Consider the following 56,910-nt stretch of genomic DNA (forward strand, 5'->3'; position numbering starts at 1 on the left):
CTCCGATCCGCAAGTGAGATTGACCAAGATGTTTCGATCAAATTCGAGACCCACCAGGAGCTTGCCAAGTGGCGTCACTGGCCGGACACGCCATGTCGGATCGTCGTCCGTCGGAGGTTCGAAGAGTGCAATCTGGCTTGGTAGAAAGTTTGCGAGGTCGCCAGAAGGGCTGGCCTTCCATCTGCCGAACGTCGAAAGACCGGGGAGCTTCGCGGCGGGTATCTCGCCCTCTGCATTCAGCAGGGCCGCTGGTAGCCAGCGCTCCCCGTCATAGGACAGATATCGCTCGACGGTGATGCCGGAGGCCACGACAGAACCCGCCTTCTCTGAAAGTAGTCCTCCCAAAAGGCGGCGGGCGATCTTCTCGTTGTCGGGTGGAACGTGGATGGGAAGAGAGTTCCGCCAATCCGGGTTCTGCGCATCGAGATACGATACCGGATCGATGCCTATGGGCGCAGCATCCGCTGCCCGGCGCCATTCAACGAGCTTCATGATCAGCTCGCAGCAGAGATCAATGAATCCTTCCTGTCGGAACGACACGCGCACCATCCAGGACATGTCGTGAGCATATCCTCTGACGTGTTCGGCTGCGGCGTCGGAAAGTGCAAACCGCATGACAGTCCGAAGATAGTCCGACAGCCACGATGATCCGCCCTGCCCGATGACGTGTGCCGAGATCCCTCCTTCGAGCGCAAGGGTCAGCAGGAACTCGCGTGCGTCTTCGGATCGTAGAAGTTCACGTCGCCAAAATTTCAACCCGATTGCCGCAAGACGGCGGCGCGTGCCGTGCGGAATCGCGTCGAGCGCCTCGGAATTCAATTGGTCCCATCGCAGGAATAGCGATGTTGCTTCCCGCCTAAACCACTCGGCGCAGAAAACGACGAACACGCTCGCAGCGACCCCGTCTTCCTGTTGAAGTCGATTGGTGGAATTGCGTAGAAGGTCGCGAACTTCGTCGTATTCGCCATCGCTCATTCGGTACCGATGCAGAGCTCGCCCGTCAGGCGATTGTAGGCTCCGTCGGAACAGATAAGACGAAGTCCAGCGTGCGAGGGCGTCGGCCGGACCTGATGTGCCCGTGGAGGCTTTCCTAAGAACTGCCAGAACGCTTACGACTTCGAGCTGAAGGTCAAACGCTTCGTCCGAGTCGCGCCCCTTCAGTTCGAGGTTGATAGCTTCAAGCGTCGAAAGGCTTCCCCGTCCGCGCTCGAACTCCTCCCGAAGCCTTCCATCTGAAAACTCTGATAGACGCAACCGATTCCCCCCTGCGTTGCATAAGCAACTTATGATTTGTGGGTTACCAGGAGTTGAAGATCAAGACGTGATCTTTCACCTCCGCACCACCTCAGAGGTTATGCTGTCCTACTTTTGCGCCGGCCGACATATCTGCTGCTCGATCCCGATGGCATTCTTCAAGGCCCGCCGAGCGCAGCTTCATCGCTCAGCGTCACACCAAGGTAAGAACGACGTTGTTGACCAGATCGGTGATGACGTCGTCAGCCTGAGACTGTTGGATAGCCACCTGCGAGGGGTGAGCCGCCATGTTCCTCTTCTTGAGCTTTTCCCGAAGAATTTCGGTGGTGTTCTTCGAGAACAGCGACGCATTCTGGCAGACGTCGACGACCTCCGCTTCCTTCAGCTCTTCGAAATGGTCGATGGACGATACCGAGATGCCGACCTTCTTTGGGAAACGCCGCGGGATCGCCGCGTTGAAGTCCGCAAGGCGAGTGGTGTCGGCAAGAATCCATCGTAGGAGATGATCGAAGGCGAGGTTCCAGGACATGACGATACAGGCGCGGAAGGCCTCCGCCCGATAGCATGCCAGCGCTTCGCGCAGAAAGGCGCGTTCGGCAATGTCCGGCACGCGGTCCGGGAGATCGGACAGAAGCTTGCTGACCTGGACCACGGTCTGATGCACGCCATACTTCTTGTCGAGTTCCGAACGCACGCTGCGCGCCAGACGATATCTGCTCCGCTCCTTCAGAAGCTCCGGCGGCTTCGCGGAGGCCATACGCGGCAAGTAAACCGATACGTCGGGCGACGTCAGATGAAGCTGCTTGAAGCACGTCCTAATGGCCTCGTTGTCGAACGAGGCCAACCCCTTGTGGACGTGAAGATACCAGCCGAAGACCTTGATCTTTTCCTTCGGTGAGAGCGCGTCGAATCCATCGACCTGCTGCACGAAATCGACGAGGAGCATCAATCGCCGCCTGAGAGCATCGCCTCGACCTCGGCGATGCCGAGGTGGTTGATGGCGTAGTGGCCTTTCTCGGGCGCGGTCATGTATTTCGCGAACTTCAGATCGCGAAGGGGCTGCGCGAAGTCCGGGATGTTTACAGGCCATTTCAGGGTTCGAAACCCAGTGTAGATATGGGCGGCCGTCACGGCCGGTGTCTCCCGGTGCTCCTTGAACCAGGCCGCAATCAGCAGGTAACGCTTGTTGTTGCTCTTGGGATTCGTCCCGTGGACGTAGCTTGCGAGCGACGTGCCGGAAGTCATATCAAGCTCGAGGACCTCGGGAGCAGGCTTGGCGGCGCGCTGCACCTTCGGCCTCGGCGCCCGCACAGTGGTCTCGATCTCAACGACCTCCGCTTCTTCCACTTCGTCGTCTGCGTCGATCTCAGCCTCGCGAGCGACGGCCTTGACGCTGGGGCCGGCAATGCGCTGGGTCGTCACCGGAGACGACGTTTTCAGGGCGTTCTGGATCGCCTGGGTGATCTGCCCGATGTCGCCATCGGCAATCTCTGCCTCGACCATGATGAAACGGATCTTGGAGGTTCCCCCGGTCTTTGCTGTCGTGCCCTTGGCCATGCAATTCTCGCTAGATTAATTGAGGCGAATCACTGCAACCAACGTATCCGGTTCTCGCCCTTTCGCAGCGAAGTGAGTGCTTGCTTTCAACAATACTCCACAAGATTCGACGCATACTGCGATCTTTTATCGGAGGGAACTGCCTTCGGGACCGCGAGACGGGCAGAAATCGCCTTGTTTCTCGATACTTACATGCCAAGTGCTCGCCTACTCTTCAACTGCGTGGGATCACTTGAATCCCACGTCTTCGAAAGTTTGCCGCTATGAGCAACGCGAGACGGAAGCTGGATGTCACTCACAATGCCAGTCTTTGCTTTCCATATTGTTGACAGCACGGGAGTCCTTGCCGGAAGTGCCGTTAACAATTAATTCTTAAGTAAAGATTGCCTTTGGCAAGTCGAGTGTCTCTTTACTTTGGCGGATTCGAATTGGATACATCAGGAGGACAGACGGCGCCACCGAGGCCATCGGTTCGACTTCCATCCGTGAATTTTCTTGAAGTATCAGTCTTAACGCCTTGGCGGCCCGTGTCTGCTTCTGCACGTAAGGCGAGTAGCAAGAGAAGACAGAAATCCCCTGCCGGAAAGCCCTGATTCCGAGCCGGATGGTTAGCCAATCGTTTCTACATGCGCCATCGTGATTGCGGCAGTTGATCGCGCTCGCCCAGAGGTGGCGTGGCGTCCTCGGTGGAGGAAGTCACCTCGCAGCCGCGTGTGTCAGTCTTGGGAAGTAGAGCCTGATTTCACTTCTGGTGAGGGGCGTCATACTGGCAGAGGTTCGCACAAAACGCCTTTCGGCGTTTCCAGGCTGCTTTCCCCAGTCCGCGCTTATGCGTTCAAAATCCACGCTTAGCGGTGTTCAGTCCACGCTTATGTGGCGATGCAGACTTCAAAACGGTGGCGCACCCGACAGGATTCGAACCTGTGACCTTTGGAATCGGAATCCAACACTCTATCCAGCTGAGCTACGGGTGCATGCCGAAGGCGGTTTGAATCGCCTGTCCGATGGGTGGTTCTTAGCCTAGCTTGCGGCCGGCTTCAATCGCGAAATTCTCAGAAATACCGATGCTTGCGGTTTGGCGGGTGTTTTTATCCGTCAGCCTGTGAGAACGCATAAAAAACTCCGCCGGCCTTGCGGGCGGCGGAGCGTTGTTGTCGTGGGCTGTCGCCTGGTGGCGGTCAGATCTGCATGGCGCCGGGGCCGGGGATGGCTTTCGGCGGCACCTTGCCGAGGATGATCATGCCCAGCACCTCGTCCTTGGTCACGTCCTCGGTGCGGGCGTGGCCCACCACCTGGCCGTTCTTCATCACCGAGACGCGGTCGGCGAGGTCGAAGACGTCGTGGATGTCGTGGCTGATGAGGAAGATGCCAATGCCTTCCTTCTTCAGCTGCTTGATCAGTTCGCCCACCTGCGCCGTCTCCTGGGGGCCGAGCGCTGCCGTCGGCTCGTCCATGATCAGGATGCGGGCGTTGAAGAGGATGGCGCGGGCGATCGCCACCGATTGCCGCTGGCCGCCCGAGAGCGCCTTCACCGGCTCCTTGAAGCGTTTGAAGTTGGGGTTGAGCCGCCCCATCACTTCGCGGGCCGAGGCCTCCATCGCCACGTCGTCGAGCGTGCCCCAGCGGGTCTTCAGCTCGCGGCCGAGATAGAGGTTGGCGGCGGCGTCGACATTGTCGGCGACGGCGAGCGTCTGGTAGATCGTCTCGATCCCGTATTTCTTGGCATCGCGCGGATTGCGGATGTCGGCCGGCTCGCCGTTGATCAGGATCTCGCCGCCATCGCGCTTGTAGGCGCCGGAGAGGATCTTGATGAGCGTCGACTTGCCGGCGCCGTTATGGCCGAGCAGGGCGACCACTTCGCCGGGGTAGAGATCGACCGAGGCATTGTCCACGGCGTGAATGCCGCCGAAGGCGATCGAGATGTTTTTCAGTTCCACGAGGGGAGTGCGTTGATCAGCCATATCCAGGGCTCCTCTCACTTGGCACGGGCGCGGTAGACGGTGTCGAGCCAGACCGCCACGACAAGGACGGTGCCGACGACGACGCTCTGCAGCGGCGTGTCGACATGTGCGAGCACCATGCCCGACTGCAGCGACTGCATGACGAGCGCGCCGAGCATGGCGCCGGCGATGGTGCCGGTGCCGCCTGCCAGCGACGTTCCGCCGATAACGGCGGCGGCGATGGTGTAGAGCTCGTCGAGCGTGCCCTGCGAGTTCGTCGCGGCGTTGAGGCGGGCGGTTGATATCGCCGCCGCGATGGCTGCGAGTACACCCATCAGCGCGAAGATGCGCACCGTCACCCAGCGGGTCTTGATGCCGGCGAGTTCGGCCGCCTCGGGGTTGCCGCCGATCGCGAAGACATAGCGGCCGAAGCGCAGGCGTGTCGCGATGAAGGTCATGATGATGCCGACCACGATGGCGATCAGCACCGGCACGGCGATGCCGTAGGGAATATCGAGGCCCGTTTCCGGCCAGGGGATATTGTTGGTCTCGGCATATTTCTTGGCGATATTGATCGGCCAGTAATAGCTGTTGGCGATCGAGACGGCGCCGAGGATCAGGAAGCAGCTGAGGATGGCGAGGAAATATTCCGCCCAGATCGGCCGGCGCGGAAAGCCGAAGCGGCGGCGCTGATGGCGCGAGCCGATGATGCTGGCGATGACGAAGAGGCAGGCGGCGATGCCGACGATCCAGCTCCAGGTGGCGCCGATCGAGCCTTCGGCGCCGCCACCCATGATGCGGAAGGTCTGGTCCATCGGCGCAACCGTCTGGCCGCTGGTGACGAGCCAGGTCGCGCCGCGCCAGACGAGCAGGCCGCCGAGGGTGACGATGAAGGAGGGAACGTTCAGGAAGGCGATGATGACGCCCTGGAAGGCGCCGATCAGGAAGCCGGCTGCGATGCCGATCAGCAGCGTGATCGCCCAGGTGAAGGGGCTGTCGAAGCCGATATATTCCGGCAGGATCTTGGCCTGCGTGACACCCATGATCATGCCGCAGAGGCCGAGCACGGAACCGACCGAAAGATCGATGTTGCGGGTGACGATGATCAGCACCATGCCCGTCGTCATGATGGCGATGTCGGTCGTCTGAACCGAGAGGTTCCAGAGATTGCGCGGGGTCAGGAACAGGCCGCCGGTGATGATGTGGAAACCGATCCAGATGATGATGAGCGCGCCGATCATGCCGAGCAGGCGTGTGTCGATCTCGGTGGCGCGGAAGAAGCGGGTCACCGGATTGGCTTCCGCCGTTCGCGGCCCGCTTGATGTTGTGGATTTTACCATTTCGGCCATGGGTTTGCCGTTCCCCCACTGTGTTTGGACGGACGCGCCGGCGTGCCCGAATCTGCCATCGGCGTCATGCGTCTGTTCTTCAACTAACCATCGCGATGCTTGCGGAAACCGGTCGCGTGGCGTCGCGACACCCTTCCGGCAGGGAATGAAAACCCGCGATGGTGCGGCGAGGCGGAGAAAACTTCGTCGTTGGAATTCTCATCCGCGTCCGGCGCCGCAGCGATGTTGCGCTGCGGCGCCGGCAATTTCAATTACAGCCGCGGCTTACTTGCAGGCAGCGACGGTGTCGGCCTTGACGCCCTGGCAGGCTTCCGCCTTGGAGATCCAGCCGGCGTCGATGACGACGTTCAGGTTGTCCTTGGTGATCGCCAGCGGCTTCAGGAAGACCGACTGCATTTCAACACCCTTCGGGCCGCCCTTGAAAGCCTGGGCGCCGTCGATCTTGCTCATGTCCTTGCCGCCGGCGAGGTCTAGAGCGATTTCTGCGGCGCGCTTGCCGAGTTCCCGGCTGTCCTTCCAGACGGAAACCGTCTGCGTGCCGAGAGCGATGCGGTTCAGCGCCGCCTTGTCACCGTCCTGGCCGGAAACCGGAACGGAGCCGGCAAGACCCTGCGCGTCGAGCGCTGCGATCGCGCCGCCGGCCGTGCCGTCGTTCGAAGCGACGACGGCGTCAACCTTGTTGTTGTTGGCGGTCAGGAACTGCTCCATGTTGCGCTGGGCGTTCTCCGGCAGCCAGCCGTCGGTATAGGCTTCGCCGACATTCTTGATCTTGCCGGCGTCGATCGCGGCCTTCAGCACTTCCTGTTGGCCCGAGAACAGGAAGTCGGCGTTCGGGTCCGAAGACGAGCCCTTGATGAAGACGTAGTTGCCTTCCGGCTTGGCCTTGAAGACGCCTTCAGCCTGCAGGCGGCCGACTTCCTTGTTGTCGAAGGTGATGTAGAAGGCAGCCGGGTTTTCGATCAGGCGGTCGTAGCCGACCACCGGAATGCCTTCAGCAGCGGCCTTTTCGATGGCCGGGCCGATTGCGTCGGAGTCCTGAGCGAGGATGATCAGCGCGTTGGCGCCTTGCGAAATCAGCGATTCGACGTCGGTGAGCTGCTTTGCGGCAGAAGACTGCGCGTCAGCGGAAATATACTTGGCGCCCTTGGCTTCGAGAGCCTTCTTGATGGCGGCTTCGTCCGTCTTCCAGCGCTCTTCCTGGAAATTCGACCAGGAAACACCGACGACGAGATCGGCAGCCATGGCAGCGGTATGTACGGAAACGAGGATGGCAGCGCCGGCCATCAATTTGAAAATAGACTTCATAATGTCCTCCCGAGTGAGTTGCGGCCGGCCCAGCCCATGCTTCCTCCGGCCACCGCGAAAAAGCCTGTCGGGAAAGGTTTGGATTTTTTTCTCGACAGTCGAGAAATTTAGTGTCAGAGATTTTTTCAACTGTCAACACTGCACTACCGGCTTAATTCGCTTGCGCAACAGCAGCCGGAGATGCAGTGGAAACCACGGGAAGAGCAAGCAGGAGGAGAGGGCGGCATTCATGCTGACCAAGTCGAGCACGGAGCTGGTCCGGCAGAGAAACAGCGTGCTCGTGCTGTCCGTGCTGCGCCGCCACGGCGCGCTCGCCCATACCGAAATATCCGATTCCACCGGGCTTTCCTCAGCCACCATCTCGGCGATCACCGCCGACTTGGAAAAAGCCCAGATCATCGAGAAATCCGAGCAGCAGCCGGCAAGCGGGCGTGGCCGGCCGCGCGTGCTTTTGCGCCAGCGGCGCGATTGCGGCTATCTCATCGTCGTCATCATCTCCTCGGATGCGGTGCAATATTCGCTTGTGGATTATGCCGGCAAGCTGATCGACCGCTTCAGCGAGGAGCGTTCGCATGATCCGGCGGGTGCCGTGCGCTTCGTCGCAGCAGTACGCGCCGGGCTTTCGCGCATTCTCGATCGTTCGAAGATTACGCAGGAAAAGGTGCTGCTGATCTCGATCAGCAGCAAGGGGCTGGTCAACTCCACCGAGCCGGTTCTAGTCTGGTCGCCCATCTTCGGCAGCGAGCAGATCGATTTCGAATCGGCGCTCCGGCCGGAATGGCAGGCCAAGGTAATCCTGGATAACGAGACGCTTTTAGTCGCCGCAGCGCTCGGCGCGCGTGAAGAAAATATGAAGGGCGCCGATTTCCGCTCGCTCGCCGCCCTTTCGCTCGGCCACAGCATCGGGCTCGGCATCGTCCGGCGCGGCAACCAGACGGGCCAGGAGATCTCGGCCCCCAATTTCGGGCACATGCTGCATATGGCCAATGGCGGCCTCTGCCGCTGCGGCACACGCGGCTGCATCGAGGCCTATGCCGGTTTTTACGCCATCCTGCGCAGCGCCTTCGAAGTGCCGCTCGATACCATCCCGGCCAAATTCGTGCCGGTGGCGGAACTCGACAAGATCGCCGCCAAGGCGCGCCAGGGTCACCGCATCTCCGCCTTCGCCTTCCGCCAGGCAGGGCTGGCGCTCGGCAACGGCCTGTCGCGCATGCTGAGCCTGACCGAGCGCATGCCGATCGCCATCACGGGCCCGGGCACACGTTATTACGACCTTCTCCGCCAGGGGATCGAAGAGGGCCTCGGGCAATCGCATGTCGTGCGCATGGAGGGCATGCCCGAGATCAGGGTGGTCCCCGAAGAACAGATCCTCGTCTTCGAAGGCCATCTGAACCGGGCGCTATCGGTGATCGATCAGGATATCGTACTCTCGGGCGTACAGAGCGCGGAATGAGGGCGCGTTGCTGAAATGCATGGGGAGCAGGTGTCCTTTCTCCGACATAGAGTCAAACGCCACCAAACGCGAAATGGCCGGGCAAATGCCCGGCCATCTCATGCATGGCTTCCGGTCGGGAGAGGGCCGTCAGCCGATCTTGATGAGCTTGCCTTCCTTGACGGACTGAACCGCGGCATCGGCGAGCGCCAGCGCTGCGAGGCCATCTGCGCCAGACGGCGAGATCTTCGAACCCTTCTCGATCGCGGCGATGAAGGCTGCGATCTCGTTGGCATAGGCTTCGGTGTAACGGGTCATGAAGAAATCATGCAGCGGCGGGCGGGTGTAGCCGTCGCCGTTTGCCACCTCGATCGAAACAGGACGCTGGTTTTCGGCCGCAGCCATGCCCTTTGCGCCATGCACTTCGATGCGCTGGTCATAGCCGTAGGTGGCGCGGCGGGAGTTGGAGATCACCGCCTGCTTGCCCGATTTCGTCTGCAGGATCACCGAGACGCTGTCATAGTCGCCGGCTTCGCCGATCGCCTTGTCGACGAGCACGGCAGCGGTCGCCAGAACCGAGACCGGCTCTTCGCCGAGCAGGAAGCGGGCCATGTCGAAGTCATGGATCGTCATGTCGCGGAAGATGCCGCCCGAGCGCTTTATGTAATCGACCGGCGGGGCGCCGGGGTCGCGCGAGGTGATCGTCACCATCTCGACATCGCCGATCTTGCCGTCGTCGATGACCTTGCGCACGGCCATGAAATGCGGGTCGAAGCGGCGGTTGAAGCCGACCATCAGCTTGGCGCCGGTCTCTTCCACCACCTTGATGCAGGACTTGACGCGGGCGACGTCGAGATCGATCGGCTTTTCGCAGAAGATCGCCTTGCCGGCGCGGGCGAAGCGTTCGATCAGGTCGGCATGTGTATCCGTCGGCGTGCAGATGACGACGGCGTCGATATCCTTGGCGGCTTCGATCGCCTCGATGGTGCGGACTTCGCAGCCATAGGCGGAGGCGATCGCTTCGGCAGCCTGCGGAAAGGCGTCGGCGACCGCGACGAGCGTCGCATTGGCGTCGCCACTGACGGCCTTTGCATGGACCTTGCCGATGCGGCCGGCGCCGAGAAGACCAAATCTCACTGTCATTCTAACCTCCCTTGAATTCGGAACAAATAAACCGAATTGCCAAAAATCTGGAATTTTCATTCCATCTTCTGCGGACCACGTCAAGCCCGCGGATCTTTCACATTTGCAAGATTCGAACCAGAGCCTTCCTGGTCGGATTGAAGTCTTCTACCGGGCCGGGTTTTGGTCGAGGCAGAGCCGATAGTCTCTGATCCTGGCGTAAAGATGCCCGGTCTTTCAGCCAAGAGAATACTTTAATCTGATCAGGAAAGGTTCTAGAGACAATCGCAGCACGGGCCGAAGGCGGTGCGACATATGCGACCGCGGGGCAGGAATGCAAATCATCGATCCGAACCATCCGGCATACCGTCATCTTTGGGTGCGTGTTGCCATTATTGCCGTCTGCTTCGGCTGGGCCGTGGTCGAATTCGTCACCGGCGATCCGTTCTGGGGCGTGCTCGCGGGCGGGGCAGGCGCCTATTCCTTCTATATGTTGTTCTGGACCTTCAATCCGCAGCCGCCGGTCATCGAGCCACCCGTGCAGCCCGACGCCGAGGACGAGGACGAACCCGCGGCGACCGCTGAAAAACCTTCGAAGGACGGGCCCGCGGAATAGTCAGCGGCCGATTCGGCGCAGTGCTTCGTCGATCAGCAGGTTGGCCAGCATCATCCGCTTCGTCGCATTGTCGCGGAAGGGCAGCGCGACGCCATCGGGGTGATTGGCCCGGGCGAAGGCGCGGCGCTTCTCGCGCAGTGTCAGCGGCGTATCGGCGGCGGAGATCGCCAGTTCGGCGGCAACCTCCTGCGGTGTCGTGCGGGCGAGATGATCCGGCATGGCGGGCTCGGCTGGAGGCGCAGGCGCCGGCTTTTCCACGACCCCAGCGGCGGCATCGAGATCCAGATTGTCGAAATAGGCCTGGCCGACGCGCTGCGAGGCAGCTGAGACGCCCTCCATGACATCGAAGGCAAGGCCGGTGCCGAGGCCGGAAACGCGATGGGCGGCCGGCGCATCGGCGTCTTCGGCCGTCTCGTCCTCCGCCTTCAGCCGCTCGAGGACTGATTGAAATACCGACTGCCCGAACAGCATCACGCCTCCCTTTCGAAGCAGGTATTAGAAGAGAGCAAGATGGCGCAGGGCTTGCGGGCTTGTCCGCCGGCTTGTCAGCCGGCCTGCTTGCGGCTCTCCTCGAGGATGATGTCGTAGAGCAGCCTTGCGCTCGGCGGCAGCGCCCGTTCTCTCGCGGTGATCATGCTGTAGGGCTTGACGTTGATGTCGAAATCGATCGGCAGCATGCGCACATCGGAGGCATTCGAGCTCTGGCTCGCCAGGAACTGGGCGACGTCGACGGCGACGGGCGCGATCGCATCGGTTTCGCAGATGATGGCGCAGGTCAGAAGCAGCGACGAGGTGTTGACGATATTCTCCGGCAGCGCCACGCCACGCGACAGGAAAACGTCCTCGATCGTGCGGCGCAGCAGCGTGCCCGGCGGCTGGAACACCCAGTCATAATCCCTGACGTCGGAAAGGCTGCTCACCTTCTGTTTCATCAGCGGGTGGCGGTCGCGCACGATCAGGCAAGCCCGCTCGATACCGATCTCCGTCACCTCGAAGAGGCGCGGGTTGAGATCGTCGGGGATGCGGCCGATGATGAAGTCGTGGCGGGCGGCGAGCAGCTCGCGGGCGAGCACGTTGCTCGTCTCCACCTGGATATTGATCTCAATGCCCGGATAGGCCTTGCGCACCTTGTTGATCGCCGGCACGACGAGGCTCATGGCGGGTGCGGTCACCGAGCCGATGAAGACCGAGCCGCCCTTGCCGCTTTTCAGCTCGCCGATCTCGCGGCTCGCCTCGCGCAGCTCCAGAAGGATCTTCCGGGCCCTGCGCGCCAGCGCTGCGCCGAAGGTCGTCAGCACCACGCCGCGGGCCACGCGCTCATAGAGCGAGGTCTTGGTGATTGATTCCATTTCCGACAACATGCGCGACGCGGCCGGCTGCGAGATGTTCAGGACTTCCGCAGCTGCGGAAATCTGTCCACTATCTTCGATTGCGACGATCATCCGCAGGTGATTCAGCTTAAGTCCTGCACGCAAAAGGCTGTCATCGCCGAAATTATCACTGTGGATATCGACGTAGTCCATCGAAAATGGCTCGGAAACGATCGTCATGGTTGCAGCCTCCTCGCTGCGCTCCATCAAAAGTAATACTTTTTAACGATATACCAAAATTGTTATGCACGTTAGCACTTATTCTATTTGACAGTTATAGGAATCCATACCAGTTTGCCGCCGTGTGCTGGTTGGCACTCAACACGTGTGAGATCGTGGAGGAGACCTACTTCGTTTCTCACCATCTGAAGTAACTATCCAATACGGAACCTGCCACAGTTTCGGGGCGGGCGATTTTTCGTCCGCTGCTCTATTAACAAGGGAGAGAGAAATGAAATCCATTATCTCATTGATGGCTGCGGCTGCCTTCGGCGTCGCTTCGTTCGTTGCACCGGCGCTCGCCGCGGACAAAGGCACTGTCGGTATCGCGATGCCGACCAAGGCTTCGGCCCGCTGGATCGACGACGGCAACAACATCGTCAAGCAGCTCCAGGCTGCCGGTTACGGCACTGACCTGCAGTATGGCGACGACGACATTCCGAACCAGCTTTCGCAGATCGAAAACATGGTGACCAAGGGCGTCAAGGTTCTCGTCATCGCTTCGATCGACGGCACGACGCTTTCCGACGTTCTCCAGAAGGCACACGATGCCGGTATCAAGGTCATCGCTTATGACCGTCTGATCCGCGATTCGGGCAACGTCGACTACTACGCAACCTTCGACAACTTCCAGGTCGGCGTTCTGCAGGCTGGCTCCATCGTTGACGGCCTCGGCCTCAAGGATGGCAAGGGCCCGTTCAACATCGAACTCTTCGGCGGTTCGCCGGACGATAACAACGCCTTCTTCTTCTATGATGGCGCAATGTCCGTCCTGCAGCCCTACATCGACAGTGGCAAGCTCGTCGTGAAGTCCGGCCAGACCGGCATGGACAAGGTCGGCACGCTGCGTTGGGATCCGGCAACGGCCCAGGCCCGCATGGACAACCTGCTCTCGGCTAACTACACCGATGCCAAGGTTGATGCCGTCCTGTCTCCCTATGACGGTCTGTCGATCGGTATCATTTCCTCGCTGAAGGGCGTTGGTTACGGTACTGCGGCCCAGCCGCTGCCGATCGTCACCGGTCAGGACGCTGAAATCCCGTCGGTCAAGTCGATCATTGCTGGCGAACAGCATTCGACGATCTTCAAGGACACCCGCGAACTCGCCAAGGTCACCGTTGCCATGGTCGATGCCGTGATGTCCGGCAAGGAGCCTGAAGTCAACGACACGAAGACCTACGATAACGGCGTCAAGGTCGTTCCGTCCTATCTGCTGAAGCCGGTTGCCGTCGACAAGACCAACTACAAGCAGATCCTCGTCGACAGCGGTTACTACACCGAAGACAAGCTGAAGTAAGTTGAGCAGGAGGCCGGAGCCCGCGCTTGCGGGTTCCGGCCTTCGATTTTATGATTACCCGGCCATTAAACGGCTGGGGGCGCTGGAACTTTGACTATGGACAATACCATCCTCGAGATGCGGAGCATCACCAAGACGTTCCCGGGCGTCAAGGCGCTGGAGAACGTGAACCTCAAGGTTCGCCAGGGTGAGATCCACGCATTGGTGGGCGAAAACGGGGCCGGCAAATCGACCCTGATGAAAGTGCTATCAGGCGTCTATCCCACCGGCAGCTATGAAGGCGACATCGTCTATGAAGGCGAGACGCGCAACTTCAAGGCCCTGAGGGACTCCGAAGAAATCGGCATCGTCATCATCCACCAGGAACTGGCGCTCGTGCCGTTGCTGTCGATCGGCGAAAACATCTTCCTCGGCAACGAGAACGCCAAGAACGGCGTCATCAGCTGGGATGAGACGTTCAACCGCACGAAGCAGCTGCTCAAGAAGGTTGGCCTGCAGGAATCTCCGAACACTTTGGTGACCGACATCGGCGTCGGCAAGCAGCAGCTGGTCGAGATCGCCAAGGCGCTGTCGAAGAGCGTGAAGCTGCTCATCCTCGACGAGCCCACGGCCTCGCTCAACGAAAGCGATTCCGACGCTCTGCTCAACCTGCTGATGGAGTTCCGCAAGCAGGGCATCACCTCGATCATCATTTCCCATAAGCTGAACGAGATCCGCAAGGTCGCCGACCAGATCACGGTCCTGCGCGACGGCATGACCGTCAAGACGCTCGACTGTCACGCGGACGAAATCAGCGAAGACATCATCATCCGCAACATGGTCGGCCGCGATCTCGAAGACCGCTATCCGCCGCGTTCGGTGCCGATCGGCGAAACCATTCTCGAAGTGAAGAACTGGAACGCCTATCACCAGCAGCACCGCGACCGCCAGGTTCTGCACAATATCAACATCACAGTCCGGAAGGGCGAGGTCGTCGGCATCGCCGGCCTGATGGGGGCAGGGCGCACCGAATTCGCCATGAGCCTGTTTGGCAAGGCCTATGGCCACAAGATCTCGGGCGAGGCGCTGATGTACGGCAAGCCGGTCGACGTCAGTACCGTGCGCAGGGCGATCGACGCGGGTCTCGCCTACGTTACCGAAGACCGCAAGCAGCTCGGCCTCGTGCTCAACGACACGATCCTGCACAACACGACGCTCGTCAATTTGAAGGCGGTGTCGAATGCGTCCGTCATCGACAGCGTCAAGGAATCGCGGGTTGCGACCGACTATCGCTCGAAGCTGCGCATCCGCTCCTCCAGCATCTTCCAGGAGACGGTCAATCTTTCCGGTGGCAACCAGCAGAAGGTGGTGCTGTCGAAATGGTTGTTCTCCAATCCCGATGTTTTGATCCTCGACGAGCCGACGCGCGGCATCGATGTTGGCGCAAAATACGAAATCTATACTATCATCAACCAGCTTGCCGCCGATGGAAAGGGCGTTCTGATGATCTCGTCGGAAATGCCCGAATTGCTTGGCACTTGTGACCGCATCTACGTGATGAACGAAGGACGCATCGTCGCTGAACTGCCGAAGGGAGAAGCAAGCCAGGAAACCATCATGCGCGCTATCATGCGCTCAGGGGAGAAGAAGCAATGACACCGATCAATCAACCCATCGCTGAGCAGGGGCGTGTCGTCTCCATCGGAGACTATGTTCGCGGCAACATCCGCGAATATGGCATGTTCATCGCGCTCATCGCGATCATGGTGTTCTTCCAGTTCTCGACCGGTGGCGTTCTCTTCAGGCCGCTCAACCTGACCAATATCATTCTGCAGAACTCGTTCATCGTCATCATGGCGCTCGGCATGCTGCTGGTCATCGTCGCCGGCCATATCGATCTGTCGGTCGGATCCGTCGTCGGCTTTATCGGCGCTATCGCCGGCGTGATGACGGTGCAATGGCACACCAATTATGTCCTGGCGGGTATCGTATGTCTTGCCATGGGCGCGCTTGTCGGCGGCATCCAGGGCTATTTCGTCGCTTATCACAAAATCCCGTCCTTCATCGTCACGCTGGCCGGCATGCTGGTCTTCCGCGGCCTGACGCTGTTCGTGATGACGGCATCGGGGACCGGCACCAGCATCGGTCCTTTCCCGCCGGCCTTCCAGCTGATCAGCATCGGCTTCCTGCCAAACGCTTTCGATATGGGCGGCATCAACTCGACCTCGATCATCCTCACCGTCGTCGGCGCCGTCGCCCTCTTCTATCTGGCATGGCGCAAGCGTCTGTCGAACGAGAAGCATGGCAACGACGTTGAGCCGCTCGGCTTCTTCCTTGCCCAGAACGCCCTCGTCACGCTCGCCATTCTGGCGCTCGGCTATCAGCTGTCGATCTATCGCGGCTTCCCGAACGTGCTGATGGTCATGCTGGTCCTGGTTGCTGCCTATGCCTTCATTACCCGCCGCACGACGATCGGTCGCCGCATCTACGCCATGGGCGGCAATGAGAAGGCGACGAAGCTTTCCGGTATCAACACCGAGCGGCTGACCTTCCTGACCTTTGCCAATATGGGTCTGCTCGCCGGACTGGCTGGTCTGATCGTTGCCCTGCGTCTCAACTCGGCGACGGCCAAGGGCGGCTTCGGTCTTGAACTCGACGTGATCGCCGCCTGCTTCATCGGTGGCGCATCCGCCCAGGGCGGCGTCGGCAAGGTGACCGGCGCTGTCATCGGCGCGCTGATCATGGGCATCATGAACAACGGCATGTCGATCCACGGTCTCGGCACCGACTCGCAGCAGATGGTCAAGGGCGCCGTGCTCCTCGCCGCCGTGTTCTTCGACGTCTATAATAAGAACAAGGGCTGACCGCTTCCGAAGCGCCAGCCAGGCATTCGCAGTCATATGAATGATGGATTCCGGCTCCTGATGGAGCCGGACAGGCGGAGCTTTTTCCTGTCTTCGCCGAAACGAGAAGGATCGAAGACGTGCTTATTTCCCAGATCAAAGGTGCCAACGGAGAGATCGTCGTCGCCGTGCGTGAGCCGGGCGGCGCTGCAAAGTCGGTCAACAATGCCGGCAGCGTCTATGCGCTGGCGATGGAAGCCGCAGACGGCGGCAAGTCGCTTGCCTCAGTCATCGAGGCCCATGGCTACGGCGCTGCCGTCGATCTTGAAAAGGCCTATGCGGAGGGCCGCTTCCTTCCGCCGATCACCCATCCCGATGCCGCCCACCTGCATCTGACCGGCACCGGCCTGACGCATCTGGGATCGGCGGCAACGCGCGATTCCATGCACAAGAAAACCACCGAAGCCGCCGAGGAAACCCTGACGGACTCGATGAAGATGTTCAAGATGGGGCTGGAGAACGGCAAGCCGAAGGCCGGCGAGAAGGGCGTGCAGCCCGAATGGTTCTACAAGGGCAACGGCTATGGCACGGCAGCCCCCGGCGCCCCGCTGATCTCGCCGTCCTTCGCGCTCGACGGCGGCGAAGAGCCTGAAATGGCTGGCATTTACGTGATTTCCAAGGACGGCTCGCCGTTCCGCATCGGCTTTGCGCTGTCGAACGAGTTTTCGGACCACGTCACCGAGCGGATCAACTATCTCTATCTGGCCCACTCCAAACTGCGCCCGGCCGCCTATGGTCCGGAAATCCGCATCGGCGCCGCCCCGGACGATATTCGCGGCACCTCGCGCATCAAGCGCGGCGACAAGGTGATCTTCGAAAAGCCGTTCCTCTCCGGTGAGGCGAACATGTCGCACACCTTCGCCAATCTCGAATATCACCATTTCAAATACGGCCTCTTCCGTGTGCCGGGCGATGTTCATGTCCATATGTTCGGCACGGCGACCCTTTCCTTTGCCGATGGCGTCAAGACCGAAGAGGGCGACATCTTCGAGATCGAAGTCGCCGAATTCGGCCTGCCGCTCCGCAATCCGCTTGCAGTGGCCGCCGAGGAAGAGATCGCCGTCCGGCAGCTCTGATTTCAAGACCTGGCCGCATCCGGCGGCCGGATCATGCTCGTAAACGGTAAAGGAGGCTTGTTAAGCCCATGACCATTTATCAAAACCTGATCGCCGGCGAATGGGTCGGCTCGAACGCGACGAAGAATATCAATCCGTCGGACACGAACGAAGTCGTCGGCCTCTATGCCGACGGCAGCGCTGAAGACACCAGAAACGCCATTGCCGCCGCCAAGGCCGCTTTCCCGGCCTGGTCGCGTTCCGGCATCTGGGAACGCCACGTCATCCTGAAGAAGACCGGCGACGAGATCATGGCGCGGAAGGACGAACTCGGCGCGCTGCTCGCCCGCGAGGAAGGCAAAACGCTGCCGGAAGCCACCGGTGAAGTGATCCGCGCCTCGCAGATTTTCGAATTCTTCGCCGGCGAAGCGCTGCGGCTGGCTGGCGAGGTCCTCCCCTCGGTTCGCCCGAACATCGGCGTCGAGATCACCCGCGAGGCGCTTGGCGTCATCGGCATCATCACGCCGTGGAATTTCCCGATCGCCATCCCCGCCTGGAAGATCGCGCCGGCACTCTGCTACGGCAACACCATCGTCTTCAAGCCGGCCGAACTGGTGCCCGCCTGTTCCTGGGCGATTGTCGATATCCTCAACCGCGCCGGCCTGCCGAAGGGCGTCTTGAACCTCGTCATGGGCAAGGGCTCGGTCGTCGGTCAGGCCATGCTCGAAAGCCCCGACGTTCACGGCATCACCTTTACCGGTTCCACCGGCACCGGCCGGCGTGTCGCCGCCGCCTCCATCGAGCATAACCGCAAGTTCCAGCTGGAAATGGGCGGCAAGAACCCGATGGTCGTGCTCGACGATGCCGACCTCAACGTCGCCGTCGAGGCCGCCGCCAATTCCGGCTTCTTCTCCACCGGCCAGCGCTGCACGGCGTCGTCGCGCCTGATCGTCACCGAGGGCATTCACGACAAGTTCGTCGCAGCGCTCACCGACAAGCTGAAGACGCTGGTCGTCGACAACGCGCTGAAGGCCGGCACCCATATCGGTCCGGTCGTCGATGAGCGGCAGCTGAAGACCGATACCGACTATATCGAGATCGGCAAGTCGGAAGGCGCCAAACTCGCCTTCGGCGGCGAGGTCATCTCGCGCGACACGCCCGGCTTCTATCTGCAGCCGACGCTGTTTACCGAAGCGACCAACCAGATGCGGATTTCGCGCGAGGAGATCTTCGGGCCTGTGGTCTCGGTGATCCGGGCGAAGGATTACGACGAGGCGCTTGCCATCGCCAACGACACGCCGTTCGGCCTTTCGGCCGGCATCGCCACGACCAGCCTGAAACATGCGACGCACTTCAAGCGCAATTCCGAGGCCGGCATGGTGATGGTCAACCTGCCGACGGCAGGCGTCGATTTCCACGTTCCCTTCGGCGGCCGCAAAGGTTCGTCCTATGGCCCGCGCGAGCAGGGCAAATACGCCGCCGAATTCTACACAACCGTCAAGACCGCCTACACGCTGGCTTGAAACAAAGGCGATGTCCCGGACCGTACGAGGCGGTCCGGCGACATCCTGAAGGATAGAGACGATGAAGAAGAAAGCGGAATGGCCGCGCAAGCTGAGGTCGCAGGAATGGTACGGCGGCACGAGCCGCGATGTGATTTATCACCGCGGCTGGCTTAAGAACCAGGGTTATCCGCACGACCTGTTCGATGGCCGGCCGGTGATCGGCATCCTCAACACCTGGTCGGATATGACCCCGTGCAACGGTCATCTCAGAGAACTCGCCGAAAAGGTGAAGGCGGGCGTATGGGAGGCCGGCGGCTTCCCGCTTGAGGTGCCGGTATTCTCGGCGTCGGAAAACACCTTCCGCCCGACCGCGATGATGTATCGCAACCTTGCCGCGCTCGCGGTGGAAGAGGCGATCCGCGGCCAGCCGATGGACGGCTGCGTGCTGCTGGTCGGCTGCGACAAGACCACGCCGTCGCTTCTCATGGGAGCGGCTTCCTGCGACCTGCCGTCGATCGTCGTCACCGGCGGACCGATGCTGAACGGCTATTTCCGTGGCGAACGCGTCGGCTCGGGCACGCATCTGTGGAAGTTTTCCGAAATGGTGAAGGCCGGCGAGATGACGCAGGCCGAATTCCTCGAGGCGGAAGCCTCGATGAGCCGTTCGTCGGGCACCTGCAACACCATGGGCACCGCGTCCACCATGGCTTCCATGGCCGAGGCGCTCGGCATGGCACTGTCAGGTAATGCCGCGATCCCGGGCGTTGATTCCCGCCGCAAGGTCATGGCGCAGCTCACCGGCCGGCGGATCGTCCAGATGGTCAAGGACGACCTGAAGCCCTCCGACATCATGACGAAGCAGGCTTTCGAGAACGCCATCCGCACCAACGCGGCCATCGGCGGATCGACCAATGCCGTCATCCACCTGCTCGCCATCGCCGGCCGTGTCGGCATCGATCTTTCGCTTGATGACTGGGACCGCTGCGGCCGCGACGTTCCCACAATCGTCAACCTGATGCCGTCGGGCAAATACCTGATGGAAGAGTTCTTCTATGCGGGCGGCCTGCCGGTGGTGCTGAAGCGCCTCGGCGAGGCAGGTCTTCTGCACAAGGATGCGCTGACGGTCTCCGGCGAAACCGTCTGGGACGAGGTCAAGGAGGTCATCAACTGGAACGAGGACGTCATCCTGCCGGCTGAAAAGGCGCTGACATCTTCGGGCGGCATCGTCGTGCTGCGCGGCAATCTCGCGCCGAAGGGCGCGGTGTTGAAGCCTTCGGCCGCCTCGCCGCATCTCCTGGTGCACCGGGGCAGGGCCGTGGTGTTCGAGGACATCGACGACTACAAGGCCAAGATCAACGACGATAATCTCGACATCGACGAAACTTGCATCATGGTCATGAAGAACTGCGGGCCGAAGGGTTATCCCGGCATGGCCGAGGTCGGCAACATGGGGCTGCCGCCGAAGGTGCTGAAGAAGGGCATCCTCGACATGGTGCGCATTTCCGACGCGCGCATGTCCGGAACGGCTTACGGCACCGTCGTGCTGCACACCTCTCCGGAAGCAGCCGTCGGCGGACCGCTGGCGGTCGTGAAAAATGGCGACATGATCGAGCTGGATGTGCCGAACCGTCGCCTGCATCTCGACATTTCCGAGGAAGAACTGGCGCGGCGGCTCGCCGAATGGCAGCCGAACCACGATCTGCCCAAATCAGGCTATGCCTTCCTGCATCAGCAGCATGTCGAGGGGGCCGATACCGGTGCGGACCTCGACTTCCTCAAGGGATGTCGCGGAAACGCTGTCGGTAAGGACAGCCACTGACAGCGTAGATCCAGGATTGGAAATCGATGAAAGGCGGGGCATCACCCCGCCTTTTTTGCACTTGTTCAATGAGAAGATGGCGGCAATTTTGACGTGCGACGCCTCCCGAAATAAGGTGGATTTCGGGAGTGTCCAGTCAGCTCTGGCTTTGACTTTGCATCTGGCCGCCGTCTTCTACCTTCACGGTGACCGACAACGTTTCGCCCGGCGTACCGATGCGCATGCCTGAAATCGGCGCGGCGTCGCGGTAGCAGAGGCCGGAGGCGATCCTGACGTACCGGGCATCCGGGCAGATCTCGTTGGCGGGATCGAAGCCGACCCAGCCGAGGCCGGGAATATGGGCCTCGGCCCAGGCATGGGTCGCCGCCTGCTCGACCTTCTCTTCCATCATAAGATAGCCCGAGATGTAACGCGCCGGCACCTGCAGGGCGCGGGCGGCGGCAATGAAAATGTGCGCGTGGTCCTGGCAGACGCCGCTCTTCTTCTCCAGCGCCTGTTCGGCCGTCGTCTCGGTGTTGCTGGTGCCGGGCTTGTAGTCGACCGTCTCGTGGATTGCCGCCATCAGCGCATGCATGCGGGCAAGCTCGTTATCGCCTCCGACACCCTTGATCAGTTCCTTGACCAGCTTGCCGCCCTTGGTCAGCGGCGTGTCGCGCAGAAACAGCCAAAGCGGGCAGAAGCCGGTATGCGGGCCGGTGACGCCGTTGTTGTCCTCCGTCTCGACCTCGCCTTCGGCGAGAATGCGCGTCACGTCCTGCTCGCCTTCCAGCGAGACCAGATTGACGTGATTGCCGTACTGGTCGTCATACTCGACCTCGGGTACGGCACCCTCTACGTTCAGCGCCCAGGTGAGGACTTTCTGATGGGGGCTCGTCGGCGGCGTCAACCTCAGCCGTTGCAGCGAGAACTGCGTCGGTCCGTCGTAGCGGTATTCGGTGAGATGGCTGATCTTCATTCTCATGTTCTGATCCGCTTATACATAGAACCGGTAGCCGTCGGAAATTTCCGCACCGAGCTTGTTGTTGCGCGCGACGAAATCCTCCAGGAATTCGTGCAGGCCCTGATCCATGATATCCCGGATCGCTCTCGTCTGCAGTGTGGTGCGGATTGCGTCCGCCGTATCGTGAGCGGCGAGCCGCTCCCCGTAATCCGTGGCGAGATAGCCGAGATTGCTGACGATCTTCTCATAGCAATAGGCAAGCGAGCGCGGCATCTGCACATTCAGCGTCAGAAAGTCGGCGATGTTCATCGCCCGGTATTCGCCGTCATAGGCCCAGCTATAGGCCCGGTGTGCGGAGACCGAGCGCAGGATCGATTCCCACTGCACATTGTCGAGAGAGGAGCCGACTGATGAGACCGAGGGCAGCAGCACGTAATATTTCACGTCGAGGATGCGGCTGGTATTATCGGCCCGCTCGATGAAGGTGCCGATGCGGGCGAAATTATAGAGTTCGTTGCGCAGTGTCGAGCCGTGGAAGGCGCCGCGGATGAGGCCGGCACGGCGCTTGATGACGTCGATCACCTCCGGCATGTCGGCCGCCTTGACGCGCTTTTCGAGCAGAGACTTCAGCTCGATCCAGCATTCGTTGGTGGCTTCCCAGGTCTCGCGCGTCAGAGCCGTGCGCACCATGCGGGCATTGTTTCTGCCGGACTCGATGCAGGACATGACGCTCGACGGATTGGCGCGATCGCGCAGGAGATAGTCGATCGCGTCGGCGTTCGTCAGCTTCGTGTGGCCCTCGTCATAGGCCTCGCGCACGCCGGCACTTTGCAGCACGCCATCCCAGTTGTCATCGCCTGTGCTGCTGCGGGTCAGCGACATGCGCAACCCGGCATCGATCAGGCGGGCGATATTTTCGGCACGCTCGATGTAACGGAACATCCAGTAGAGGCCGTTTGCGGTTCTTCCGAGCATCAGTCCTCCAATACCCAGGTGTCTTTGGTGCCGCCGCCCTGGCTGGAATTGACCACCAGCGAGCCTTGCTTCAGCGCCACGCGGGTGAGCCCGCCCGGAATGATCTGAACCTTGTCGGATACAAGCACATAGGGGCGAAGGTCGACATGGCGCGGCGCGATGCCCTTGTTGACGAGGATCGGCACGGTGGAGAGCGACAGCGTCGGCTGGGCGATGTAATTGTTCGGCTTGGCCTTCAGCTTCTCGGCGAAATCGGCGCGTTCCTTCTTCGATGCCGTCGGTCCCACAAGCATGCCGTAGCCGCCGGAACCGTGCACTTCCTTGACGACCAGCTCCTCCAGATGTTCCAGCACGTATTTCAGGCTTGATGCTTCCGAACAACGCCAGGTCGGCACGTTTTCGAGCAGGGCCTTGCGGCCGGTATAGAATTCGACGATCTCGGGCATATAGGAATAGATCGCCTTGTCGTCGCAAATGCCGGTGCCCGGCGCATTGGCGATGGTGATGTTGCCGGAACGGTAGACATCCATGATGCCGGGAATGCCGAGCGCGGAATCGGCCCGGAAGGTCAGGGGATCGAGGAAGTCGTCGTCGACGCGGCGGTAGAGCACGTCGATCGCCTCGTAACCGCGGGTCGTCCGCATCTTCACTTTGCCGTCGATGACGCGCAGATCCGAGCCCTCGACCAGTTCGACGCCCATCATGTCGGCGAGGAAGGAATGCTCGTAATAGGCCGAATTGTAGATGCCGGGGGTCAGCACCGCGACGCGCGGCTTGCCGGTGCAGCCGGGAGGAGCAAGCGAGGCGAGGCTCTGGCGCAAGAGATAGGGATAATCCTCGACACGCTGCACCTTGTTCTTGTGGAACAGTTCCGGGAACATCTGCATCATGGTTTCCCGGTTTTCCAGCATGTAGCTGACACCGGAGGGCGTGCGGGCGTTGTCCTCAAGCACGTAAAACTGGTCCTCGCCGGTGCGCACGATGTCGGTGCCGACGATATGGGTGTAGACGCCGCCGGGCGGACGGAAGCCGATCATCTCGGGGATGAAGGTGACGTTGTTCTCGATCAGTTCGCGCGGGATGCGGCCGGCGCGGATGATCTCCTGCTTATGGTAGATATCGTCCAGAAAAGCGTTGAGTGCGATTACCCGCTGCTCGATGCCCTGGGCGAGCTTGCGCCATTCGCGGGCGGAGATGATGCGGGGAATGATGTCGAAGGGGATGAGTTTTTCGGAACTGTCGGCATGGCCGTAGACCGCGAATGTGATGCCGGTCTTCCGGAAGATGTTTTCCGCATCGCGGGACTTGGCAATCAGATGCGCCCGGTCTTGGCTGTTGTACCACTCGAAGTATTTGTCATAAGGCGGGCGAGGGCTTTCGTCCCCGGTAATCATTTCATCAAATGCCAAAAGCGCGGCTCCCCTTTTTTGTTCATTTGAATACAACGCAAATGGCAATGCAAGAACCATGCGCAGTTCGGGGAAAAGATTTTGCGCTGCGAGAAACGGGTGAAAATCTGGGCATTTAACGTGATGCGCTGCGGCATGACGGATATTCATCCAAGGTGCCTGCGTAAAATCTGAGCATATGACCGTTTTTCGTTCAGCCAAGGCGATCGAATATGGCCATGCGCGCGAGGCTCGCCGACCTCTGCAGAACCGCCATCGGGTCCTTGCATCAGCGAAATTTCAAATAAGCATCAACGCTTCGCCTTTGACTGCGGCTACGGGGTGCCGCTATCAGCACAGCGAAGCTTTTATTGCGAGCCGCCATGTCCCTCGATCGCCTTGCCCCCGCCGTTTTCGTCCTGCTCTGGTCCACGGGCTGGGTGGTGGCGAAATATGCCTCGCTGCATTCCGAGCCCTTCACCTTTCTTTCGATACGTTACGCGCTGTCGGCGGCGGCGTTTCTGGCGCTCTGCCTGGCGGTGCGGGCGCGATGGCCCAAAAGCCGGGCGACAGCGCTGCGCGCCATCTATTCCGGTTTCTTCCTGCATGGTTTCTATCTCGCCGGTCTCTGGTGGGCGATCGCCAACGGGGTGCCGGCCGGCATATCGGGCATCATCGCGGCGCTGCAGCCGCTGTTGACGGCGATGGCGGCTCCTTTCCTCATCGGCGAGCGCTTGCAGCAGGCACAGAAACTTGGCCTTGCTCTCGGCTTCATCGGCATTGCCATTGCGATTTCGCCGAAGCTGCTCGATCCGGCGACCGCCGATCTCACCCATGCCGCCCTGCCGCTGGCGATCAACCTCGTCGCCATGGCGGCCGTCACCTACGGCACGCTCTACCAGAAGAAACACCTGCAATCCGGTGACCTCAGAACGATCGCGACCCTGCAATATATCGGCGCGCTGATCCTCACCCTGCCGCTTTCGCTCATCTTCGAGCATCAGCATTTCGACGGCGCCGCGCAGGCCTATGGCGCGCTCATTTGGTCGGTTTTCGGCCTGTCGATGGGCGGGGTCGGACTGCTGCTTCATCTGATCCGTCGCGGCCAGGTGTCCCGCGCCGCCTCGCTGATCTACCTGATGCCGCCGACCGTCGCGCTCGAGGCCTTCATCGCCTTCGGGGAACCGCTGACCCTGCCGTTGATCCTCGGCACCGTGGTGGTCGTGACAGGCGTTTATCTCACCAACCGCCGGGCGGTCAGCGAGCATAGGCCGGTCGAGGTATAGAGCCTGTGCGTTCTTTCGGACGCAGAAAAGACACCCTAACACTTTCAACCCTCGCATCATGCTTTCTGAAAATCGATTCCGATTCTCGGAAAGCATGATGCGGAGATAACAAAAAGGCCGGAGATATCCCCGGCCTTTCCGCTTTTCAGTCGTTCAACGATCAGGCGCGTTCGCGGCGCTGGCCGCTGCCGTTGCGGGAGCCTGAGCCACCGCGGCGGTTGCCGCCGTTGCCGTCGCGGCGTGGTTCGCCGCCCTGGGCCTGCTGCGGGCCGCGGTCTTCGCCGTGCTTGCGGGCCGGGCGGCCGTGGGCATGGCGATTATTGCCGCGGTGATGACCGCTCGGTTCGCCATTGGCGTGGGCGCCGTGATGCGCCGGACGCTGCGGCTTTGCCGAGGGGCGGAAGTCGGAGGTTGCGACCAGATCGTTATCAGGACCGAGATCCGGGGTCACTTCGCCGCGGCGCTGGCCGCGGAAATCCTCGTTACGGCTGGTCGGGCGCTCGGGGCGCGGGCGGCGCTCCTGGCGGCTGCCGCGATGCTCGGAGCGATTCTGGTCGCCACGGCCTTCGCCGCGACCATTACTTTCGCGACCCTGGCCGCCATTGCGATTGCGGTTGTTGCCGTTGCCGTTGGCACGACGGGGTGTGGCATTCATGTTTGCCGGAGGTTCGCCGCTTGCGACGGTGATATCGATGCCCATCAGGCGTTCGATGTCACGCAGCAGCTTGGCTTCGTCAGGGGCGCAGAAGGCGATGGCGATGCCGTCGCGGCCGGCGCGCGCCGTGCGGCCGATGCGGTGGACATAGGCGTCGGGCACCTCAGGCAGATCGTAGTTGTAGACGTGGCTGACGGCCGGGATATCGATGCCGCGGGCGGCGACGTCGGTGGCGATCAGCGTCTTGATGCTGCCGTCGCGGAAGGCCTTCAGCGCCCGTTCGCGCTGACCCTGGCTCTTGTTGCCATGGATCGAGGCAACGGAATAGCCGATGTTCTCGAGATGCTTCATCAGCTTTTCCGCACCGTGCTTGGTGCGCAGGAAGACGATGGCGCGGCCATCCGGGTTTTCAGTCAGCGACTTGCGGAGCAGTTCCGTCTTGTCGTTCTTGCCGCCGACGAAATGGACGTATTGTTCGACCTTGTCGGCAGCCTTGCCCGGAGGCGTAACTTCGACCTTGACGGGATCGACGAGGTATTCGCCGGCGAGATCGGCGATCGCCTTCGGCATGGTGGCCGAGAAGAGCATGGTCTGGCGCTTCTTGGGCACCATCTTGGCGATCTTGCGCAGATCATGCACGAAGCCGAGGTCGAGCATCTGGTCGGCTTCGTCGAGCACGAGATAGCGGACCGTGGTCAGCGTGATCGCGCGGCGATTGACGAGGTCGAGCAGGCGGCCAGGCGTGGCAACGAGGATATCGGTACCCTTTTCGAGTTGAAGCTGCTGCTTGTTGATCGAAACGCCGCCGACGACGACATTGATGCGCAGCGGCGACTTGCGGATGAACTTCTTCAGGCTCTCGGCGATCTGGTTCACCAGTTCGCGGGTCGGGGCCAGGATCAGCGTCCGCGTCGTGCGGTTGTCGGGACGCCGTTCGTCGGCGAGCAGCTTTTCGATGAGAGGCAGGCCGAAAGCGGCGGTCTTGCCTGTGCCGGTCTGGGCGAGGCCGATCAGGTCGCGGCCTTCGAGGAGGAGAGGAATGGCATGTTCCTGGATGGGTGTCGGCGTTTCGATGCCGAGCTGGAACAAAGTAGCGACGATCGGCTTGGAGACACCAAGCGATTCAAAATTAGTCAAGGCATAACCTTTCGGGGCGCCACAACGACTATTGCCGGAACGCACCATGCGATCCGGTTTCATTCTGGCGTCAAGAACCCCGCGTGAAGTGGGAACTTGTGAGTTGGAAAAAGCTTTCCAGCGCTTCTGGCCGCTCATGGGAGTGCGGCGCTCTATCGAAATGCGCTTTTGTCCCTTCTTCCTGCGTCCGTATTTTTTAGCAGGGGCACGCTCACGCGGCGGCCGGAAGGGTGAAAGCTGACCCGCATTTGGGCTAGTTCGCGTGGAAAGTCAAGTGCGGTGCACAAGAAAGCCTTAGCCTGGGTCAGCTGAGGGCATAACGAGGACGAAGCTTTCCGATGCGGTCTCCGCGCCGTTGACGAGGATGGCGATGCGGTGTTTGCCGGGATAATAGCGCCGCGTCGTGATTGGCCGCATGGCGTGGCGGCGCTCAATCGTCTGGCTTTGCCCGGGCGCGAGCGTGATCGTCTTGCACTTGAAGACCTTGGGCGAGAGCGAACCGTCGCCCTTCACATGGTGGATGGCGTAGTCGATCATCAGCGATTGCGGGACCTCGCCGGCATTCGTCAACCGGATTTCGAAATCCAACCCTTCGCCGAACATCACCTCACCGTTTACGAGCCGTAATTCGCATTGGAGCGAAGCGGTGGCGGCGAAGCCGAAATTGGCGAGCGCCTGCGCGTGGCCCTTCTTCAGAAGCGTGCGCGAGGCGTGTTTCAGCAGCCAGCGGCGTTCGGGCGAAGCGGCATCGATATGGGCGGCGATAAAGGCGGCGACCATATCGGGGTGATCCTTGGCGACGTCGTTCAGGCTGTTGGCGACGGAACGGCGTACATAATCCTCCGGGTCATCCATCAGCGCGGTCAGGATGGGCAGGATCGGCGCCGGGTCCTTTACGAGCTGCGGCAGGCGCATGGCCCAGGGGAGGCGTGGCCGCGTTCCCTCGCTTGCCAGCCGGCGCACATGCCGGTCGGGATCGCCGACCCAGCCGGAAATGATGGCGAGTGCACGTTGCTGGTCGCGGTGGATGAATTGCCGGATGCCGAATTCGGCCGTGAAATGCGGCGTCAGCGCCTTCAGCAGGTCGAGGCCGAGATCGAAATGATCAAGGCCGCGCGCAGCGATGAACTGATTGACCGGCAACAGCATCCAGCCGGAGAGCCCCGGCCTGCCGGTGGCGGGCAGGCTTGCCATCAGAATGGCTGCGGCCTCGCGGAAATCATCGGGAAGCGTGGCAAACAGGGCGTCGCGGATCAGCGCCGAGCGCTCCATCAGTTCCAGCGCCGTGAGGCCATTGGTCGCCAGCGTCACGAAACGGTCTCTGTCGAAAGCCGACGCGTTGCCACCAATACGATCGGCCATATCGCCGACCAGCGCTTCATGCAGCAGGTTCTTGAGCGGTTCCGGCATGCTGGGGTCCTTCCTCTATGCGGCGGCCGCATGAGGGCGGCTTGGTCTGCGAAACAGCTGGCCTTTGTTGGAGAATAGAGTGATCGCATCCACCCGAGCAATCGGGTGCAGATAGCGGAAGCGCGCGACTTCGCGACCTTTCAACGCAACGGTGCCGTCGATTTCCTTGGAATGAGGGTTGGGGCCGAGATCCGAATGCGCTCCTCGGCAGGACTGTTGTCACCTGCAAGAAGATCAAGGGCGTTTGATGCAATTTGCTCGAACGGCACCCGTAGTGTCGTGAGCGGTGTGGGGAGGTGGCTGACAATCGGAATGTCGTTATAGCCTATGATCGAGATATCCTGCGGCACGGAAAGGCCAAGTTTCGTCAGTCCCGACAAAGCGCCGATGGCAGTATTGTCGTTGACGGCGAAAACGGCGGTTGGACGTGGACTGAGATGCATCAGTGTCTCGACGGCTACCGCACCGGACTCGATGCCGAATGTCGAGGGAATGATGTATGAGGGATCTGCATTCAATCCAGCCTCTTCCAGGGCGTGGCGGAAACCCTCCACGCGCCCCCGCGAACTGGAGGCATAGGATGGACCGGCAATGACGCCAATTCTGCGGTGGCCGAGATCGAGGAGATGGCGGGCCGCGAGGTAGCCACCGAGCCTGTCATCGCCGACTGACGAGAGGCTGTGGCCATCCGTTCGGAGCGCCAGGACATAGGGAATGCCGCGTTTTGCCAGCTCGTCCGGAAAGTCATCGTCTTCCCGCGCCGTCGAAAGAATCAATCCATCGACACCCCGCTTCAACAGAGACTCGGCCGCAAGCCGGTCTGCTCTTGGCTTGTCGTCGGTCGTTGCGACAATCGCGAAGCGGCCACTACGGCTGCAGGCCTTGGCCAGCGCTTCGTAAAGCATGGCCATGACCGTATCCGTCAGCCTGGGTACAATCACCCCGACCGTCATCGTGTTGCCGCGCCTGAGGCTCGCAGCAGAAACATCGCGAACGTATCCGAGCTCTTCGGCAACCTTGCGCACGCGCCGCGCGGTCTCACTGTCGGAGCGCGGAAGCCTCTCGTCCAGAATGCGGGACACGGTAGACTTGGAGACGCCGGCTGCGGCAGCCACGCCGTGAATAGTGACGCGGGTCTGTCCCGGAACTTCATCCGCTTTTGAATTCATTGAGCCTTTTCCATACGAGTCGGCATTGGGCCGCCGCTCTCAGCATGCACCAAAAAAGATATTGACTCCAGGAAATTCAAGAACGATAGTGGGAACGTTCCCGTAAACGATCCTATAGCGATCGCGAGTGAACCGCGATCGCACGAAGGAGGAGACCAATATGCAACCGATGGATATGCGCGGGCTGAGCCCGGCCCCCGTTACCGCTTTCACCCGTGACGGCGAAGTTGATCACAAAGCCAACGCCAAGCTCGCCAAATGGCTGGTCTCGATGGAAGGCGTCAAAAGCCTCGTCATCCTCGGCCATGCCGGCGAGGGCACCTTCCTCACGGAAGAGGAGCGCCTTGCTCTCATCCGCACATATGTTGAAGCAGTCGACGGTGCCGTTCCGATCATTGCCGGGATTACCGGTGAAGGCACGAAGGTCGCCGCTGAAGAGGCCAGGAAATGCAAAGCCGCGGGTGCCACCGGCGCACTCGTCTATCCCAACCACGGCTGGCTGCGTTTCGGCTTTCAGAAGGGAGCGCCTCAGGATCGCTACAAGGCAATCTGGCAGGAGTCCGGCCTCCAGTGCATCCTGTTCCAATATCCCGACGCCACCAAGGCATCTTACGATCTCGATACACAGCTTGCGATTGCCACACAGGAAGGCGTCGTCGCCACCAAGAACGGCGTGCGCAATATGAAGCGCTGGTATGTCGAAATTCCAGAGCTGAAGAAGGCCAATCCAAAGCTGCAGGTTCTGAGCTGCCACGATGAATGGCTGCTGCCAACCATGTTCGATGTCGATGGCCTGCTCGTCGGCTATGGCAATATCGCGCCGGAGTTGCTCATCGACCTGATCAAAGCCGGCAAGGCGCAGGACTATCCGGAAGCGCGCAAGATCTTCGAGCGCCTTCTTCCGGTGACGCGTGCCGTCTATCATCGCGGCTCTCATATGGAAGGCACCGTGGCCCTGAAACTCGGCCTCGTGCACCGCGGTATCCTGGACCACGCCACGATCCGCGAGCCGCTGAAGAGCCTTGGCGACAAGGCAGAAGCGGAGATTTTTGCTGCCTTCGACGCTGCCGGTATTGGTCGCGTTGACCAACTGCTGGCTGCCGAGTGACCTCTTTGACGCCCCTGCGCAGGTCGCAGGGGCGCATTGCAAAGGGAGGAGGAAGTCATGGAAACCCGCCGAGGCAGGTTTGAACGTCTTTGAAGGCCATTGCTCTGACAGGACAAACTGACGCGCAGTAGCAACCATCAAGCAGGAGCGCCCCTGGCCGGGAGAGTGGTAGGCCACGGGGCGAGAAGGAGGAACCAATGAATGTCATGCAGCCTATACCGGCTGAGACGGCGAATGCCGCTGATCCTCAGGCCGAAATCGGCGCTCGTCTGGAGCGCCTCCCCATCACCCGCGAGGTGTTCTGGGCGCGCAATATCGTCGGCGCCGCAACGTTCTTCGACGGCTACACGGTCATCGCTATCGCTTATGCCATGCCCGTCCTCGTCCGCGAGTGGGGCCTGAGCCCCTCACAGACCGGCATGATCCTATCGATGGGCTATCTGGGACAGTTGATCGGTGCGATCCTGTTTGGCTGGCTTGCCGAGAAGGTCGGCCGGCTGAAAGTTCTTCTCTTCACGATCCTGCTCTTCGTCAGCATGGATGTCGCATGCCTGTTCGCTGCCGGGGCCGGCATGATGATGGCCTTCCGTTTCGTCCAGGGGATCGGCACCGGCGGCGAGGTCCCGGTCGCCAGCGCCTATATCAACGAGTTGATCGGGTCGAAGGGGCGCGGCAAGTTCTTCCTCCTTTATGAGGTCATGTTCTTGTTGGGCCTCGTCGGCGCCGGGCTGATCGGCTACTTCATGGTACCGGTTTACGGTTGGAAGGCGATGTTCGTCGTCGGCCTCGTTCCCGCAATCCTGATGATTCCGCTGCGCTGGTTCCTCAAGGAATCACCGCGTTGGCTGGCTGCCAACGGCCGATACGGCGAAGCAAACGCTATCGTCACCCGCATGGAAGAAAGCGCTCGTGCCGCCGGCAAGGAACTGCCCGAACCGAAGCTCATCCAAGCGCCGGTCCGCCGCACGTCGAACTGGCGCGAGCTCTTCCAGGGCGTTTACCTGAAGCGGACGCTTTCCATCTGGGCAATGTGGTTTACCGCCTATACGGTTGCCAACGGTACGATCACCTGGCTGCCGACCCTTTATCGACAGGTCTTCAACCTGCCGCTTCAAACCAGCATCTTCTATGGTTTCCTGACGTCAGTCGGCGGCGTGATCGCGGCTGTCATCTGCGCGCTGCTCATCGATAAAGTGGGGCGCAAGCGTTGGTACACGGGTGCGCTGCTTCTCGCTCCCGTGCCGCTGCTGGCCCTCGCATGGCTCGGCGCGACCTCTCCCATCCAGGTTTTGGTTCTTGCCGGTCTCGCTTATGCGATCGTCCAGACCGTCACATTTTCCTTGTACCTGTACTCGGCAGAGATCTACCCGACGCGCCTCAGGGCACTGGGAACAGGAACCGGTAGCGCCTGGCTTCGCTTGGGGTCATCGACCGGCCCGATCCTCGTCGGCACGGTGATGTCTTCCATGGGCATCCAGTATGTCTTCGTGAGCTTCGCAGCCATTCTGATCGTCGGTGCAATCATCACCATGCTGTTTGCAATAGAAACCAAGGATCGCGTGCTGGAGGAGCTTTCTCCGTAACGGTTCAAAATGCGGTCTGATCGGCTTTGATCTGGCGGATGAAAATCCGCCAGTTTCATTTGATTGCCGTTGCAGCAATTCAAAGTGTTACAGCGCCGCACGTCTGAAAGCCGTGCGGCGCTGTCATGGACCGGCGTCTGCGAAGGTCAAGCGGCGCCGAATTGAGGCTTCGCTATTCCGGGCAGACTTTGACGCGGTAGGGCTCGCCCCAGCGATCATGCCGCCATTCGAGATGGCAATAGGACGGCCGGTAATAGGTCCTATAGACGGGATAGGGGCGATAAACAGGATAGGCGGGATAGACAGGGTAGGCGGGACGGGCGGCCTCGGACAGCAGCGCGCCGCCGACGACGCCGGCGGCAAGGCCGCCCCAGAAGGCATCGCGTGGACGGGCATCGGCGGTGGTAGCGGTGGCGAGCGAGGCGCCGGCAAAGGTCAGCGCGATCAGGCCCGTCGCCATGGTCTTATGAAAAACGGACATGCTATTTTCCTTTCATGGCTGGCTTCCAATAAAGCCATGTCGAGACTCGGCCTGGATCACGGCGACGCAATGGCCGCGCAAGCGGTTTCGGCATTAAATTTTTGTCATGATTTCAGCGGATCCCCTGCTTTCAAGTCTGGGCGGTCAAGGTGCGTTGTCTTCAACTTGGCGAGCCGGAAATTGGCGAGCCGGCCCGTAAAATTTCGCTATCGAAATTTATGGTTAAAACCTTGTTAAAAGCCTTGGCGTTATAGTTTTTGTAGTCGATATTTCATTCATTGCTGGAGCTATATTTTTGAAATCAGCCGGGGACCTTCTGGAGTTGGCTTGCCGCCGGATCGCTGATCTGGATACCCCGGCCTATGTCAAGAACAGCGAGCTGCGCTATATCGCCGTCAACGAGGCCTATGCCCGTTTTCTGGGCCGCGAAATCTCCGATTTCATCGGCAGACGCAGCCGCGAACTCTTCGACCGTCCCGAGGAAGAGGAGCGCGAGGACAGGGAACGCCGCGCGCTGGTGTTCGGCACCGAGGAAAGCGCCATCTGTTTCGATGCCGCGGGCCTCGGCCATGAGCGCATTCAGATCGAAAGCTTCTCTCCGTCGCCGGAGCGGGCCTATGTGCTCGGCATTTTCGAAGTGCGCGAGGCGCCGCGCCGCGCCGTCGGCGATAGCGGTGTCGCCGCCGATTTCGCTCGCGTGCGCGAGGTGCTGGAAAAGCTTGATCATCCGATCGGCATCTTTGCCGGGGACGGCCGCCCGCTGGTCGTCAACGCCGCCTACCGTAATGGCGCCAAGCCTGCGGCCGCCGGAGATTCGGCCTGGGGCGAGAGCGTCAACGAACTCGACGTTCTCCGCACTGTCCTGGAGGACCTACCGGTTGCAGTCTTCGTGCGCGATGACGGGCACCGCCTGGTCTATGCCAATAAATATTACGACACCTTCAGCGGCCACGACCGCTCCCAGATACTGGGAATGACCGAATATGAAATGTTCGGGCCGGAAGGTGGCGAGGCGATCTACCAGGAAAACCTGCTGGCGTTGAAGTACGGCACGTCGGTGGAGATCGAAAGCGAAATGCCGAGCAAGAGCGGCCACGTTTATCCCGTCATCTCGCGCGTCAACCGCGTCATGACGGCGGACGGCCGCACTTATGTCGTCGGCTCTTTTTCCGACATCTCGCCGCTCAAGGAACGCGAAAAGGCGCTGATTGCGTCGCGCAAGCAGGAAGAAATCCTGCACCGGGATATCGAAAGCATCCTGCGTTCGCTGCCGGTCGGCGTGCTGATCCTCGATAACGACCATCGGATTCTCTACGTCAACGACGAATTCTACAGCATCTGGGATCTGCCGCTCGACGATCGCTTCGACGGTCGCCACTTCATCGACGTCATCCGCCGCAATTACGAGCTCGGTCGCTACGACGGCACGCAGACGCCGGAGGAAATCTACGCCTTCCGCAAGCACCTGTTCGAGACAGATGAGCCGGAGCCGATCGAACTCGGCTGGGCGGGCAGCAAATCCGTCATCTTCGACAGCCGCCGCCTCTCCCACGACCGCATCCTGCTTTCTTATGCCGATATTTCGGCGGTGCGCGAACGGGAAAAGGAAATCCACGAGGCGCGTGCGGCGCTGGAGCAGGTCGGCGAGATGATGCGCGATGCAACGCGCGCCATGTCGCAGGGGATCGCCATCGTCCAGGACGGCATCATCAAGCTATCCAACGAAGCGCTTTCAGAGATCCTGCGCATTCCGGCCCCCTATATCGAGCCAGGCGTGAGCTGGCTCGGGCTCTTCGATTTCTGCGCGGTGCGCGGCGATTTCCATGATGCGGCGGCCGAGATCCTGCAGGGCTGGCGCGCCAATATTGCGGCGCGGCAGCCGATTTCCACCGTCTTCCATATCGCCGGGGAACGCTGGGTCAACATGGAGGCGACGGTCAGCGAGGGGCAGCATTGGGTGGCGCTCTTCACCGACGTCACCGAGCTGAAGAGCCGTGAGGAGGAACTGCGGCAGCTGCTGTCGCGCGCCGAAGCCGCCGACCGCGCCAAATCCGAATTCCTCGCCAATATGAGCCACGAGATCCGCACGCCGATGAACGGCGTTCTTGGCATGGCGGAGCTGCTTGCCAAGACCAATCTCGACACGCGCCAGAAGACTTTCGTCGACATCATCGTCAAATCGGGCAATGCGCTGCTGACGATTATCAATGACATCCTCGACTTCTCGAAGATCGATGCCGGACAGATGAAACTGCGCAAGGCCGCCTTCGATATTACCGAAGCGGTGGAGGACGTGGCGACGCTCTTGTCTTCGCATGCCGCCGAGAAGAACATCGAGCTGCTGGTGCGGGCCGCACCCGACCTGCCTGCCGCCGTGATCGGCGATGCCGGGCGTTTCCGTCAGATCGTCACCAATCTCGTTGGCAACGCCGTCAAGTTCACCGAGCGTGGCTACGTCTTCGTCGATCTCGGCTTTCAGGCCGCCGACGGCGGCGAGATCATGGCGAGCATCCGCATCGAGGATACCGGTATCGGCATCCCGCCGGAGAAGCTCGAATCGATCTTCGACAAGTTTTCGCAGGTGGACGCCTCCTCGACCCGCCGGCATGAGGGAACGGGCCTCGGCCTTGCGATCACTGCCGGGCTCGTCGACCTTTTCGGCGGGTATCTCAACGTCGAAAGCGAAGGCAACAAGGGCTCGGTCTTCACCGTCAATCTGCCGTTTGCGGTGGCGGCCGCCCGCATCGAACCGAAGCCGTTGCCGATCAACGTGCAGGGCGCGCGCGTCCTCGTCGTCGACGACAATGACGTGAACCGGCGCATTCTGACCGAGCAGCTTGCTCTCTGGGGTTTCGACGGCGTGGCCGCCGAAGGCGGCGGTACCGGCCTTGCGATCCTCGAGGCGGCGGCCGATCTCGGCATTGCCGTCGATGCCGTGGTGCTCGACTATCACATGCCCGATATGAACGGGGCCGATGTCGCGCGCCGGCTCCGCGCCGATCCCCGCTTTGTCGAATTGCCGATCATCTTCCTGACGTCGATGGATATTTCCGGCACGGAAAAGGAATTCGCGGCGCTCAACGGCCACGCGCATCTGATGAAGCCGGCGCGCGCCAACGTGCTGCGCAACACCGTCGTCGAAGTGGTGCGCGCCAGCCGCGTCAAGCAGGCCTCCGAGGCCGAGATTGCCCGGCTGCAGAGGGAAGCGGCGGCACCGGCAAAGCCGCCGGCACCCGCGCCGCAGAAGCGGGCGGCCGAATTCGTCGACGTGCTCGTTGCCGAGGACAACGAGGTCAACCAGATCGTCTTCACGCAGATCCTGCAGGGAACGGGTCTTTCCTTCCTCGTCGTCGAGAATGGTGAGGCGGCGGTCGCTGCCTGGGAGCGGCATACGCCGCGCATCATCATGATGGATGTCTCCATGCCCGTCATGAACGGCCATCAGGCGACCCAGACGATCCGCGAAAGGGAAAAGGGCCAGGGGCACCGCGTGCCGATCATCGGGGTCACCGCCCATGCGCTCGAAAGCGACCGCGAGCTTTGCCTCGACGCCGGCATGGACGATTACATGTCGAAGCCGATCAGCCCTGAACTATTGGAAGAGAAAATCCGGCAATGGCTCGGAACGAGCGAGCAGCAGCCGGAGCGCAGCAGCTATTAATCCGCGCGCTGACCGGGGGACGCCTTGATACCGCAGAGCATTTCGCGCTTGCCGGCGAAGCCTTGGCGGCGCTCGATGGCAAAACCGGCGGCAATGAGGTTGCGGCGCACGAAGCCGGCCGCCGCATAGGTGGCGAACGTGCCGCCGGCGGCACTTTTCTCGCAGACGAGCCGCATCAGTTCCTCCGACCACATGTCGCCGTTGCGTGACGGGGCGAAGCCGTCGAGATACCAGGCGTCGAAGCCGGGCTTTGCCGCGGCGACACCGTCGAGCGCGCGGCCGCAGACGACGCTGAGTCGCGTCTGAGGATCGAGATCGAGCGAGACGGTTCCAGCAGGCGTCTGCGGCCAGGCCGCCGTCAGCGCCTCGCGCTCGCTATCGATCTCCGGCCAATGCGACAGCGCCCGGCCGATCTCTTCGCCACGCATCGGATGGAGCTCGAAGGAGATGAAATGCAGGTGCTGGCCGCCGGCTCGGTGGAGCTTCCACTGCCGCCAGGTCTCGGCGAAGTTCAGGCCGGTGCCGAAGCCGAGCTCGCCGATCATGAATTCCTGCCGCCCGTTCCAGCGCTCAGGCAGGCCGTTGCCGGCGAGGAAGACGTGGCCGCATTCCAGCCGGCCATCCGTCTGGCAATAAAAATGATCGCCAAAGGCGGTGGAATAGGGCATATCGCCGTCGCGCCATTCGAGCGGCTGCGGCGCGCCTGCGCCAATCTGATCGGGGTTCACGTCTGTCATGGAAAAAGCCGATAATCCTCAGCAGGTCTCAGGTCAATCATCCTCGGAATTGCTGATCGTCGGCGGCGGCATCATGGGTCTCTGGGCGGCCGTCCACGCCGAGCGCCGGGGCATCCGTACCCTTATTGCTGACGCCGGCAGATTGGGCGAAGGCGCAAGCGGCGGCCTGCTCGGCGCGCTGATGCCGCATATGCCGGATCGGTGGTCTGAAAAGAAGCAGTTCCAGTTCGATGCGCTGGTCCTACTCGAAGCCGAAATCGCAGCGCTCGAAGCAATGACCGGGCTTTCCGCCGGTTATACCAGGTCCGGGCGGCTGATCCCGTTGCCGAAGCCGCATCTCAACCGCATAGCGTGCGGCCATTTCGAAGACGCCGAGCGCCATTGGCGGGCGGGCGAGCGCCGCTTCCACTGGCATGTGCTCGACAGTCCGCCGGTCGATGGCTGGATCGAGCCGTCCGCCGGCAAGAGCGGCTTCGTGCACGACACGCTCGCCGCGCGCGTTGCGCCGCGGTTGCTGATCGCGGCGCTTACCGCCTTCCTGCGGCGGGCAAAACACGTGCGGATCATCGAACATGCCAGGGTTGCAGGCCTTGATCCCGATCGCGGCACCGCCGAAATAGGCGGCGAAAGCTTGGCTTTCAGCCGCTGCATCCTTGCCGCCGGCTATCAGTCCTTTCCGCTGTTGCAGGAGCTGACGCCCGGGCTGAAGCAGCCGCTCGGCCAGCCGGTCAAAGGGCAGGCGGCTCTGTTGAAAGCCGATATCGACCCGTCGCTGCCGACGATCTTTCTCGACGGGCTCTATGTCGTCGCACATGAAGGCGGGCACGTGGCGATCGGCAGCACCAGTGAGAACCGCTTTGACGATCCCATGTCGACCGACGCCCAGCTCGACATGCTGATCGAGACGGCGCGGGTGATCGTGCCAAGCCTTCGCGACGCCCCGGTCGTCGAGCGCTGGGCGGGGCTTCGCCCGAAGGCGATCGACCGGGATCCGATGATCGGTCGCCACCCCGATCACCCACGCCTGATCGCGCTGACCGGTGGCTTCAAGGTCAGCTTCGGCCTGGCGCACCGGCTGGCGGAGGCGGCGATAGCAATCGCAGGCGATACAGATTGCGGATTTTTGTTGCCGGAAAGCTTCGCAATTTCAAGCCACATCGCGGCGGCTTCACGTTAAACGTGAATTAGGCGCCGCTGCGTTTCGTTATTCTGTCATGCAAATCACCTATCTGCTTGCGCATCGACAGCGCCTGAAGTCAGCGGCGCTCACTTCCTTGATGGAGGAAATTGCATGCGCTATGCCATTTGCTTCACGCCCCCGGCGAGCGACCCTCTATCGCTCGTGGCCGCCAATTGGCTTGGCCGCAACGTGTTTTCGGGCGATATGGTGGAGCCTCCGGCCGTTCGTGGTCTCGGCATTCACGAGATCGCCTTCCATACCGCCGTGCCGCGGCGCTATGGTTTTCACGGCGTTTTGAAGACGCCATTTCACTTGTCTCACGAGATGTCGGAAGCGCAACTCTTGCGCGATCTGATGCGTTTTTCCGGGACCTTCGTTCCCTTCCAGATTCCGCGTATCGAAGTCGCCCGGCTCGGCAATTTCTACAGCCTGCTGCCGAGTATTCCCTGCGAGCAGATCCAGTATCTCGCCTCGGCGATCGTGCAGGAATTCGATCGTTTCCGCGCGCCGCTGAGCGAGGCCGAGATCGAACGCAGCGATCCGGACGGGCTGTCGGCGACGCAATTTGCCAATCTGCATCGCTGGGGTAGCCCTTACGTGATGGAGGAGTTCCGCTTTCATATGCCGGTGACAGGCCCTGTCAACGCGATCGACATGCCGCGCATCGAGCCGGCGCTGCAGACGATCTTCGAGCCTGTGTTATGCGAGCCGGTCACGGTTTCCAACGTGGCGCTGATGATCGAGGAGGGCACCGGCGGCCCTTTCCGCGTTCATTCGCTGCATCCGATGGGCAAGGTCAGCGCGCGCAAGATCGCCTGAATATCCAGGCTAAAGATTTGTTCCGTAATGGGAAAATCCCGTTGCGCAGTTTCCGTCTCGACATTCCGGCTGCGGATGCTACCGTTCCCCGTCTTTTCAGAAGGTGATTTGATGGTATCCGAGACCTATCCGCGCAATCTTGTCGGTTATGGGCGTCTGACGCCCGATCCGAAATGGCCGGACGAGGCACGCGTCGCCGTGCAGTTCGTCATCAACTACGAGGAGGGCGGCGAGAGTTCGATCCTTGACGGCGATCCGGCTTCCGAAAACCTGCTGTCGGAAATCGTCGGCGCAGCCGCCTGGCCTGGGCAGCGCAACCTCAACATGGAATCGATCTACGAGTATGGTTCGCGCGCCGGCTTCTGGCGGCTTTGGCGGATGTTCACCGATCTCAAGGTGCAGGCGACCGTCTACGGCGTGACGCTGGCAATGGCCCGCAACCCCGAGGCCGTCGCCGCGATGAAGGAGGCCGGTTGGGAAATTGCCAGCCACGGCTACCGCTGGCTGGAATACAAGGATTTTCCTGAAGATCTGGAGCGCAAGCATATCCTCGAAGCCGTGCGGCTGCACACCGAACTCACCGGTGAGCGGCCTTACGGCATGTATCAGGGCAAGCCTTCCGACAATACGCTTCGGCTGGTGCAGGAGGAGGGCGGTTTTCTCTATTCCTCCGATTCCTATGCCGACGACCTGCCTTATTGGGTGAAGGGCGTCGACGGGAAACCCTTCTTGATCATCCCCTATACGCTCGAAACCAACGACATGCGGTTTGCGACGCCGCAGGGCTTCAACGCCGGCGATCAGTTCTTCACCTATCTGAAGGATGCCTTCGATACGCTTTATGAGGAAGGCAAGGCGGGCAGCCCGAAGATGATGTCGGTCGGCCTGCATTGCCGTCTCGTCGGGCGCCCGGGCCGGGCGGCGGCACTGAAGCGGTTCATCGAATATGTGCTGAAGCACGACAAGGTCTGGATTCCGCGCCGCATTGAGATCGCCGAGCACTGGCACAAGCATCATCAGCCGGATGCGCTCTGATGATGTCGCGCGAGGATTTTGTCTCCCGCTTCGGCGGCGTCTTCGAACATTCGCCTTCTATTGCCGAGCGCGCCTATGACGCCGGCCACCTGCCGGCGCCGCTGACGGCATCAGGCGTGCATGCGGCCCTTGTGGCCGTCTTCCGGGCGGCAAGCCGAGAGGAGCGTCTCGGCGTGCTGCTGGCTCATCCCGATCTTGCCGGGCGCCTCGCCATAGCAGGCGAACTCACCGAAGACAGCCGGAAGGAGCAGGCCGGCGCCGGTCTCGACCGGCTGAGCCCGGCCGAACACGGCCGCTTCACCGAACTCAATTCGGCCTATGTCGAAAAATTCGGCTTTCCCTTCATCATCGCCGTCAAGGGGCTCGGCAAAGACGACATCCTGTCGGCTTTCGAAACTCGCATCGGCAACGATCGGGACGAGGAATTTGCGACCGCGACGGCGCAGGTCGAGCGGATCGCGCTGCTACGGCTGACATCGATGCTGCCGGAGGCTGAATGAAAGAGCGGCGCGCTATCGATTATCTCAACGAGATGTATGAGGCAGCATCCGAAGCGCTGTCTTTCGTCGGCGGAATGGATGAGGCGGCGTTCGCCGGGGACAAGCTCACCTTCAAGGCGGTTGCCTTCTGCCACTTCACCATCGGTGCTGCGGCGTCCCGCCTGCTCGTCACACATCCGGAATTTGCGACCGAGCATCCCGACCTGCCATGGACGAAAATCTGTGGCACGGGCAATCGCATTCTCGAGGACGTCTTCGATCTCAATCCCTCCGAAATCTGGGAGGCGACGTATCGCACGCTGCCGGAACTTCTTTCCGCGATCGACGCTGTCCGTTACTGGCATGCCCAAGGCGAGTGAAGCCATGTCCGAATTTCTCGAGATCCGCCCGCTCACCAAATCCGCCTTCGCACCCTTCGGCGAGGTGATCGAAGCCGATCCGGCCTCGATGCGGCTCATCAATGGCGGCACGACGGAGCGTTTTCACGCGCTGGCCGCCGCTGAAGCGACGGGCGAAGGCGCACGCGTCATCATCAACCTCTTTCGTGGCCAGCCGCGTGCCTTCCCCTATGAAATCACCATGATGGAGCGGCACCCATTCGGCAGCCAGAGTTTCTCGCCGGTCTCTGGCCGTTCCTTTCTCGTCATCGTTTCCGAGGACGAGAACGGCCGTCCGCACAGGCCGCAGGTGTTTCTGGCGCGTGGCGATCAGGGCGTGAACTACCGCCGCAACGTCTGGCATCATCCGCTGATGGTGCTCGGCCAAGCCTCAGATTTCCTGGTTGTCGACCGCGATGGGCCGGGCAATAATCTGGAAGAATTCTTCTTCGAAACCCCTTACATCATCAAAGAGCCAGCCCCATGACCGGACTGACCACGCATGTTCTCGACACCGCCCTCGGCAAGCCCGCCGAGGGTCTGAGGATCGATCTTTTCCAGCTCGACGGCGAGATCCGCAGACATCTGAAGACGGTCGAGACCAATGCCGACGGCCGGGTCGACGGTGGCCCCATCCTGGTTGGCGAAGGCTTCCGGGCCGGCATTTATGAACTGGTCTTCCATGCTGGCGACTATCTGAGGGCGAGCGGCACGCCGCTGCCGCATCCTGCCTTCCTCGACATCGTGCCGATCCGCTTCGGTATCGCCGATGTCACGGCGCACTACCATGTGCCGCTGCTGATTTCGCCCTATGCCTATTCCACCTATCGAGGGAGTTAGAGCCTTTCCTGGTCAGATTGAAGCATTCTGTTGGCTCAAACGGAGTTGGATGGTCGACCGGCCGGCGCGCGTCGTAGCCCAGCTCTACGGCCAAGCCGGCCGGTCGATCAGCCGGCCCGTTTCAGCCAACCCGAAGGGCTGGGCATCTTTCCGCCAGGATCAAAGGCGATCGGCTCGGACGTACCAAGAGGTATGCCCTTCGCCAATCGCCTCTGCCCTGACGAAAACCTGCTCCGGCAGAATACTTCAATCTGACCAGGAAAGGCTCTAAAAATGCGGTTTGCGGCAATTGCGGATATCCACGGCAACCATCTGGCGTTGGAGGCGGTGCTTGCGGATATTCGTGCGCAGGGCATCGATGAGATCGTCAATCTCGGCGATTTCTTCAGCGGACCGCTCGAGGCGGGCAAGACGGCAGACCTGCTGATGTCGCTTAGCCTGACCTCGGTTCGCGGCAATCACGACCGCTACCTCATCGAACAGGATCCGGCTTCCATGCATGCCTCGGATGCCGCCGCCTATCGGCAATTGTCGTCGTCGCATCTCGATTGGGTGCGTAGCCTGCCGTTCGATACCGTCTATCGCGGCGAGGTCTATCTCTGCCATGCGACGCCGAAGGACGACAATCTCTACTGGCTGGAATCGGTTTCCCCGGAGGGCTTCGTCTTTCTGAAGCCGATCGAAGCGATCGAGGCGCTGACGGAGGGCGTCGACCTGCCGCTGATCCTCTGCGGCCACAGTCACATTCCCCGAGCTATCATGCTTTCCGACGGCCGCCTCATCGTCAATCCCGGCAGCGTCGGCTGCCCGGCCTATGACGACGAACTGCCCTATTACCACAAGGTGGAGGCCGGTCATCCGCTGGCCAGCTATGCCATTCTGGAAAAGACGGCGGCCGGATGGACATGGCAGTTCCGAGCCGTCGCCTATGACCATAAGGCGATGTCGGCATTGGCCGCCGAAAGAGGCCGTGCCGACTGGGCGGGCGCGCTGGCAGCGGGTTGGGTGAGATAGAGCACGATGCCGAAAAGTGTGAACGGCTTTCGGCATCGTGCGCTAACTATTTAATTTAGAACAGGATTCAGATTTTAGGCCGAACCGGCCTGATCTAGTCCAGACCCGTCAGCGCGGCGATCATTTCTCCTTTGGTGCCGGGGGGACGATCGGCTTTGCCGGGGCTGCAGCCGGTGTTGCCGGCTTTACCGGGGCTGCGGCAGGCATTGCCGGTCTTGCCGGTTTTGCGCCATCGAGATTTCCAAGGAGGGACGAGATGGCGTCGTCGCCCTCGAAGCCGGCCTCCTTCAACAATTTGTCGAGGATCGGTTTGTTGGCCTGATAGGAGAGGATCTGGCCTGCCAGTCCTTCGCCGAGGCCGATGCCGTTTCCTCCGGTCGCGCCGTTTCCGCGGCCGAGCATGCCGCCGGTATCGAAGATCCTGATATCGGAGATCTTCTCGATCGGCTTGACCGCCTCGGCGAGCGCCTCGGGAATGATGCGGATACGCTCGCGGGTGATCTCGAACTCGATGATGGCAGCGCTCAACTTGTTGCGCGCGTCGTTAAGCAATGCCTCGCTCTCGGCGGCGGCCTTGCCGGTTTCGAGAATACCCTTGGCCTTGATGATCGCCGCATCCGCCTCGGCGGTCGCGAGCGTCTTGATGGCCTCGGCCTGGTCGCTTGCCGCCTGTTTTTCGGCCTCGGCGCCGACGGTGACGGCGGTTGCTTCCGTCTCGGCCTTCTTGCGCGCGTCGATGACGGCAATCTGCCTTTCGCGTTCGGCGATCTCGATCGCCTTGGCGGTGCCGACCTTTTCCTCTGCCGCGATCGCCAGCGCGCGAGCCGCTTCCGCAGCCGCCTTCGCTTCGGATTCTTCGCGGCTCTTGTTGGCAACGGCGATGGCGCTCTCCTGCGCGACGATCTGCAGATCGCGCTTGGCTTCGGTGTCGCGCTGCTGGACGGCGCGGGCGGAATCGATGTTGGCGCTTTCGCGGGCCTGCTTGGCGGATGCCTCGCGTTCAGCGATCGCCTGTTCGGAGGCGATGCGGGCTTCCTCTTCGGCGCGTTTGGCGGCCTGTTCCTGCTGCGCGGTTTCGGCGCGTGTCGCCGCGGATTTGTTGGCGATGTCGCGTTCCTGGCTGAGCTCGGCTTCCCGCTTCGTCCGCTCGATGGTCAGCGATTGCTGGCGGGCCTCGAGATCCTTCTGGGCGATGGCGACTTCGGTATCGCGAACGATCTCGTTTCGCTCCTTCTTGCGTCCCTCGGTGATGCGGGTCAATGCGGCGAGACCTTGCGCATCGAAGAAGTTGTTGGCGTTGAAATGCTTGATATCGGTCTGGTCGAGGCGGGTCAGCGACACGGATTCGAGCTCGAGGCCGTTCGACTGGAGATCGGCGCCGACGGCTTCCTGCACGGCCTTGACGAAATCCATGCGCTGTTCCTGCAGCGCGTCGAGGTTCATCGTCGCGGCCACCGAGCGAAGGCCGTCGACGAATTTCGCTTCGATCAGGATGCGAAGCGCCTCGGCATCATTGGTCCGGTTGCCGAGCGTCTGGGCGGCAAGCGCAATCGAGGAGGCATCGGGTTTTACGCGCACATAGAACTCGGCGCCGATATCGACGCGCATGCGGTCCTTGGTGATCAACGCATCACCTTCACCGCGGCGAACCTCGAGCCGCAGCGTCTTCAAATTGACCCTGGCGATCGAGTGGAAGATCGGCAGGACGACCGAACCGCCGTCGAGCACGACCTTCTGGCCACCGAGGCCGGTGCGCACATAGGCCTCATCGCGGCTGGAGCGTGTGTAAAGAGAGGCGAGGACAAAACCGATGCCGAAGATCAGAACAATCCCAATGCCGGCTGGTAGAATAACGTCGTATATCATTGCTGGTCCCTCAAAGATTGATTGTCCGCATCGGTCGGGTCGGCCAGTGCGGGAATGGCGATAAATACATCTGCCGTGCGGTCGACGAGGAGAACCTCGGTGCCGACCTTCAGAGGCTCCTGATCTCTGGCGGCCTTGGCTCTCAGCACGTGCCAGTTTCCATGCTGGTCCTTGACGCGGACGCGTCCTGGCAGCCCCTGATCGAGCGGGCCGAGCGATACTTCGGCGGTCCGGCCGATGAGCGCGTCGAGATCGACGGCATAGGTCTCGTCATGCGGCACGAGCCGCGCCACGGTCCTGCTCGACGCCCTGACCATGGGGATGGCAACCAAGATGGCGGGAAGAGCGGCGACGGTGGCGGGAAGCGGTGCCCAGAAGGCATTGGCGACGGCCTGTATGGCAAAGCCCGTCATGGCGAAGAAGCCGAGCGCCAGCATGATGAGGATGAGCAGGGGAACACCGCCGAGATTGAGCCAGGACAGATAGCCCGCAAACCCGTCATGGCCATGGAAATCCGGTTTTCCTAGAAATTCCATGATCGAAAAACCCATGACGGTCGCGAGCATCTCGATCGCGGTCAGGCCGGCGAGGACCGCGGCGGCGATGGCGAAGGGGGCACATTCGGGGGCGAAGAGAAGTGCCATCGCCGTTACCGGTTATCCGCCTTGAAGCGTGCGAGGCGCGCTTCGATCGCCTGTTCGCGGTGCAAGCGGTCGAGCTCGTCCAGCTCCGAACTATGGGCGTGCTCGCCTGATGGAACACCGGTCAGCCGCGACACCGCCGCCGCAGCCCGGGCAGCATCGGCGCCCGGCGCGGGCCGGCTGTGACCTGCTGCGGCGTCTTCGGGATGCCTGGCGATGCTGCGCTTGAAATCGGCAAGGCGGGCGTCCGCCTCGCGGCGCGTGGCGAGCACGGCCTGAAGGGCTTTCTGGCCCTCGTCCAGCTGCTCCCTGGCATCGGCCAACGCCTTGTCGAGCGCCGCGATCTGGGATTCGAGATCGATCTGCCGGGCGACGCCGGCCTTTGCCAGATCATCGCGCCCGGAAGAGACGGCGAGGCGGATCTTCTGGTCGAGCGCGTTCATGTCTCCGACGATCTCGTCCTTGCGGCTCTGGATGCGATATTCCTCGGCACGCGCCTTGCCGAGATCGGTGCGGGCCTCATCCGCTGCCGCATCGATCTCGCGGATCGCCTGTTCGATGACGGCGATCTTGTTGACGCCTTCCGCCTTGTCGACCGCCGCATTCGCGATGCCCGCGATCAGGCGGCCCATGCGGGAAAGAATGCCTTCATTCGTCATGTTTTCCTCCATCCGAGCGGAATTCGGCGTGACGCCGATGTGAATCTCGTAACGATCCTGGCCGGCCACAAGATAGGCCGGAAAAATACTCTCCCATCCCCTGGAATAGCCCGCGACATCGAAGGGTACGGCAACGCGCCCGTGCACTGTGGCGATCGTCAGATCCGCGGGGCCTTTGATGGCGAAAAGCTTGTCGTCGAGCGGCAGAAACGGGGGATCGGCACTCGCGCCACGATTGGCGGCGAAATCGCGAAGGCCGAGTGTCACCAGCCGCGCCGGCAGCCCCGTCTGCTCGCGGACGGTTTCATAGGCAAGTTCATGCAGGAGGACGAGATTGGCGCCCGCCCTGTCGTCGATGCGTTCGTTCAGGATGTCGATCATCCTGCGATAGGCGGCAAGAGTATCGTCCAGCGCCTGCCGGGCCTGTTCATCAGGCGCCAGCGTGTAGCGCAGCAGCGATAGGTGCGGTGTCTTGCCTGTGTTCGCCATAGGATAAAACATAAAGCACCGCTTTGGTGCTTTCAAGGGGTTGTGCTAAAAATACAACCTAAGCTTAACATGGCGTTAGAAGGAGAGGCAGCGTCCTATCGGGCGGCGGTATGCGCCTCGCGAATACCGGCGCTGATACGGTTGATGATGGTCCATATGAGAAGGAGAGCCACAACCGCCCAGAGCCACGAAGTCCATGCTGCAAACGTACCGCCAACCGCGACAAAGATGCCGAGCGCGCCGAAAAGCACCGCGCGGTCGCTCTTGCCCAGCGGCCCGTCGTAACGCCGGCTTGCCCCGACCGTTTGACCCAGAACGCCGGCAAATTCCGTCAGCGCCGAGAGGAATATGACTGATAACGCCGGCACCAAGCCGTTCGGATCGATGAGCGCAAACGGCAAATACAGGGCGACATCCGACACGACATCACCCATCTCGTTCAGATAGGCGCCTAAAATGCTCTTCTGCCCATGTTCGCGCGCGAGCATGCCGTCGATGGCGTTGAGGCCCATGCGCAGGAGAAACCATACCGGCACCAGCAGGAACCAGTGCGGAAGCGGAGCGACGCTCAGAAAAAGGCCCAATGCAACCGAGACGGCGGCGGCAACTGAAGTCACCTGATTGGCGGTGACGCCTCGCGACGCGAGGGAGCGCACCAGAGGGCGAAGAATGTTCTGAAATCGGGACTTCAATTGATAGACAGACATGCTACCTCAGTGGAATTTCGTGGCATTTGAACAGTCTATGCCGGCTCGGGCAGTGCAGATCGTCGCAGCTGTGAGGAAGGCCGCACTTCATATCGGTTCATGCAAAGGACTTACATTTGCAACTAGACTTTTGCAATGAAAGCAAATCACTGTGCTCGCCAATGGATGCAACCTATCCACCCATCAGAATTGGAGAAGAGCGTGCTGCAAACTGCCGATAGTGGGCAACCGTCCTCGACGGCCAGACCAATGCATGAATCAGAATTCGCATCGCATGATGGCACTCGGCTGTTTTATCGGGCGTGGCCTTCGACGAGCGCTGCACCGAAGGGCGTGATCATTCTTCTCCATCGCGGCCACGAGCATAGCGGCCGCGTCGCTCATCTCGCCACCGAGCTCGGTCTCGATGATTTTTCCTTCTACGCCTGGGACGCACGCGGCCACGGGCGTTCACCGGGAGAGCGCGGCTATTCTCCATCCTTTGCTGCCTCGGCGCATGATCTCGATTGCTTCGTCCGCCATGTCAGCGAGACAAGCGGTACTTCAGTCGAAGACATCGCCGTCATTGCGCAGAGTGTCGGCGCGGTCCTCGCCAGCACCTGGGTGCACGACTATGCGCCGCCGATCCGTGCGCTCGTGCTTGCCTCGCCGGCCTTCAGCGTCAAGCTCTACGTGCCTTTTGCCAAAGAAGGCATCGCGTTCTGGGAAAAGCTCAAAGGTACATTCTTCGTCAATTCCTATGTCAAGGCGAGGTTCCTGACGCATGATCCCGAGCGCATCGCCTCCTATGAAACCGACCCATTGATATCTAGGCCGATTGCCTCCAACATCCTGGTGCAGCTCTATGAGGCGGCAGCCCGCGTCGTCGGCGACGCCCGCGCCATCACCGTCCCGACCCAACTGCTGATCTCCGGCAGCGACTGGGTGGTGCGACACGCGCCGCAGCACCGGTTTTACGAAAACCTCGGCAGCCGGATCAAGGAACGGCATGTGCTTGCCGGCTTCTACCATGATACGCTTGGCGAAAAGGACCGCGCGATTGCGCTCGCCGAGATCCGCCGTTTTATAGATGCGCGTTTTGCCGAGCCCCGGGCACCTGCCGACCTTCGCAACGCGCATATCCAGGGCTATACAAAGGACGAGGCCGACCGGCTTGCGAGCCCGCTGGACGCCACATCCCCACGTGGCATCTACTGGGCGCTCAGCCGCCTCAACATCAAGATCGGCGCCTTGGTGTCCGAGGGCATCAAGACCGGGGTCAAGACCGGCTTTGATTCCGGCTCGACGCTCGACTACGTCTACGAGAACAAGCCGCGCGGGCTCGGTCCCGGCGGGCGTTTGATCGACAAGGTGTTCCTCGAGGCGATCGGCTGGCGCGGTATCAGGGAGCGAAAGCTGCACTTGCAGGAACTGATCGACCGCGCGCTGCAGCGCCTCAAAGCAGCCGGCCGCAGCACCCATATGCTCGACATAGCGGCCGGGCACGGCCGTTATGTGCTTGATGCGATCGAGGCGGCTGCCGTGCGTCCCGACAGTGCGCGGCTGCAGGACTATTCCCTCATTAACGTCGATGCCGGCCGCAACAGCATTGCCGCACGTGGACTGGGCGATTTCGTCAACTTCCGCCAGCAGGATGCCTTTGATGGCGAGGGGCTGGCAGCAACCACGCCGGCTCCGGATCTCGCGATCGTCTCCGGCCTTTACGAGCTGTTTTCCGACAATGCGATGATCGCCGCTTCCCTCAACGGGATCGCCCGCGCGATGCGGCCCGGTGGTCTGCTAGTCTACACCAACCAGCCATGGCATCCACAATTGGAGATGATTGCCCGCGCCCTGACCTCCCACCGCGGCGGCGAGGCGTGGGTGATGCGGCGGCGGACGCAAGAGGAAATGGACCAACTGGTCGCCGCAGCCGGTTTCCGCAAGATCGAACAGCGCATCGACCAGTGGGGCATTTTCACTGTCTCGTTGGCCGAGCGAGTTTGAGGGCAAAGCGTGGAGAAGGCACGTTCACCTTTTTCCCGGGCAGCACCGGTCCAGAAGCGGGCGGCGCTCTGGCTCGCCTTCCTGGGACCGTTCTTCTATCTGAGTTATGGCGGCGCCAATTGGCTGGCGTCGCAGCGCGCTCATGTGCCGAACGTCGCCTTCGCATGGGAAAGCGCCATTCCGTTCCTCGGATGGACGATCATTCCCTATTGGTCGATCAATCTGTTCTATGCACTCTGCCTGTTCATCAACACGACGCCGCGCGGTGTGGATATGCTGGCGAGGCGTTATCTAACGATCCAGATAATAGCCGTCGCCTGCTTTGTCGCGTTTCCGCTTGAAGCGACCTTCGTGCGGCCGGCAACGAGCGGCCTGCCCGGTTTCATGTTCGCCGTGCTCGGCGGCTTCGATAAGCCGTTCAACCAGGCGCCGTCGCTGCATATCGCGCTCCTGGTTGTGATCTGGGACCATCTGCGCGGCCGGCTGCCGCGCAAGGCACGGCTTCTGTGGCACTTCTGGTGCCTCCTGATCGGTGCCTCCGTGCTTACCACGTGGCAGCATCACGTCATCGACATACCGACCGGCATGCTGCTCGGCCTGTTTGCCGCCTGGCTTTTTCCGCGCGATGCCGGTTCGCCTCTCGCGAATTTTGCGATGAGCGGCGATCCGAAGTCGCGTCGCCTCGGCATCTATTATCTATGCGGCGCCATCGCATTTCTCGGCCTTGCAACGCTCTGCACACCTCTATCGGCCGCGGCCCTGCTGTTGCTCTGGCCGGCTGTTGCGCTGGCGATCGTCTCGCTCGGATATCTCGGCGCCGGCCCGCAGATATTCCAGAAACGCGTCGATGGCCGGGCCACCCTTGCCAGCCGCTGGCTGCTGGCACCCTACCGGCTCGGCGCTCACATCAATATTTGGCTCTGGACCCGGGGAATGCCGGCGTCGGTGGCGATCGCCGACGGCGTCCATCTCGGTCGTTTTCCGCGTCGCTACGAGGCCGACCGTTTTGCCACGGTGATCGACATTACCGGCGAACTTCAGCGCCCCGGCGCGACACGCGCGCGCTGGTGCAGCTTTCCCACCCTTGATCTTACCGCCCTCGACAAGATCCAGACGCTCGCCGCGGCGAACCTCGTCGAGGCTGCGCGCGAGCAGGGACCGGTTCTCGTCTGCTGTGCGCTAGGTTTCCAGCGGAGCGCTTGCGTCATCGTGCGTTGGCTGCTCATCAGCCGACGTTGCGAAGATCCGGCCGAAGCAGTGCGGCTGATCGAACGGGCGGGGCGGCGTGTTCATCTGCCCGCGGAAAGTATCCATGCCGTGACGGAGGGCGTGCAATGACGCAGTGGAATAGCACGGCCTCGGCGGCGGCGCGAAATCTCGGCCGTAATTCGATCTTCTGCGGGCTGACGGCACTGTTGCCACTAATTGTCGGCCCGATCACTGCCGAATATCGAGGCTTCGTTCCACAGCTCGGCTGGCTCTTGATGCTGGTTTTCTGCGTGATTGTTCTTGCGCTGGCGATCCATCTTCTCTTCGATGCGCTGTTGTTTCGCCTCGCGGCGAGCCACGAGACCGAGACGGCCGGTCTTGCTGCCGTCGACGACCTGTTGTCCCGCATGCGGCTTCGCAAGCCTGACGGGACACCGTCTGGGCTCGAGAGGCGGATTGCCGGATCGCGTCGCATCGTCTGGCGGCAGCGTTTTGCGCTCGCCATCTGTCTCGTGATTTTCGCGATCTTGGTGCTCGATGCGACCGATGGGCAGCCGCTCTGCTGAATACGACGGCAGGCGATTGATGCAAGCGCTCCGGCACGTGTCCGGCAGGTCTTGCGCGCGCCAATCGCGACGGCGATTCCGGGATCCGTGACCCTTCTAGAGCAATTCCAGGAAAAGTGCGAAGCGGTATTCCGTCCGGAATTGCGTCAAAACAAGAGCTTAGAGCGGTTTTGCGTTTCCATGAAAAGTTGAACCGCTCTCAGCTGGCTTCTCCAGCAGCTTCACTGCCGTCCGTCGATGATCGACGAATTCACGTCGTTGATGTCGCGCTTGCCGCAGAGCGCCATGGTGATGTCCATCTCCTTGCGGATGATGCCGAGCGCCAGCGACACGCCTTCCTTGCCCATGGCGCCGAGGCCGTAGAGGAAGGGGCGGCCGATATAGGTGCCTTTGGCGCCGAGCGCCACGGCCTTCAGCACGTCCTGGCCAGAGCGGATGCCGCCGTCGAGATGGACCTCGATACGGTCGCCGACGGCGTCGACGATCTTCGGCAGCATGCTGATCGAGGAGGAGGCGCCGTCTAGCTGCCGACCGCCATGATTGGAGACGACGATCGCATCGGCACCGGTATCGGCGGCTGCCTTCGCATCCTCCGGATCGAGTATGCCCTTGATGATCAGCGGTCCGCCCCATTGTTCCTTGATCCAGGCGACATCCGCCCAAGACAGCCGCGGATCGAACTGTTCGGCCGTCCAGGAGGAGAGGGACGAGAGGTCGGAAACATTCTTCGCATGGCCGACGATATTGCCGAAGGTGCGGCGCTTGGTCTGCAGCATCTCAAGGCACCAGAAGGGCCGGGTCGCCATCTGCCAGATATGCTTCGGCGTGAATTTCGGCGGCGCCGACAGGCCGTTGCGCAGATCCTTGTGGCGCTGGCCAAGGATCTGCAGATCGGCCGTCAGCACCAGCGCCGAGCATTTGGCCGCCTTGGCGCGGTTGATGAGGTTGAGGACGAAATCCTTGTCCCTCATCACGTAGAGCTGGAACCAGAAGGGGCGGGTCGTCACCGAAGCGACATCCTCGATCGAGCAGATGCTCATCGTCGAGAGCGTGAAGGGAACACCGAATTCTTCGGCGGCGCGCGCCGCCAGCATCTCGCCGTCGGCATGCTGCATGCCGGTCAGGCCCGTCGGCGCCAGAGCCACCGGCATCGACACTTTCTGGCCAACCATCGTCGTTGCCAGCGTGCGGTCGGTCATGTCGACCATCACCCGCTGGCGCAGCTTGATCTGACTGAAATCGCTCTCATTCGCCGCGTAGGTCGATTCCGTCCAGGCGCCCGAATCCGCATAGTCAAAGAACATCTTCGGCACACGGCGCTGTGCGAGTTTTTTCAGGTCGGCGATGGTGAGCGGGGTGGCCATGAATTGAACCTTCACATCTGAATGCGGCCATCGGCCATAACATGAATTTGGCGGCAGTGTTATGGGAAATTGGCCGTGTGAGGCAGCTTTTCACGGACCGATTTCGAGAGCAACGGCGCGCGTTATCGAAGTCCCGCCTTCAGCGCCGCACCTGCAACATAGGTCTCGGCAATCGCCCGGTCGTCGCCCATCGTCTGCAGCAGGAATAGCTCCTCGGGCAGCGTCTTCACCACCTCCATCTTCAGCGCCATGGCCGGTGTCGCCGTCGCATCGAGCACGACGAGATCGGCTTCGGTGCCAGGTTCCATGGTGCCGATCCGGTCTGTCAGCGACAGCGCTTCGGCATTGCCGCGCGTCATCAGGTAATAGCTTTCCAGCGGGTTCAGCCGTTCGCCAAGCAACTGCTGGATCTTATAGGCCTCGTCCATCGTCCTGAGCATCGAATAGCTGGAGCCGCCGCCAATATCGGTGGCGACGCCGATACGGACCGGCTTTTGGCGCCGCGCCAGCGCCTTCAGCGGAAACAGGCCCGAGCCGAGGAAGAGGTTCGAGGTCGGGCAGTGGACGGCGACGGCGCCCGCCTCGCTCATGGCATCGGCCTCGCGCTCGGACAGGTGGATGGCATGGCCGAAGAGGCTTTTCGGCCCGAGCAGGCCGTAGCGGGCATAGATGTCGGTATAATCGAGCGCCTCGGGATAAAGTTCGCAGGTGAATTTGATCTCGTCGTGGTTTTCCGAAAGATGCGTCTGGATGTGCAGGTCGGGAAATTCACGGGCCAGGGCCGATGTCGCTTCCATCTGCGCCGGTGTCGAGGTGATGGCGAAGCGCGGGGTGATGGCGACGTGATTGCGGCCCTTGCCGTGCCAGTCCGATATCACCTGGCGGGTTTCGTCATAGCCCATTTCGGGGGTGTCGAGCAGACCCTGCGGCGCATTGCGGTCCATCATCACCTTGCCGCCGACCATGCGCATGTTGCGCTTCATCGCCTCGGCGAAGAAGGCGTCGGCCGAGGTCTTGTGCACGGAGCAATAGGCAACCGCCGTCGTCGTGCCGTGGCGGATCAGCTCGTCGTAGAAATGCGTGGCGATCCTTTCAGCATGCCTGCTTTCGACGAAGCGGCATTCCTCGGGAAAAGTATAGGTGTTCAGCCATTCGAGCAGGTTGGCGGCATAGGAGGCGATCACCTGCATCTGCGGAAAATGCAGGTGCATGTCGATGAAGCCGGGCATGATCAGATGCGGGCGGTGGTCGATCTCGGCCACATCAGCGGCTGCCTTTGCCTTGACATCGGCATAGGGGCCGATTGCCGAGATCAGCCCGTCCGTAATCAGCAGGCCGCCATCTTCCTCATAGAGATAGCTTTGGCTGTCGGTCAGGCTCAGCGGCGCGCGATGGAAGGACAGCAGGCGGCCGCGCAGGAGTGTCGTCGTCATTGTTTCTTGCCTTCGACTGCGCTTTCGAACCAGGCGACGAGCAGCTTGCGCTCGTCCGGCGTGATGTCGGTGATGTTGCCGGGCGGCATGGCATGGCTGCGGCCGGCCTGTATATAGATTTCACGGGCATGGGCGGCGATTTCGGCGTCGTTTTCAAGGATTACGCCCTTTGGCGGTCGCACGATGCCCTCATAAACCGGCTCGGCGGCATGGCACATGGAACAGCGCGTCGACACCAGTTGCTTGACGGCGGGAAAATGCGGGTCGCCGGCGAATTGCTGGAAGGCGGGCGCGACTGCTGCCGCATCCGTTTCGCCGGTCAGCAGCTTCGGCGCGGTCGAAAGCCACATGATCAGGATGAAGAGGATGACGGTGACGATCCAGGTCCAGGTCGGTCGGCCCTTCCTGGCATGCGTGGTGTTGAACCAGTGGCGGATGGTGACGCCCATCAGGAAGACCAGGGCGGCGATCACCCAGTTGAACGCCGTGCCGAAGGTCAGCGGATAGTGGTTCGACAGCATGAAGAAGATGACGGGCAGCGTCAGGTAGTTGTTGTGCAGCGAGCGCTGCTTGGCGATCTGCCCATATTTGGGGTCGGGCGTGCGGCCGGCGATGAGATCGGCGACGACGATCTTCTGGTTCGGGATGATGATCATGAAGACGTTGGCCGACATGATCGTCGCGGTGAAGGCGCCGAGATGCAGGAAGGCGGCGCGGCCGGTGAAAAGCTGTGTATAGCCCCAGGCCATGAAGACGAGCACGATATAGAGCACCGCCATCAGTCCCCAGGTGTGCCGCCCAAGCGGGGATTTGCAAAGCAGATCGTAGACGACCCAGCCGAGCGCCAGCGACGCCAGCGAGATCAGGATCGCGACGGGCGCACTGATATCGAGCACATGCCGGTCGATCAGGAAGAGATCGGCGCCGCCGTAATAGACGATGCACAGCATCAGGAAGCCGGAAAGCCAGGTGAAATAGCTCTCATATTTGAACCAGGTCAGATGCTCGGGCATCTGAGCGGGCGCCACCAGATATTTCTGGATATGGTAGAAGCCGCCGCCATGGACCTGCCACTCCTCGCCATAAGCGCCGGGCGGCAGATGCGGGCGTTTCACCAGTCCGAGATCGAGCGCGATGAAATAAAAGGACGATCCGATCCAGGCGATCGCGGTGATGACATGAAACCAGCGCGCCGCGAAGGCGAACCATTCCCATGCTATGGCATATTCATACATCGAGTTCCCCTATCTTCCTCCGACTCGTGACATTGCGGAAATTTTGGCGGGGAGGGAAGAGGAGATTGAAGGACTGCACACGCGCGACGACCGGCGTGGCCAAAGGAGCAAGGGAATGATCACCGCCCTCGTCGAGATCTTCGCACCCCACTGATGATTTGCCGCGGTTATGCCGAAGCCGCCGATCTGCTGTCGCGTGCCTAAAAGCTGCCGAGAAGACTGTGCATTATCCCTGACTTATACTGCGCTTGCTAAAAATAGCAGGCCTTGAACTACGACGACTCGATTACAATTATTTTTGCAGGCCGCCGGAATAAAATAAGAACCGTTGGATCATCGGCGGCGCATTCATCGACGGAGAAGATGCCCATGCGCAGCATTCTGACGTGTGTGATGATTGCGTATGCGTCGTTGGCGACGGCCCACGACGCACCTTCGGGGTGGAGTTATGACCCCTATTGTTGCAACGGCGACAGTCATAATGGCGATTGCCAGATGATCCCTTCGAAAAGCGTGGCGGTGACGCCGGGCGGATATCGTGTGACGTTGATGCCTGGCGACCACCGGTTGGTCACGCATGCTCATGTCTTCTTGCTGCCGATGACGAAGGCGATGCAATCCGGCGATAACGACTATCATCTCTGTCTGTTCCCGAACGAGGATACGCCGCGCTGTTTCTATGCGCCGGAAATGGGATATTAAAGGCGGACCACGGGACCGGACCCGGCTCGCGAACCGGGTCCGGCATGGCGTCGTCAGAAAATCACCGCACAATTCAGGCGGCGTGCATCAATTTCCGGCTGCCTTCATCTCCTCGAGGATCCAGTTGCGGAAGGCCTTGATCTTCGGCACGTTGCGACGGTTTTCGGGGTAGGCGAGCCAGTAGGCCTTGCCGTCGCTGCGGGTCAGTTCGAAGGGCTGGTAGAGCCGGCCGAGCGCGATCTCGGCCTCATAGAAGGCCGGATGGAGGATGGCGACGCCATGGCCGGCGATGGCCGCATCGGCTTCCACGGCCTGGGAGCCAAGCTGGTTGCGCGGGCGCCGATCGAGATCCGTCTCCGTGACGCCGGCTGCCTCGAACCATTGTTTCCACCAGATATCGCCGGCGTCGAAGAGATCGAGCTTCAGGAGATCGCGCGGCTCCTTGATGCCGCCGGCGGATTCCGCCAGCTTCGGGCTCAGTATCGGCGTGAACTCCAGCCCCATCAGCCGGTGCAGCGTCAGCCCCGGCCAGTTGCCGTCGCCCCAGCGGATGCCGACATCGATCTGCTCGCGGGTGAAATCGATGATGTCAGAGCTTGCCTGAAAGCGCACCGCGATCGCCGGATGCTTCAAGTGGAAAGAGCCGAGGCGCGGCGCCAGCCATTTCGAGGCGAAGGTATGGGTCGAGCTGATGGCGAGCGTGCCTTCGACGCTGTCGCGGGCCGTCGCCATCGCGTCGTGCAGCATGGCAAAGGCTTCGGTTACCTTCGGCGCCAGTCGCTCGCCGGTCTCCGTCAGCGCGATCTGGCGGGGACGGCGCAGGAAGAGCGGCTCGCCGACATTCTCCTCCAACAGCTTGATCTGGTAGCTGACGGCCGTCTGCGTCATACCGAGTTCGTCGCCTGCCTTGGTGAAACTTCCGAGCCGGGCAGCGGTCTCGAAGACGCGCAGCGCATTCAGTGGAAATTGTTTGGAAAGTTTCATGGATAAGTTCTCTTGATGCGTGCAGACGGTCGTTCGATTGGAATTACAGCAT

Annotated in this window: 49 protein-coding genes and 1 tRNA gene (1 of these 50 only partly in view); 24 read left to right on the forward strand and 26 right to left on the reverse strand. The window is 61.3% G+C overall.

The features are described 5' to 3' along the window. The 7 genes from FHT69_RS01315 to xylF all read right to left on the reverse strand — a co-directional run. Positions 1–1,104, reverse strand: the 5' portion of a protein-coding gene (locus FHT69_RS01315; RefSeq protein ID WP_409527529.1) for an STY4851/ECs_5259 family protein. It extends 2,154 nt beyond the left edge of the window; 1,104 of the gene's 3,258 nt are visible here — the first part of the coding sequence; it begins with the start codon at positions 1,102–1,104; the stop codon falls past the left edge of the window. 343 nt (positions 1,105–1,447) lie between these two features. After that, a complete protein-coding gene (locus FHT69_RS01320) occupies positions 1,448–2,200 on the reverse strand; it encodes a hypothetical protein (RefSeq protein WP_183904804.1) in 753 nt (250 codons plus the stop codon). After that, on the reverse strand, positions 2,200–2,811 hold the full coding sequence (locus tag FHT69_RS01325; protein ID WP_183904805.1) for a hypothetical protein: 612 nt from the start codon (positions 2,809–2,811) through the stop codon (positions 2,200–2,202). The genes FHT69_RS01320 and FHT69_RS01325 overlap by 1 nt, the downstream gene beginning before the upstream one ends. Positions 2,812–3,708: 897 nt before the next feature. Continuing rightward, positions 3,709–3,785, reverse strand: a tRNA-Arg gene (locus FHT69_RS01330). A gap of 204 nt (positions 3,786–3,989) precedes the next feature. After that, positions 3,990–4,772, reverse strand: a complete 783-nt coding sequence (locus FHT69_RS01335; protein WP_047611477.1) for an ATP-binding cassette domain-containing protein — start codon at positions 4,770–4,772, stop codon at positions 3,990–3,992. A 14-nt stretch (positions 4,773–4,786) separates the two neighbouring features. Next, on the reverse strand, positions 4,787–6,100 hold the full coding sequence (locus FHT69_RS01340; RefSeq protein WP_063474454.1) for a sugar ABC transporter permease: 1,314 nt from the start codon (positions 6,098–6,100) through the stop codon (positions 4,787–4,789). A 264-nt stretch (positions 6,101–6,364) separates the two neighbouring features. After that, the gene (gene xylF / locus FHT69_RS01345) at positions 6,365–7,405 is read right to left on the reverse strand and encodes a D-xylose ABC transporter substrate-binding protein (RefSeq protein ID WP_047614359.1); all 1,041 of its coding nucleotides are present in this window, start codon (positions 7,403–7,405) and stop codon (positions 6,365–6,367) included. 229 nt (positions 7,406–7,634) lie between these two features. Between xylF and FHT69_RS01350 the strand changes: the two genes are divergently transcribed. Continuing rightward, the gene (locus tag FHT69_RS01350; RefSeq protein ID WP_063474455.1) at positions 7,635–8,858 is read left to right on the forward strand and encodes an ROK family protein; all 1,224 of its coding nucleotides are present in this window, start codon (positions 7,635–7,637) and stop codon (positions 8,856–8,858) included. A gap of 129 nt (positions 8,859–8,987) precedes the next feature. On the opposite strand, the gene iolG is transcribed toward FHT69_RS01350, so the two are convergent. Beyond that, positions 8,988–9,980, reverse strand: coding sequence for an inositol 2-dehydrogenase (iolG, locus tag FHT69_RS01355; protein ID WP_063474456.1), 993 nt, complete (start codon positions 9,978–9,980; stop codon positions 8,988–8,990). A gap of 313 nt (positions 9,981–10,293) precedes the next feature. Here iolG and FHT69_RS01360 point away from each other — a divergent pair, with 313 nt between their 5' ends. Then, positions 10,294–10,575 carry a hypothetical protein gene (locus FHT69_RS01360; RefSeq protein WP_063474457.1) on the forward strand — a complete coding sequence of 94 codons (282 nt, stop codon included), beginning with the start codon at positions 10,294–10,296 and terminating at the stop codon, positions 10,573–10,575. Here FHT69_RS01360 and FHT69_RS01365 read toward each other — a convergent pair whose 3' ends face one another. Together FHT69_RS01365 and FHT69_RS01370 are read right to left on the reverse strand one after the other, a co-directional pair. Beyond that, the gene (locus tag FHT69_RS01365; protein ID WP_063474458.1) at positions 10,576–11,046 is read right to left on the reverse strand and encodes a hypothetical protein; all 471 of its coding nucleotides are present in this window, start codon (positions 11,044–11,046) and stop codon (positions 10,576–10,578) included. A gap of 74 nt (positions 11,047–11,120) precedes the next feature. Further along, the gene (locus tag FHT69_RS01370; RefSeq protein ID WP_063474691.1) at positions 11,121–12,125 is read right to left on the reverse strand and encodes a LysR family transcriptional regulator; all 1,005 of its coding nucleotides are present in this window, start codon (positions 12,123–12,125) and stop codon (positions 11,121–11,123) included. 271 nt (positions 12,126–12,396) lie between these two features. On the opposite strand from FHT69_RS01370, the gene chvE reads away from it, so the two are divergent. The 6 genes from chvE (at position 12,397) to araD (ending at position 20,722) form a co-directional block, all read left to right on the forward strand. Next, the gene (gene chvE, locus FHT69_RS01375) at positions 12,397–13,461 is read left to right on the forward strand and encodes a multiple monosaccharide ABC transporter substrate-binding protein (RefSeq protein ID WP_047611463.1); all 1,065 of its coding nucleotides are present in this window, start codon (positions 12,397–12,399) and stop codon (positions 13,459–13,461) included. A 96-nt stretch (positions 13,462–13,557) separates the two neighbouring features. Further along, positions 13,558–15,096 carry a multiple monosaccharide ABC transporter ATP-binding protein gene (gene mmsA / locus FHT69_RS01380; RefSeq protein ID WP_063474459.1) on the forward strand — a complete coding sequence of 513 codons (1,539 nt, stop codon included), beginning with the start codon at positions 13,558–13,560 and terminating at the stop codon, positions 15,094–15,096. Further along, positions 15,093–16,304: a multiple monosaccharide ABC transporter permease gene (gene mmsB / locus FHT69_RS01385; RefSeq protein WP_047614346.1), complete on the forward strand. Its 1,212-nt coding sequence runs from the start codon at positions 15,093–15,095 to the stop codon at positions 16,302–16,304. The genes mmsA and mmsB overlap by 4 nt, the downstream gene beginning before the upstream one ends. Positions 16,305–16,423: 119 nt before the next feature. Beyond that, entirely contained in the window at positions 16,424–17,419 is a 996-nt protein-coding gene (gene araD1, locus FHT69_RS01390) for an AraD1 family protein (RefSeq protein ID WP_063474460.1), read from the forward strand. Between the two features lie 68 nt (positions 17,420–17,487). Continuing rightward, complete coding sequence (locus FHT69_RS01395) at positions 17,488–18,921, forward strand: aldehyde dehydrogenase family protein (protein ID WP_047611439.1); 1,434 nt, start codon at positions 17,488–17,490, stop codon at positions 18,919–18,921. Between the two features lie 61 nt (positions 18,922–18,982). Continuing rightward, the gene (gene araD / locus FHT69_RS01400) at positions 18,983–20,722 is read left to right on the forward strand and encodes an L-arabinonate dehydratase (RefSeq protein WP_047611438.1); all 1,740 of its coding nucleotides are present in this window, start codon (positions 18,983–18,985) and stop codon (positions 20,720–20,722) included. Between the two features lie 136 nt (positions 20,723–20,858). Here araD and FHT69_RS01405 read toward each other — a convergent pair whose 3' ends face one another. The 3 genes from FHT69_RS01405 to FHT69_RS01415 are packed head-to-tail and all read right to left on the reverse strand — an operon-like array spanning position 20,859 to position 24,046. Continuing rightward, complete coding sequence (locus tag FHT69_RS01405) at positions 20,859–21,683, reverse strand: transglutaminase domain-containing protein (protein WP_063474461.1); 825 nt, start codon at positions 21,681–21,683, stop codon at positions 20,859–20,861. Between the two features lie 12 nt (positions 21,684–21,695). Next, positions 21,696–22,637 carry an alpha-E domain-containing protein gene (locus tag FHT69_RS01410; protein WP_047611433.1) on the reverse strand — a complete coding sequence of 314 codons (942 nt, stop codon included), beginning with the start codon at positions 22,635–22,637 and terminating at the stop codon, positions 21,696–21,698. Next, entirely contained in the window at positions 22,637–24,046 is a 1,410-nt protein-coding gene (locus tag FHT69_RS01415) for a circularly permuted type 2 ATP-grasp protein (RefSeq protein WP_047611432.1), read from the reverse strand. Before FHT69_RS01415 ends, FHT69_RS01410 begins: the two co-directional genes overlap by 1 nt. A gap of 362 nt (positions 24,047–24,408) precedes the next feature. Here FHT69_RS01415 and FHT69_RS01420 point away from each other — a divergent pair, with 362 nt between their 5' ends. After that, positions 24,409–25,311, forward strand: coding sequence for a DMT family transporter (locus tag FHT69_RS01420; RefSeq protein WP_183903264.1), 903 nt, complete (start codon positions 24,409–24,411; stop codon positions 25,309–25,311). Between the two features lie 160 nt (positions 25,312–25,471). On the opposite strand, the gene FHT69_RS01425 is transcribed toward FHT69_RS01420, so the two are convergent. The 3 genes from FHT69_RS01425 to FHT69_RS01435 form a co-directional block, all read right to left on the reverse strand. Beyond that, a complete protein-coding gene (locus tag FHT69_RS01425) occupies positions 25,472–27,151 on the reverse strand; it encodes a DEAD/DEAH box helicase (RefSeq protein ID WP_063474464.1) in 1,680 nt (559 codons plus the stop codon). Positions 27,152–27,397: 246 nt separating this feature from the next. Continuing rightward, positions 27,398–28,513: a DNA alkylation repair protein gene (locus FHT69_RS01430; protein WP_183904806.1), complete on the reverse strand. Its 1,116-nt coding sequence runs from the start codon at positions 28,511–28,513 to the stop codon at positions 27,398–27,400. Between the two features lie 140 nt (positions 28,514–28,653). Next, a complete protein-coding gene (locus FHT69_RS01435) occupies positions 28,654–29,682 on the reverse strand; it encodes a LacI family DNA-binding transcriptional regulator (RefSeq protein ID WP_097542044.1) in 1,029 nt (342 codons plus the stop codon). Positions 29,683–29,842: 160 nt separating this feature from the next. Here FHT69_RS01435 and FHT69_RS01440 point away from each other — a divergent pair, with 160 nt between their 5' ends. Both FHT69_RS01440 and FHT69_RS01445 read left to right on the forward strand, forming a co-directional pair. Next, complete coding sequence (locus FHT69_RS01440) at positions 29,843–30,790, forward strand: dihydrodipicolinate synthase family protein (protein WP_047611424.1); 948 nt, start codon at positions 29,843–29,845, stop codon at positions 30,788–30,790. A 197-nt stretch (positions 30,791–30,987) separates the two neighbouring features. Beyond that, positions 30,988–32,373 carry an MFS transporter gene (locus FHT69_RS01445; protein WP_183904807.1) on the forward strand — a complete coding sequence of 462 codons (1,386 nt, stop codon included), beginning with the start codon at positions 30,988–30,990 and terminating at the stop codon, positions 32,371–32,373. 172 nt (positions 32,374–32,545) lie between these two features. On the opposite strand, the gene FHT69_RS01450 is transcribed toward FHT69_RS01445, so the two are convergent. Beyond that, positions 32,546–32,854: a hypothetical protein gene (locus FHT69_RS01450; RefSeq protein WP_047611419.1), complete on the reverse strand. Its 309-nt coding sequence runs from the start codon at positions 32,852–32,854 to the stop codon at positions 32,546–32,548. A gap of 295 nt (positions 32,855–33,149) precedes the next feature. Between FHT69_RS01450 and FHT69_RS01455 the strand changes: the two genes are divergently transcribed. Continuing rightward, positions 33,150–36,515: a response regulator gene (locus FHT69_RS01455; RefSeq protein ID WP_183904808.1), complete on the forward strand. Its 3,366-nt coding sequence runs from the start codon at positions 33,150–33,152 to the stop codon at positions 36,513–36,515. On the opposite strand, the gene mnmD is transcribed toward FHT69_RS01455, so the two are convergent. Continuing rightward, complete coding sequence (gene mnmD, locus FHT69_RS01460; RefSeq protein WP_183904809.1) at positions 36,512–37,252, reverse strand: tRNA (5-methylaminomethyl-2-thiouridine)(34)-methyltransferase MnmD; 741 nt, start codon at positions 37,250–37,252, stop codon at positions 36,512–36,514. The two genes, FHT69_RS01455 and mnmD, sit on opposite strands and share 4 nt — an antisense overlap. Here mnmD and FHT69_RS01465 point away from each other — a divergent pair. The 8 genes from FHT69_RS01465 (at position 37,251) to FHT69_RS01500 (ending at position 43,017) form a co-directional block, all read left to right on the forward strand. After that, positions 37,251–38,429 (forward strand): FAD-binding oxidoreductase, encoded by a 1,179-nt coding sequence (locus FHT69_RS01465; protein ID WP_183904810.1) that lies wholly within the window; start codon positions 37,251–37,253, stop codon positions 38,427–38,429. The two genes, mnmD and FHT69_RS01465, sit on opposite strands and share 2 nt — an antisense overlap. A 114-nt stretch (positions 38,430–38,543) precedes the next feature. After that, a complete protein-coding gene (locus FHT69_RS01470) occupies positions 38,544–39,251 on the forward strand; it encodes a DUF1045 domain-containing protein (RefSeq protein WP_183904811.1) in 708 nt (235 codons plus the stop codon). Positions 39,252–39,362: 111 nt separating this feature from the next. Beyond that, a complete protein-coding gene (gene puuE / locus FHT69_RS01475) occupies positions 39,363–40,286 on the forward strand; it encodes an allantoinase PuuE (RefSeq protein ID WP_028758996.1) in 924 nt (307 codons plus the stop codon). Continuing rightward, on the forward strand, positions 40,286–40,786 hold the full coding sequence (gene uraD, locus FHT69_RS01480; protein WP_097542047.1) for a 2-oxo-4-hydroxy-4-carboxy-5-ureidoimidazoline decarboxylase: 501 nt from the start codon (positions 40,286–40,288) through the stop codon (positions 40,784–40,786). The genes puuE and uraD overlap by 1 nt, the downstream gene beginning before the upstream one ends. Further along, the gene (locus FHT69_RS01485) at positions 40,783–41,145 is read left to right on the forward strand and encodes a DUF86 domain-containing protein (RefSeq protein WP_047611413.1); all 363 of its coding nucleotides are present in this window, start codon (positions 40,783–40,785) and stop codon (positions 41,143–41,145) included. The genes uraD and FHT69_RS01485 overlap by 4 nt, the downstream gene beginning before the upstream one ends. A 4-nt stretch (positions 41,146–41,149) precedes the next feature. Beyond that, complete coding sequence (locus FHT69_RS01490; protein ID WP_168332792.1) at positions 41,150–41,650, forward strand: ureidoglycolate lyase; 501 nt, start codon at positions 41,150–41,152, stop codon at positions 41,648–41,650. Further along, positions 41,647–42,003: a hydroxyisourate hydrolase gene (gene uraH / locus FHT69_RS01495; RefSeq protein WP_183904813.1), complete on the forward strand. Its 357-nt coding sequence runs from the start codon at positions 41,647–41,649 to the stop codon at positions 42,001–42,003. Before FHT69_RS01490 ends, uraH begins: the two co-directional genes overlap by 4 nt. A 273-nt stretch (positions 42,004–42,276) precedes the next feature. Next, entirely contained in the window at positions 42,277–43,017 is a 741-nt protein-coding gene (locus FHT69_RS01500; protein ID WP_183904814.1) for a metallophosphoesterase family protein, read from the forward strand. A gap of 120 nt (positions 43,018–43,137) precedes the next feature. On the opposite strand, the gene FHT69_RS01505 is transcribed toward FHT69_RS01500, so the two are convergent. The 4 genes from FHT69_RS01505 to FHT69_RS01520 all read right to left on the reverse strand — a co-directional run bounded on the left by FHT69_RS01505 (position 43,138) and on the right by FHT69_RS01520 (position 47,379). Continuing rightward, on the reverse strand, positions 43,138–44,883 hold the full coding sequence (locus FHT69_RS01505) for a flotillin family protein (protein ID WP_183904815.1): 1,746 nt from the start codon (positions 44,881–44,883) through the stop codon (positions 43,138–43,140). Next, positions 44,880–45,527: an OB-fold-containig protein gene (locus FHT69_RS01510; protein ID WP_028759150.1), complete on the reverse strand. Its 648-nt coding sequence runs from the start codon at positions 45,525–45,527 to the stop codon at positions 44,880–44,882. The genes FHT69_RS01505 and FHT69_RS01510 overlap by 4 nt, the downstream gene beginning before the upstream one ends. Positions 45,528–45,532: 5 nt before the next feature. Next, positions 45,533–46,672: a PspA/IM30 family protein gene (locus FHT69_RS01515; protein WP_409527521.1), complete on the reverse strand. Its 1,140-nt coding sequence runs from the start codon at positions 46,670–46,672 to the stop codon at positions 45,533–45,535. Positions 46,673–46,767: 95 nt separating this feature from the next. Next, positions 46,768–47,379, reverse strand: coding sequence for a CDP-alcohol phosphatidyltransferase family protein (locus FHT69_RS01520; RefSeq protein WP_183904817.1), 612 nt, complete (start codon positions 47,377–47,379; stop codon positions 46,768–46,770). A 201-nt stretch (positions 47,380–47,580) separates the two neighbouring features. Here FHT69_RS01520 and FHT69_RS01525 point away from each other — a divergent pair, with 201 nt between their 5' ends. The 3 genes from FHT69_RS01525 to FHT69_RS01535 are packed head-to-tail and all read left to right on the forward strand — an operon-like array spanning position 47,581 to position 51,140. Next, entirely contained in the window at positions 47,581–49,365 is a 1,785-nt protein-coding gene (locus FHT69_RS01525; protein ID WP_183904818.1) for a bifunctional alpha/beta hydrolase/class I SAM-dependent methyltransferase, read from the forward strand. 9 nt (positions 49,366–49,374) lie between these two features. After that, a complete protein-coding gene (locus FHT69_RS01530) occupies positions 49,375–50,703 on the forward strand; it encodes a phosphatase PAP2/dual specificity phosphatase family protein (RefSeq protein WP_063474481.1) in 1,329 nt (442 codons plus the stop codon). Then, the gene (locus tag FHT69_RS01535) at positions 50,700–51,140 is read left to right on the forward strand and encodes a hypothetical protein (protein ID WP_047611399.1); all 441 of its coding nucleotides are present in this window, start codon (positions 50,700–50,702) and stop codon (positions 51,138–51,140) included. Before FHT69_RS01530 ends, FHT69_RS01535 begins: the two co-directional genes overlap by 4 nt. A gap of 221 nt (positions 51,141–51,361) precedes the next feature. Here the strand turns inward: FHT69_RS01535 and FHT69_RS01540 are convergent, their stop codons facing one another. From FHT69_RS01540 to puuD, 3 genes are all read right to left on the reverse strand, one after another. Further along, positions 51,362–52,504: an alpha-hydroxy acid oxidase gene (locus FHT69_RS01540; protein ID WP_047611796.1), complete on the reverse strand. Its 1,143-nt coding sequence runs from the start codon at positions 52,502–52,504 to the stop codon at positions 51,362–51,364. A gap of 122 nt (positions 52,505–52,626) precedes the next feature. Further along, complete coding sequence (guaD, locus tag FHT69_RS01545; protein WP_183904819.1) at positions 52,627–53,937, reverse strand: guanine deaminase; 1,311 nt, start codon at positions 53,935–53,937, stop codon at positions 52,627–52,629. After that, complete coding sequence (gene puuD / locus FHT69_RS01550) at positions 53,934–55,172, reverse strand: urate hydroxylase PuuD (protein WP_183904820.1); 1,239 nt, start codon at positions 55,170–55,172, stop codon at positions 53,934–53,936. Before puuD ends, guaD begins: the two co-directional genes overlap by 4 nt. 369 nt (positions 55,173–55,541) lie before the next feature. On the opposite strand from puuD, the gene FHT69_RS01555 reads away from it, so the two are divergent. Then, positions 55,542–55,874 (forward strand): hypothetical protein, encoded by a 333-nt coding sequence (locus FHT69_RS01555; RefSeq protein WP_018243137.1) that lies wholly within the window; start codon positions 55,542–55,544, stop codon positions 55,872–55,874. An 87-nt stretch (positions 55,875–55,961) separates the two neighbouring features. Here the strand turns inward: FHT69_RS01555 and FHT69_RS01560 are convergent, their stop codons facing one another. Beyond that, on the reverse strand, positions 55,962–56,858 hold the full coding sequence (locus tag FHT69_RS01560; protein WP_183904821.1) for a LysR substrate-binding domain-containing protein: 897 nt from the start codon (positions 56,856–56,858) through the stop codon (positions 55,962–55,964). Positions 56,859–56,910 lie beyond the last annotated feature (52 nt).

The organism is Rhizobium sp. BK008 (assembly GCF_014197345.1).
Classification (GTDB): domain Bacteria; phylum Pseudomonadota; class Alphaproteobacteria; order Rhizobiales; family Rhizobiaceae; genus Rhizobium; species Rhizobium anhuiense.

What these genes read in the sequence shown, in the direction of transcription:
- FHT69_RS01320 (WP_183904804.1), bottom strand. Translation starts at nt 2,200, where the DNA reads ATGCTCCTCGTCGATTTCGTGCAGCAGGTCGATGGATTCGACGCGCTC.
- FHT69_RS01325 (WP_183904805.1), bottom strand. Translation starts at nt 2,811, where the DNA reads ATGGCCAAGGGCACGACAGCAAAGACCGGGGGAACCTCCAAGATCCGT.
- FHT69_RS01335 (WP_047611477.1), bottom strand. Translation starts at nt 4,772, where the DNA reads ATGGCTGATCAACGCACTCCCCTCGTGGAACTGAAAAACATCTCGATC.
- FHT69_RS01340 (WP_063474454.1), bottom strand. Translation starts at nt 6,100, where the DNA reads ATGGCCGAAATGGTAAAATCCACAACATCAAGCGGGCCGCGAACGGCG.
- xylF (WP_047614359.1), bottom strand. Translation starts at nt 7,405, where the DNA reads ATGAAGTCTATTTTCAAATTGATGGCCGGCGCTGCCATCCTCGTTTCC.
- FHT69_RS01350 (WP_063474455.1), top strand. Translation starts at nt 7,635, where the DNA reads ATGCTGACCAAGTCGAGCACGGAGCTGGTCCGGCAGAGAAACAGCGTG.
- iolG (WP_063474456.1), bottom strand. Translation starts at nt 9,980, where the DNA reads ATGACAGTGAGATTTGGTCTTCTCGGCGCCGGCCGCATCGGCAAGGTC.
- FHT69_RS01360 (WP_063474457.1), top strand. Translation starts at nt 10,294, where the DNA reads ATGCAAATCATCGATCCGAACCATCCGGCATACCGTCATCTTTGGGTG.
- FHT69_RS01365 (WP_063474458.1), bottom strand. Translation starts at nt 11,046, where the DNA reads ATGCTGTTCGGGCAGTCGGTATTTCAATCAGTCCTCGAGCGGCTGAAG.
- FHT69_RS01370 (WP_063474691.1), bottom strand. Translation starts at nt 12,125, where the DNA reads ATGACGATCGTTTCCGAGCCATTTTCGATGGACTACGTCGATATCCAC.
- chvE (WP_047611463.1), top strand. Translation starts at nt 12,397, where the DNA reads ATGAAATCCATTATCTCATTGATGGCTGCGGCTGCCTTCGGCGTCGCT.
- mmsA (WP_063474459.1), top strand. Translation starts at nt 13,558, where the DNA reads ATGGACAATACCATCCTCGAGATGCGGAGCATCACCAAGACGTTCCCG.
- mmsB (WP_047614346.1), top strand. Translation starts at nt 15,093, where the DNA reads ATGACACCGATCAATCAACCCATCGCTGAGCAGGGGCGTGTCGTCTCC.
- FHT69_RS01395 (WP_047611439.1), top strand. Translation starts at nt 17,488, where the DNA reads ATGACCATTTATCAAAACCTGATCGCCGGCGAATGGGTCGGCTCGAAC.
- araD (WP_047611438.1), top strand. Translation starts at nt 18,983, where the DNA reads ATGAAGAAGAAAGCGGAATGGCCGCGCAAGCTGAGGTCGCAGGAATGG.
- FHT69_RS01405 (WP_063474461.1), bottom strand. Translation starts at nt 21,683, where the DNA reads ATGAGAATGAAGATCAGCCATCTCACCGAATACCGCTACGACGGACCG.
- FHT69_RS01410 (WP_047611433.1), bottom strand. Translation starts at nt 22,637, where the DNA reads ATGCTCGGAAGAACCGCAAACGGCCTCTACTGGATGTTCCGTTACATC.
- FHT69_RS01420 (WP_183903264.1), top strand. Translation starts at nt 24,409, where the DNA reads ATGTCCCTCGATCGCCTTGCCCCCGCCGTTTTCGTCCTGCTCTGGTCC.
- FHT69_RS01425 (WP_063474464.1), bottom strand. Translation starts at nt 27,151, where the DNA reads ATGGTGCGTTCCGGCAATAGTCGTTGTGGCGCCCCGAAAGGTTATGCC.
- FHT69_RS01430 (WP_183904806.1), bottom strand. Translation starts at nt 28,513, where the DNA reads ATGCCGGAACCGCTCAAGAACCTGCTGCATGAAGCGCTGGTCGGCGAT.
- FHT69_RS01435 (WP_097542044.1), bottom strand. Translation starts at nt 29,682, where the DNA reads ATGAATTCAAAAGCGGATGAAGTTCCGGGACAGACCCGCGTCACTATT.
- FHT69_RS01440 (WP_047611424.1), top strand. Translation starts at nt 29,843, where the DNA reads ATGCAACCGATGGATATGCGCGGGCTGAGCCCGGCCCCCGTTACCGCT.
- FHT69_RS01445 (WP_183904807.1), top strand. Translation starts at nt 30,988, where the DNA reads ATGAATGTCATGCAGCCTATACCGGCTGAGACGGCGAATGCCGCTGAT.
- FHT69_RS01450 (WP_047611419.1), bottom strand. Translation starts at nt 32,854, where the DNA reads ATGTCCGTTTTTCATAAGACCATGGCGACGGGCCTGATCGCGCTGACC.
- FHT69_RS01465 (WP_183904810.1), top strand. Translation starts at nt 37,251, where the DNA reads ATGGAAAAAGCCGATAATCCTCAGCAGGTCTCAGGTCAATCATCCTCG.
- mnmD (WP_183904809.1), bottom strand. Translation starts at nt 37,252, where the DNA reads ATGACAGACGTGAACCCCGATCAGATTGGCGCAGGCGCGCCGCAGCCG.
- FHT69_RS01470 (WP_183904811.1), top strand. Translation starts at nt 38,544, where the DNA reads ATGCGCTATGCCATTTGCTTCACGCCCCCGGCGAGCGACCCTCTATCG.
- puuE (WP_028758996.1), top strand. Translation starts at nt 39,363, where the DNA reads ATGGTATCCGAGACCTATCCGCGCAATCTTGTCGGTTATGGGCGTCTG.
- uraD (WP_097542047.1), top strand. Translation starts at nt 40,286, where the DNA reads ATGATGTCGCGCGAGGATTTTGTCTCCCGCTTCGGCGGCGTCTTCGAA.
- FHT69_RS01485 (WP_047611413.1), top strand. Translation starts at nt 40,783, where the DNA reads ATGAAAGAGCGGCGCGCTATCGATTATCTCAACGAGATGTATGAGGCA.
- FHT69_RS01490 (WP_168332792.1), top strand. Translation starts at nt 41,150, where the DNA reads ATGTCCGAATTTCTCGAGATCCGCCCGCTCACCAAATCCGCCTTCGCA.
- uraH (WP_183904813.1), top strand. Translation starts at nt 41,647, where the DNA reads ATGACCGGACTGACCACGCATGTTCTCGACACCGCCCTCGGCAAGCCC.
- FHT69_RS01500 (WP_183904814.1), top strand. Translation starts at nt 42,277, where the DNA reads ATGCGGTTTGCGGCAATTGCGGATATCCACGGCAACCATCTGGCGTTG.
- FHT69_RS01505 (WP_183904815.1), bottom strand. Translation starts at nt 44,883, where the DNA reads ATGATATACGACGTTATTCTACCAGCCGGCATTGGGATTGTTCTGATC.
- FHT69_RS01510 (WP_028759150.1), bottom strand. Translation starts at nt 45,527, where the DNA reads ATGGCACTTCTCTTCGCCCCCGAATGTGCCCCCTTCGCCATCGCCGCC.
- FHT69_RS01515 (WP_409527521.1), bottom strand. Translation starts at nt 46,672, where the DNA reads ATGGCGAACACAGGCAAGACACCGCACCTATCGCTGCTGCGCTACACG.
- FHT69_RS01520 (WP_183904817.1), bottom strand. Translation starts at nt 47,379, where the DNA reads ATGTCTGTCTATCAATTGAAGTCCCGATTTCAGAACATTCTTCGCCCT.
- FHT69_RS01535 (WP_047611399.1), top strand. Translation starts at nt 50,700, where the DNA reads ATGACGCAGTGGAATAGCACGGCCTCGGCGGCGGCGCGAAATCTCGGC.
- FHT69_RS01540 (WP_047611796.1), bottom strand. Translation starts at nt 52,504, where the DNA reads ATGGCCACCCCGCTCACCATCGCCGACCTGAAAAAACTCGCACAGCGC.
- guaD (WP_183904819.1), bottom strand. Translation starts at nt 53,937, where the DNA reads ATGACGACGACACTCCTGCGCGGCCGCCTGCTGTCCTTCCATCGCGCG.
- puuD (WP_183904820.1), bottom strand. Translation starts at nt 55,172, where the DNA reads ATGTATGAATATGCCATAGCATGGGAATGGTTCGCCTTCGCGGCGCGC.
- FHT69_RS01555 (WP_018243137.1), top strand. Translation starts at nt 55,542, where the DNA reads ATGCGCAGCATTCTGACGTGTGTGATGATTGCGTATGCGTCGTTGGCG.
- FHT69_RS01560 (WP_183904821.1), bottom strand. Translation starts at nt 56,858, where the DNA reads ATGAAACTTTCCAAACAATTTCCACTGAATGCGCTGCGCGTCTTCGAG.